Origin of the sequence: Subtercola sp. PAMC28395 (assembly GCF_018889995.1) — a bacterium.
GTDB lineage: Bacteria > Actinomycetota > Actinomycetes > Actinomycetales > Microbacteriaceae > Subtercola.
The window spans coordinates 2,980,354-3,036,946 of record NZ_CP076547.1 but is presented as its reverse complement, the minus strand read 5'-3'; the positions used below and the strand labels follow the sequence as shown (position 1 = coordinate 3,036,946).

The following is a 56,593-nucleotide window of genomic DNA, read 5'->3' as shown; positions in this document are numbered from 1 at the left end:
CCGGCTCGGTGTGGGGCAGGCTCGTGAGAATCCCGAGCATCAGGGAGTTCGACCCGGCCGACCTGACCGTCACATTTCTGGCGGGTGAGGCCGACGTCAATTCCCGCATCGTGTCGATCTTCGGCAGCTTCGACCAGAACGTGCCGGAAGGCAGCGAGTTGGCAGGTGCGAAGAACATCCAGCTGCCCGTCGCCGGTCACTCCCGGATTCTCTCCACAGCGATCCTCAGGCGAACGGTGGTCGACGAGGTCACCAGCCTTCCCTCTCAAGACGTGCCGCAGCCTCGAGGGTGATCACCGCGCTCAGCTGGGTGGAGAGATACGTGGTGCGGCCCGGCGGTTTCTGCCAGTCGTCGCCAGACAGGAGCGTCGGCGAGAGGTTCTGCCAGAGTGCATCAGCGTTGCGCTGAACGAAGGCAGCGAGCATCCGGGCATCGCGGTCAGCGGGGTCCAGATGCAAGAGGAGCGTGGCGAGATAACGGAAGAAGATGCCCTTGAACAACCCGGCATCACCTCCGCGGCGTTCGCCAGGCCTTGTCGTCTCGAGGGCAAAGACTCCATTCGGAGCCAGCTGATCGATCGTCGACACGGCGGTGAGAACGGCGCGCTTGAGGAGCCCGGGGTTGTGGTGTCGTTCCGCGGAATCCACCAGCAGCCCGAGGTACAGGCCCTGGTTGTACGAGAATCGCCAGCCGGAGTCGACGGCACCGTCACCTGTGCGGCCCACCCCGTCGAAGACGATCCCGGTTCGTGGATCGACAAGTCGAGATTCGATCCAGCCACAGAGGTCATCGGCCCTGGCTGCGTAGGCGGCTTCGCCGGTGACACGGTACAGCCCGGCGGAAACCAGGCCGAAGCTACCGTTCGTCGGTGCGTTCTTGTAGTCGGGCTGTTGCTTTCTCCACGCGACACTGCGACCGAAGGAATCGTTGAGACCCAGTAGGTCGATGTGACGCCAGAGCTCCTGGGCGTCATCGAGGTAGCGCTGCGCTCCCGTGGCCGCGTGAAGCCGCAAGGAAGCAAGCGCCAGCCAGCTCATGTCATCGAAGTAGTCGTTGAACAGGCGCCCACGATTGCGCTGGATCAGCGCGCGGTAGGTTGCCTCGGCCAGGTGCAACCATTCGCCGTCGCCGGTACGGTCGAACGCATCGACTCGTGCCTGGACCGCGTGCGCGAGCCACCAGTAGTTGAAGGCCCCCAACTGCCGGAGACGCAGAGGCGCAGTGTTCTGCAGGCGCCCGCGGCGAAAACCCGAGAAGTTCGACGTGAGGGCGATGTTTGCGCGTTCGGCCCTGGCTGACCACGAGTGAGGATCCAGTTCCCCAGGGCCTGAAGTCGCCTCGTCACTGTCAGGGGGCATTTCGCCGGCTATCTGAGGGCCGGTGCTACGAACTTCAGCCAGGCCCACACCGATACGCTCACCGCCGCGAAGCCGATCATGGTCAGCAGCAGGCCGACAGCGACGGGCAGGTGGGCGAGGTGCTCGAGATTCGCCGCGAGCAGCACACCGAACAGCGTCATCGTGGTGAGTGCCGTCGCCAGCCAGACTGGCCTGGACCAGGCCAGCAGGGATCGCCCGCTCAGGCTGCCGAACGGCAGAACCATGACTGCGGCAGCGCCGAACGAACCGAGCACGATGGTGTTGAATACCTCGGCGACGAAGGCTCCTCCGGCTGTCGCTGTTGCTGTTGCTGTGGCTGTTGCGGTGGCTACGGAGGTCGTCACCGCTGTTTCGGGGTGGAGCAGACTGACGACTCCCCACGCCAGAGAGCCCAGGACAAGGAGGGTACCGATGTGAAGTAGAGCACGCTGGGCCCGCATCCGAGTGCCCAGCGACCCTGTTGCGCTCAGTGTCACCACCAGCCCGAAGAGAAATGTGGGTTCGAGGTGCAGGAGCCGGGAGAACAGGCTGGCCGCCGCCGCGATCAGCAGATATCGGGGCGCGAACGCGATTCCGTCACTGATTCGGGTGCGAGTTCGCAACAAGGGGCGGGCCAGCAGAGTGGGTGTCACCACCGAGACGATATTGACCACAGCGCTGGCAACACACATGGCAGCCAGAAGGCGGAGGTACGCAGGCTGGCTCTCGACGGGACCGGACAGCATGCCGATGGCCGCCGAGGCGACGATGGCGGCACCAGCAAGGATCCACGGATTCAGAGTGAGGTCGGGAGCCCTGTCGAACCCGTCTCGCGGGCGATTGCGGCCGGTCAGGCCAAGACGGCCAAGGCGGTCACCTGACGCATCACCGTTGGGCGAGGTGTCACCACTGCGAGAAGCTCCATTGCTGCCCGCGCGGAAACTCCTGCCGGACTGCGAGATGGCCCCGAACACCAGCCTCGCCGGGGCCGCGACACACGCGATCAGGAGAATCGCGAGCACCAGTCCGAGCCACCAGTTCACGGGAGAAGACGACGAGAAGACAGGCGAGACAGCTGAGCTGAACGGGGTCGAAGCGGCCCAGGTGCCCGAATTGCGACCCGCCTCGCCACGCGGAGGAGTGGCGCCTCCCGGGCCTGGGGCTCCTGCACCCGGTGTGGCGGGCGCCGGAGATACGCTGCTGCCTGAGCCTCCGGGGCTTGTCGTTCCCGGTGCTGTCGAGGCGCCGGGAACAGAGCCGCCAGAACTCGCAGACCCGGATGACGGGGTCGTTCCCGTCGACCCGGGGGCTGTCGCGGTGGGAGTGGCCCCCGTCTGGGCTGTGCCGGGGGTTGCAGGCTGTGTCGGCGCGGCGAAGACCACGCTGTGGCCGGCGCTCTCCGGCCCGACGTTACCCGCAGCATCCTGCTGCAGTGCAGAGACGGCAGAGCTGCCCACAGGCACGCCCGTGGAGGTGCACGACCAGCTCGTATTCTGGACGGTGGCAGTGCAGGCGGCGAACGCGCCGGCGAACACGGTGACCAGTGCGCCGTTCTCTCCCGTGCCGGTGAACGTGGCGCTGTTCGACTGTACCGTGGCACCCGCGGCCGGGGTCAGCACGACGGGTACAGCCGGAGCATCGGAATCGACCTGCATGGTGAGTGCAGCACTCGGGTCGGAGTCCGTGCCGCTGAATGACGTGGACTGGGTCGCCCGGGCGGTCAAGGTTCCGCTTGGAATATCGGTACCGAGATTGCACGACCACCCGCCCAGGGCATCTGCGACGTACGAGCAGGAGTACGAGCCGGCCGAGGCGGTCACTGTCGCACCGGGGTATGCCGTGCCCCTGACGGTGCCGAAGCCGGTCGTGAGCGCTGTGCCGGAGCCTGACGCGATGGTCGGCGCATTCAGCACGTTCACGGCCACGGCATCGCTGGAGTTGTCGTAACCCGGAACCAGTTGCACAACGCGAATCGTGACGTTCGGCCCGCTCGGGAGGGTCGGGGCCGCACAGCTCCAGTTGCCGGCATTCGTAGCCGTGCCGATGCAGAGTGGGTCGCTCTGGGTGCTGCTGCTCACCTGGATGCTACTGCCGGGCTCCGCGGTGCCTGAGATTGTGGTCGGGCCGCCGAGAAGAGCGCCCGATCGCGGCGACGAGATCGCGGGGCTCTGGATGGGCGGTTGAGTCGGTGACGGAGTCGGCGAGGGGGTCCCTGAGGGCGAGGGAGTCGATGCTGATGTCGGCGAGAAGGACGAACTCGGAGCGGGACTCGGAGTCGGGCTGGGGGTCGCCGCCGTCGCTGGTTGCGCGGCCCCGACGATCGTGAACGCAAGAGCGAAGCCGAGCGTGAGTGTGAAGGCGAGGAGCGTTGCCGCGAGAATCCGGACTCGCGAATGAGCGGCCCCCGGTACCACCGGCGCCAACCCCTCGGTGCTTGATTTCAGAACAGTCACGTTCTTCCATTTAGCAAGGTAATACCGTCAATGTCAAAGGCCCATGCGGTTGCATCGACTAATGGGTACCCATTCTGGAGTGGGCGCCGCTGCACCAGATCGCGGAACCAACAGTGGACAACGTATTCGCCGTGGGTCATAATCTCTCAACTGGGTCATCTGACCCACTTGCCCGGGGAAGAGGTGATCTGGTGGGCCGACTTGCTGTGAACGATCGCCGTGAGCTCCTTCTTGACGCTGCTCTCGCCGTGATCGCCCGGCTCGGGGTCACGGGGGCGACGACCCGCGCCATCGTGGCCGAGGCCGGGGTGTCGCTGGCGAGTTTTCACTATGCCTTCGAATCGCGCGACCAGCTCATCGCGGAGCTGGTCAGCCGGGTCATCCAGGGTGAGGAGGCCGTTCTGTCTGGTGTGCCGCCCGGTGGTGTTTCGATGAGAGACACGATTCGCCACGGGTTGATGCAGTACTTCGAGGTGGTGAAAGCCGATCCACTCAGAGAGAAGGCAATGTTCGAACTCACGCAATACGCCATGCGATCGCCCGAGCTCGAACCGCTCGCACGGGCTCAGTATGACCGGTACTACGCGCTCGCCGAATCGGCCCTCGATGTGGCCGCCCGTTCGACCGGACTCTCCTGGGCGCGGCCGACAGCTGAGCTGGCGACTTTTCTCGTGGTCATCACAGACGGTCTCACACTCAGCTGGCTGGTCAACCGCGATGATGCTGCGGCCTTGGCCATCATCGATCTCGCCGCGGATTCGCTCGGTGCGTTGGCTGGTGCAGCATGAGCGAGGGTTCACAGACTCCCGACTCAATCTTCAGCGGCGCCACCATAACCGGGCTCTTCACCGAACCCACCCGACGCGTCGGTGGCGGGTGGATCGCCCTCTTCGCAGCAGCCTGGCTCGGAATCTGGATGGCGCAGCTCACGCCGATCCAGCTTCTGCTGCCGCTGCAGGTCGAGAACCAGCTGCACACCTCGTACTGGGTCGACAGCGTCGTGGCGTTCGGCATCATCTCCGGCATCGCCGGGGTCGCTGCGCTCCTGGTCTTTCCGCTGACCGGTGCTCTCTCTGACCGAACGTCGTCGCGGTTCGGCCGCCGCCGCCCGTGGATCGCCGGTGGCACTCTGTTGTTCGCCGCGTCGCTCGTGCTCCTCGGGATTCAGGAGTCGCTGCTGGGCATCGGCTTCTTCTGGACGCTCGCCATCGTCGGCTTCTGCGTGCTCACCGCTTCGCTGACGGCGACGATCTCCGACCAGGTGCCGGTCAATCAGCGCGGCTACGTGTCTGGCTGGCTCTCTGCACCGCAGGCGATCGGAATCATCCTCGGGCTGGTACTGGTCACGACACTCTTCGTCTCGCAGTTCTCCGGGTACCTCGCCGTGGCGGTGGCGCTGGTGCTGCTTGTGCTCCCGTTCTGTCTCTGGATGCCCGATGCCGTGTTACCGCGCGCCGATCGAGCCCGGGTCACCGCCCGTGAGTTCGTCGACGGGTTCTGGATCAGCCCGAAGCGCTTCCCGGACTTCGGCTGGACGCTGCTCAGCCGCGTCCTGGTCAACTTCGGCAACGCTCTGGGCACCACTCTGCTGCTGTACTTCCTGATGTTCGGGCTGAACGACGGTTCTGCCCAGAACGATCTCGTCGTGCTCACCCTCATCTACATGGTGTTCGTCATCCTGGCCGCGCTTGGCGCAGGAGCTCTCTCAGACCGGCTCGAGAACCGGCGGGGCTTCGTCTTCGTCGCCTCAGCGTTACAGGGAGTCGCGGCCCTCATACTCGCTTTCGTGCCCGCGCTGCCGGCGGCCATGGTGGCGGCAGGGATGCTCGGCCTCGGCTACGGCTGTTTTCTCGCCGTCGACCAGGCCCTCGCAACCCAGGTCCTGCCCGACCCCGTGACCCGTGGCAAAGACCTCGGCATCATGAACATCGCCACCGCTGTTCCCCAGGCGCTCTCGCCTCTGCTCGGCGCCGCGGTCGTCGCTCTCTTCGGAGGCTTCACCGGCCTGTTCGTTCTCTCCGCCCTGTTCGCCTTCGCCGGTGCTCTTGCCGTCGCCCGAGTGAAGTCGGTTCGCTGATGCCCCTCTCCCTCACCCGGCCCCGAGACAAGCAGAGCGACCACCAGAGTGACCACCAGACCGATCACTTGCCCTGGCAACAACCCGCGAAGTACTGGGGCGCCCTCAGCGCGGCCACGGCGCACCTCGACACTCCGCTGGCGGCCCTCAGCCTCACAGCGTTGTCGCACAACGCGTTCTCGATGCTCGACCGCGCGAACGGCAAGCCGATCCGCGTCGCCAGCAAGTCCGTCCGGGTACGTGAGGTTCTCGACGCGGTGCTCGCGTTGCCCGGCTATTCGGGCATTCTGGCGTACACCCTGGCCGAAGCGCTGTGGCTGGCCGAGACGATCGATGACGTGGTCGTCGGGTACCCGAGCGTCGACCGCGGCGCGATCGCGCGACTGGGAGCGGATGATCGGCTGGCCTCCCGCGTCACGCTGATGATCGATGACGTGGCCCAGCTCGATCTGGTCGACAGTGTTGTGCCGCCGACGGGCAGGGCGAGCATCCGGGTGTGCATCGAACTCGACACCTCGTTCGTCACCAGGCCCCTGGGACACATCGGGGTCTGGCGCTCGCCGATCTTCACTGCGGGCCAGGCCCGGGTGCTTGCTCAGGCGATTGCCGCGAGGCCGGGTTTCACTCTGGTGGGCTTGATGGGGTACGAGGCGCAGATCGCGGGGGTCGGCAACCGCCCCCGAGGCAACCCGGCCCGGGCCCGCGTGCTCGACTGGATGCAGCACCGATCGATCGCGGAACTTGCCGACAGGCGGGGCGCGGTCGTGGCGGCCGTGCGCGAGGTCGCCGACCTCGAATTCGTGAACGGCGGTGGAACAGGCTCGCTCGAGAGCACCTCGGCCGATAGCTCGGTTACCGAGATCGCGGCGGGCAGCGGGTTGTTCGGCGGGCACCTCTTCGACACGTATTCGAGGTTCCGCCCGGCTCCGGCCGCAGCCTTCGCGCTGTCAGTGGTGCGCAAGCCGACCCCGGCCATGGCGACGCTGCTGGGTGGTGGCTGGATCGCCTCCGGCCCCGCGCAGCCCGACCGCCTGCCCGAGATCGCGTGGCCGCTGGGCCTCGAGATGCAGGCCCGCGAGATGGCGGGTGAGGTGCAGACGCCGCTCTCCGGTGCCGCCGCGGGCGTGCTTGGGATCGGCGATCGCGTGTGGTTGCGCCACACCAAATCGGGTGAGCTCTCTGAACACGTGAATGCCTTTGCCCTGGTCGATGACACGAATGCTCATGAAGACAGCACGGTTGTCGCGGAACTGCCGAGCTATCGCGGTGAAGGGAAGGCCTTCCTGTGAGCGCCACGGGTGCGAAGTGGCGCAACTGGGGCCGAACCGAGGAGGTCACGCCGCTGCGGGTGGAGCGCCCGGCGAATGTCGGTGCGGTACAGCGTGCGGTGGTCGCCGCTGGGCGGTCTGGTCTCACGATCAAGCCCGTCGGGGCCGGCCACAGCTTCACGGGCATCGCTGTCGCCCCCGGCGTGCAACTCGACATCTCAGCCCTCTCCGGGCTCATCTCGGTCGACGCGGCACGACTTCGTGTGACCCTCGGTGCCGGCACGAACCTGCACCGGATTCCGAAGCTTCTGCAGCCGTTCGGCCTGGCGATGGCCAACCTGGGAGACATCGACCGGCAGACGATCAGCGGGGCAATCTCGACCGGAACCCACGGCACGGGTGCCCAGTTCGGCGGCATCGCGACCCAGGTCGTGGGTGCGGTGCTCGTCATCGGTGACGGCTCGTTGCTCACCGTGAACGAGACGGAGAACGCCGAGCTCCTGCCGGCTGTGGCACTGGGGCTCGGAAGCCTGGGTGTGCTCGTTGAGGTGACCCTCCAGTGTGTGCCTGCATTCGTGCTGCACGCGGTCGAGCAGGCCGAACCACTCGGCGACGTGCTCGATGAGCTGGCCGCCCGTGTCGCCAGTGCCGACCACTTCGAGTTCTACTGGTTCCCGCACACGAGCACGGCCCTCACGAAGACCAACAGGCGCCTGCCAGGGTCGGCCGATCGTCATCCGCTGGCGCCGCTGAAACGGTTTCTCGACGACGAACTGGTCGCCAACCAGGTCTTCAGGGCAACCTGCACGGCAGGAATCCGTTTTCCAGCGGTCATCCCGAGGGTCAACCGCCTCGCCGAGAAGCTGACAGGCACGCGCGAATTCACCGACCACTCCGCTCGGGTCTTCGCCACCCGGCGCACGGTTCGCTTCGTCGAGATGGAATATGCGATCCCCGCCGCAGAGGTACCCGCCGCGCTGCGCGAGATCGACGAGCTCATCGATCGTCGTGGCTGGCGCATCTCGTTTCCTGTCGAAGTCCGCTTTGCTGCCAGCGATGACCTGTGGCTGTCGACTGCATCGGGCCGCGACACGGGGTACATTGCAGTGCACCGTTTCTATCGCGACAACCCCGCGGAATACTTTCGGGCAGTCGAGGAGATCATGATGGCGCACAGCGGCCGGCCGCACTGGGGCAAGATGCACTACCGTGACGCTGCCTCGCTGGCCGAGGTGTACCCGCACTTCGGGCAGTTCTGTGCACTGCGTGACCAGCTCGACCCGGCGCGGCTCTTCACGAACCCCTACCTCGATCGCGTGCTGGGCGAGTGAGCGGCACCGAAGCGGGTGCAGCAGGTGCAGGTGCGGGTGCAGGCCGGTCAGGTGCATCAGCCGGGTCAGGCGCAGGGCGCCCGGATGCCCGGCAGGGCGACCCCCGCCGAACCCGTGACCGCGCGGCGGCCCTGAACGGCCGTTCGCCACACACTCGTGCCCGCGATCTCGACCAGTCGAGCGCCGAAGCCGAATCGTTCGCCGGCCTACTGCCTGCCGGCTTCGTCGTAGGCGTCGCGACAAGCGCCTTCCAGATCGAGGGGGCCGTCCACGAGGGTGGGCGTGAGCTCTCGGTGTGGGACGACTTCACCCACCAGGCCGGTCGAATCCACGGCGGTGTCACAGCCGACGTTGCGGCAGACCACTACGGCAGGCTGAGCGAAGACGTCGCCCTGATGGCCGATCTCGGCATCGACTCCTACCGATTCTCGTTCGGCTGGCCGAGGCTTCAGCCCCGCGGTTCCGGCTCCCTGAATCGGGAGGGTGTCGCGTTCTACGACCGCCTGCTCGACGAACTGCTCGCAGCCGGCATCAGCCCGATGGCGACCCTGTTCCACTGGGACACACCGGTGGAGCTCCGCGGCAGTTGGCTGAACCGCGACACGGCTCACCGCTTCGGCGACTACGCCTACGAGGTCGGCGAGGTCTTCGGCGACAGGATCGCCAATTGGGTCACCGTCAACGAGCCGGCGACCGTGATGCTGAACGGGTACGCCCTCGGAATCCACGCTCCGGGAACCACGTTGCTCTTCGACGCGGTGGCCGCGGGGCACAACCAGCTTCTGGGGCACGGTCTCGCCGTCCAGGCGCTGCGTGCCGCCGGCGTCTCGGGTGGCATCGGTATCTCGAACGTCTACTCGCCGGTGCAGCCGGTGACCAGTTCTGACGACGACGTCGCTTTCGCAGGACTGTTCGACGTGCTGCACAATCACATGTTCGGAGACGCCGTGGTTCTCGGTACGTACCCGGTGGTGGCCGACGAGTTCGCCCGGCTGCTGCGGCCGCTGGTCGAGGCCGACGAGGCAGATCTGGCGATCATCCACCAGCCGCTCGATTTCTACGGAGTCAACTACTATTTCCCCACCCGCATCGCCTCGGGACCCGGGGGAGTAGCAGCGCCCGACGGTGAAGCGTCGGCGATGACCTCGCTGCCGTTTCACCTGGGCGCCTGGCCGGAGTTCGACTCGACCGGTTTCGGGTGGCCGAATGCTCCCGAGTTTCTCGCTGTCGCACTCACAGAAATCGCCGGTCGATATGGCGACGCCCTGCCCCCGGTGTTCATCACCGAAGGCGGTATGAGCTCCCGCGACGCGGTGGTACTGGATGCCCGCACCGGCGTCGCCCAGATCGCCGACCACGCCCGCATCGACTACCTCTCGAACCACATGGCCTCGGCGCTCGCTGCAACCTCCGTGGGAGGGCCTGCGGAGGGTGTGGATCTGCGCGGCTACTACGTGTGGTCGCTGCTCGACAATTTCGAGTGGGCGGCGGGGTACAGCCAGCGTTTCGGGCTTGTGCACGTCGACTTCGCGACGCTCGATCGCACTCCGAAGAACTCATTCGGCTGGCTCCGGGCGGTGCTGGAGTCACGCTTGTAGTCAAGCCTGCCTGACCGCTGGGAGCTTGCCACGTTTCGGCTGGATGATTCACTCTCAGAAGTTATAGTGGTGGCATGGGATGGCTAATTGCACTGATCGTTGTCGTGGTTCTTGTCGTCATCATCGGCATCTACCTGTGGGCGACCTACAACTCGCTGGTGACGCTGAATGTTCGCGTCGATGAGGCGTGGAGCGACATCACCGTCCAGCTCAAGCGCAGGGCCGACCTGCTGCCGAACCTGATCGAGACGGTGAAGGGCTACGCAGCGCACGAGAAGGGTGTGTTCGAGGCCGTCACCAAGGCACGGGCGGAGACGCTGAGCGCGCAGGGCCCGGCAGAGGCATCCGTGGCAGAGAACCACATGCAGTCCGCCCTCAAGAGCATCTTCGCCGTCGCTGAGGCCTACCCTCAGCTTCAGGCAAGCCAGAACTTCCTCCAGCTGCAGGCCGAACTGGTCGACACTGAAGACAAGGTGCAGGCCTCACGCCGCTTCTACAACGGTGGGGTGCGAGAACTGAACACCAAGATCAAGGTGTTTCCGAACAACGTCTTCGCCAAGCGCCTCGGCTTCATGGCCCGCGACTTCTTCGAGGTGGCCGACCTGGCCGCCATCGCAGAGCCGCCGCGCGTGCAGTTCTGAAGCACCCGTCGCTCTCCACACGGATCGTGAGACAGATCACGTCCCTGAGACAGATCAAGTACTGAGGCGATAACGCATGTACAAGGCGATAGCGCAGAACAAGCGCAATACCGTCATCATCCTGGTGCTGTTCGTGCTCATCATCGGTGGGCTCGGCTATCTGGCTGGTGTTCTCTACCGGAGCGTCAGTCTCACGGTGTTCATCCTGGTCGGTGCCATCGTGTTCGCGGTCATCCAGTACTTCTTCGCTGCCTCCCAGGCCGTGATCTCCAGCGGCGCCATCGAGATCCAGAAGTCTGACAACCCGCGGCTCTGGCGCACAGTCGAGAACATCGCCATCACCACGGGCATGGAGATGCCGAAGGTCTACATCATCAACGATCCGGCGCCGAACGCGTTTGCGACCGGTCGCGACCCGAAACATTCGGTCGTCGCTGTGACGACGGGCCTGCTCGACATCATGACCGACTCCGAACTCGAAGGAGTCATGGCCCACGAGATGGGTCACGTGCAGAACTATGACATCCGCGTCTCGCTCATCGTCTACGGGCTGGTGGTGGCCGTCGGAATCATCGCCGACATGTTCCTTCGCATGGCGTTCTTCGGGCGCAACAACAACGGGAACAACCCGCTGGTTCTCGTGCTCGGCCTCGTCGCCGCCATCATCGCCCCGATCATCGCCACCGTCGTGCAGCTGGCCGTGTCTCGCCAGAGGGAATACCTCGCCGACGCAACGAGCGCAATGACGACCCGCCACCCCGAGGCGCTGGCCAGTGCCCTCGCAAAGCTCGAGGCCTACGGCAGGCCCATGCAGAAGCAGGCGACGAGCATGGCGCACATGTGGATCGCCGACCCGCTGAAACCCGGGTTCATGGCGAAGCTGTTCGCTACGCACCCACCCATCCCCGAGCGCATCGAGCGCCTGCAGAAAATGGGCGGCTCGTTCTGAATATATGGCCGCTTCGCGGCTCGCGGTTGTGCCGCTCCGAATACTGAACCTGTGGCCGCTTCGCGGCTCGCGGCTGTGCCGCTCTGAATGAATCGCGGCGGTACTGATTCGCGAGGCTGATCGCCGGTTGAGCCCGTAGGAACCAAAGTCGCGTAGACGCTGGTTGGGTCTGCCTGTTCGCGGCCGCGTCGCGGTCTGCGTCGTTCAGGTGTGGTGGAGCTCGGCGGCGAGGGCGGCAGCGAAGTTTCCGCGTGGAGCGACCGTGATGTCTGTGAGGCCCTGCCAGCGGGCCGTTTCGCGAAGCGCTGCAGCGATGCGCGCGGGCGCGTCGGCGGGCGGGTGGGGCTCGGCCCAGGCGGCCTGAATGCGGAGCACTCCGGCCTGGCGGTCGTTCTTGAGGTCGAGCCGACCCACGATGCGGTCGTCGAGCAGGATCGGCAGAACGTAGTAACCGAAGACCCGTTTCGGTTCGGGCGTGTAGATCTCGATGCGGTAGTGAAAGTCGAAGAGCCGCTCGGCTCGGGGACGAAACCAGACGACGGGATCGAAGGGAGTCAGCAGGGCAGTCGCGGTCATACGCCGGGGGAGTCGCGCGTCGCGGTGGAGCCAGGCCGGTTTGCCCCAGCCGTCTGCGCCCCGCCCCCCAACGCTGACGGGCAGGAGCTCGCCGGAGTCTTCGAGCTCGCGGATGGCGGGCAGGGCATCCGCCGTCTTCAACCGGAAGTAGTCGGCGAGGTCAGCCAGTGTACCGATACCGTGGGCCCTGGCTGAGATGGAGATCAGTTCGCGGATCGCCGTGGGCCGCGCGATCTCTGCATTCCTGATCTCTGCGGGCAGAACCTGTTCGGGCAGTCCATAGCTGCGTTCGAACCGGGTCCGCCCGGCTGCGACCAGGTCGCCCCACCGGAACAGCGTCTCGAGGCCCACCTTCACATCGGACCACCCCCACCACGGGCCGTTGCGGCGGTTGGACTCATGCTCGATGGCGCTTGCGGGAAGCGGGCCCTTGTCGGCGAGTTCGGCCAGGAGCCAGGTGATCATCGCCGGGTTCGCATTCGCCCAGGAGTCGCCGTTCGCCAGGCTCTTGGCGCGAAAATCGTTCATTCGCCACCGGAGGAGCGGAAGCGTGTTCACGGGAATGAACGACGCCTCGTGTGCCCAGTACTCGATGATGCGCGTGCCGGAGGTGAGGCGGTCGAGTTCTGTCTTGTCATAGACGCCGAGCCTGGAGAAGGCGGGCAGGTAGTGGCTTCGTTCGAAGACGTTCACCGAGTCGATCTGCAGCAGGCCGAGCTTCGAGACCAACGGGGCCAATTGGCGAAGGCCCGGCTGGGCAAGCGGAGGGCTGTCGCCTGACCGGATGGGCGCCCCGAACCCCTGGGCCGCCAGGGCGATGCGCCGTGCGAGAGCTGCTGAGACAGTCGTTACCACTCTGTGAGCGTAGCCGCCACCCCCGACACAGACCACAGGGCACACGCCGGGTTGCCACAGTGCCGCTGTCTAGAATGATTCCATGTCTGACTCTGGCGAACTGCGGCCTCGTTCTGGATTCTTCCCGAGAAGGAGATCGTCGGTGCGGCAATCGGAGCAAGGCTCCAACTCCTCACTGGCACCGCTCACACAGGTGGCCACCTCTGTCGCGTCAACCAGCGGATCTGTTCCACCCGGTATGCAGATCGCGGGTGCGTGGGCCTGGCGACTTCTTGTCATCGCCGGTGCTCTCGCTGTGCTTCTGTATGTTGTCGCACAGTTCAGCCTGGTGGTCATCCCGCTGCTGGTTGCGGTGATCCTCTCGGCGCTCCTGGTGCCGTTCAAGAACTTCCTCCTTCGGCACGGCTGGCCGAAGTGGCTTGGCATCGTCGTGCCCCTGCTCACGGTCTTCATCGTGATCGGTGCGCTTGCGTTCCTGGTGGCAACGCAGATCTCTTCCGGGTACGGCGACCTCAAGACGCAGAGCATGGCGTCGTACAACGCCTTCCTGGACTGGTTGAAACACGGCCCTCTCCAGCTCTCGGATGACCAGATCAGCGGTTATGTCGGCCAGGCGTGGGCAGCCCTGCAGGCCGACAGCTCCGCCCTCGTCAGTGGAGCCCTGAGCCTGGGTACGACGGTGGGGCATGTGCTCACCGGAGTGCTGCTGGTGCTGTTCTCGACGATCTTCATTCTCATCGACGGCGCCGGCATCTGGAACTGGCTCGTCAGGGTCTTTCCGAAGCGGGCCAGGGCGGCGGTCGACGGAGCCGGCAAGTCCGGCTGGAACACCCTACGGAGCTTCATCAGGGTGCAGATTCTCGTCGCGTTCGTCGATGCTGTGGGCATCGGTCTCGGTGCCTTGATCCTCCAGGTTCCTCTCGCCATCCCCATTGCCGTGCTGGTCTTTCTCGGGTCGTTCATTCCTGTGGTCGGTGCCGTGCTGACCGGTGCCCTGGCAGTGTTCATCGCCCTCATCTACAACGGTTGGGTCGTGGCTCTCATCATGCTGGGCGTTGTGCTGCTGGTGCAGCAGATCGAGGGACACGTGCTGCAGCCGCTCGTCATGGGCACTGCGGTCAAGGTCCACCCCCTGGCCGTCGTGCTCGCGGTCGCCGGGGGAAGTATTATCGCTGGTATCCCCGGTGCATTCTTTGCTGTGCCGTTCATCGCCGTTCTGAACGTGATGATCAAGTACATAGCGAGCGGCCTCTGGCGAGAAAAACCCGAACCGAGAGAACCGATACCCGATGCCTGAAACCACAGCCCCGGCAGTTCGAGCCATTCCTCCCCTGGCTGACATCGAGGCTGCGCGAACTGTGGTGGCCAGGGTGGCCCAACCCACCCCGATGGAGACGTCGCGGTTCCTGGCCGAAGTGCTGGGCTCCGACGTTCTCCTGAAGCTCGAGAACCTGCAGCGCACGGGCTCGTACAAGATCCGTGGGGCCTACTACCGCATGTCGCGCCTGAGCGACGCTGAGAAGGCCAGGGGAGTGGTCGCTGCCTCCGCAGGCAACCACGCCCAGGGTGTCGCCTTCGCGGCGAGGGAGCTGGGCATCAAGGCGACGATCTTCATGCCGCTCGGCGTGGCCCTGCCGAAGCTCCAGGCCACGCGCGACTACGGGGCTGATGTGCTGCTGCGCGGCTCCACGGTTGAAGAACCACTGCAGGCCGCCGCCGAGTATGCCGCGGCTACCGGGGCCGTGCTGATACCACCGTTCGATCATCCGGATGTCATCACCGGCCAGGGCACCCTCGGGCTCGAGATCCACGACCAGGCGCCCGACCTCGACACGATCATCGTGCCGATCGGTGGCGGCGGGCTCATCTCGGGAGTCGCCAGTGCGCTGAAGCAGCGTGCGGCACTCGAGGGTCGCAGCATCCGCGTGATCGGTGTGCAGGCGGCGAATGCTGCCGCGTACCCGGTGTCGCTGGCCAATGGTGTGGTGACCGAGATCCGCACCTCGGCGACGATCGCCGACGGTATCGCCGTCGCAAAGCCGGGCCTTCTGAACTTCGAGATCATCCGTGAGCTCGTCGACGAGGTGGTCACCGTGAGCGAAGCCGACATCGCGAGGGCCATTCTCGTGCTGCTCGAGCGCGCGAAGCTCGTCGTGGAGCCGGCCGGTGCCGTCGGGGTCGCTGCCATTCTCGCCGGCCAGGTCACGGGCACGGGCAAGACCGTCGTGATCCTGTCGGGTGGCAACATCGACCCGCTTCTCATGCAACGGGTCATCAGCCACGGGCTGGCCGCTTCTGACCGGTACCTCAAACTGAAGATCATGCTGCCTGACCGCCCGGGCCAGCTCGCCCGCACGGCCGAGATCGTCGCCGAAGCGAATGCGAATGTGATCGAGGTGCTGCACACGCGGCACGGTCGCGGGCTGCAGCTCAGCCAGGTCGAACTCGAACTCAGCGTCGAGACCCGCGGCCCTGAGCACCGGGCCCAGGTGGTGCAGAAGCTCCGCGATGCGGGCTACGACCCGCGCCTGGACAGCGACTGACGCACTTCTGCTCGTGTGCCGCTGGTTGAGCAGGCCCGCGGAGCGTTTCCTATCCGCACCGGCTGCCTGGTCGAACCGGTTTGCGTCCGGGGTTTCGTTACCCTCCTGCGGAGCTACTCAACCGGCGTTGCGACCGGAATCGGCGGCGGTTCAGCCCGTGTAGTTCTCGACTGCGGTGACCTTGACGGTGATTGCGCGGCCGTTCGGGGCCTCATAGGTGGTCGAGTCGCCGACGGCGAGACCCATGATCGCGGTGCCGAGTGGGCTCTTCTCCGAGTAGACGTCGAGGTCTGACTGGCCGGCGATCTCGCGGCTGCCGAGCAGGAACACACTCTCGTCGCCTGCGATGATCGCGGTGATGACGGTACCGGGCACCACGACGCCGTGGCTCTCCGGTGCTGCACTCACCTGTGCGGTCTTCAGCAGGTTCGTCAGAAAGCGGATACGCGCCTCCTGCTTGCCCTGCTCGTCTTTTGCGGCGTGGTAGCCGCTGTTCTCCTTCAGGTCGCCCTCTTCGCGAGCGGACTGGATCTTGTCGGTGATCTCCTGGCGGCCCGTCGTCGAGGCGTATTCGAGCTCGTTCGCAAGACGATCGTAGGCTTCCTGCGTGAGCCAGCTGACCTGGGTCTCATCGGCCATGGGAACTCCCTTGTTTGGGGCGTGGCTTCGACCGCGGTTCCGTGTGCGGTTCCGTGGCAGAAGCGTGGATTCGACGTTTCGTGTTGTGGTGCTTCGAGCAGGCCGGGCCTCGTCATCGTGCCCGGGTGAAGAGAAGATTCTATGTCAGCCAACAACTGTCGACCAAACCGGTGACAGCGCCCTCGGTGGTCAATACAGTAGTGGTGATCTGCTCGTCGCGTTGCTTAGACGCGGGCACATCGACGAGTTTCCAACCGACGACCGCGTGTGCCTCGTTCTGGGCTTCGACGGCACAGGTGACCGCCGCGCCCGGATCGCGCCCGACGACGAACGTCACGTCCACGCGCCGATCATCGACGACGGTGTGCGCCTTGTCCTGTGTGTTCACTGTGGATCGTGCTCCATCGAGCCCGGCCCACACGACCCAGGAGCCGATCACCACCACCACGGCAGCGCCGAAGGCCAGCGCGATGACCCGGCCCGTGCGCCGGCCCTTGCGCGTGCTCCCGTAGCGGTCTGCGCGGGTGTCCGACGCAGGCGCGCGCGTCGACGACGGGGCCAAAGCTTCTGACGAGGCGGCAAACGGTCCGTCTTCGCTCTGTTCGTCTTCACTCACCGGTGTATCGGGGTCTTCCTGTTAGAAACGGGGAGCTGCGAACGAACGATTAGTCTGGTTCAGTGCAGAATTTCTGCACTCCTACTTATTCCAGCCCAACCCATTTCGCGCAACCTCTTTCACTAGGGTAGTTCGCTCAGCTGAGGAGTTGAAACACGTGGCCCTTCGCCTCATGGCCGTGCATGCCCATCCCGATGACGAATCGAGCAAGGGTGCGGCAACGTATGCGTACTACCTGAACCGCGGCGCCGAGGTCATGGTGGTCAGCTGCACGAGCGGCGAGCGCGGCAGTATTCTCAACGAACAGCTCGAGGCACGCTCCTGGGCAGAACGCGACATCGCGGGCCTTCGCCGACACGAGATGCAGGCCGCACAGGCTGCGATCGGATTCCAGCACCGCTGGCTCGGTTACGCGGACTCCGGTCTCCCCGACGAGGGCGACCCGCTGCCCGTGAACGCCTTTGCGGCGATCGACATCGAGATCAGCGTTCTCCCGTTGGTGAGGCTCATCCGCGAGTTCCGGCCGCACGTTCTGCTGACGTACGACGAGAACGGCGGCTACCCGCACCCCGACCACATCCGGTGCCACGAGGTGTCGATGCTGGCGTATCAGCTCGCAGCCGATGGCTCACAGCATCCGGAGCTCGGTGCTTCCTGGCAGGTCTCGAAGCTCTACTACGACCGTATCTTTAGCTACCAGCGCATGCAGTCGATCCACACCCTGCTCGTCGAGACCGATCCCGAGAACCCCCTCCTCGAATCGTTCACGCAGATGAGGCGGTGGATGACCGAGAGCCCGTACCTCGCAACCACCCGGGTGCCCGCGGGCGAGTACTTCGAGGTCCGCGATGAAGCCCTGCTTGCCCACGCGAGCCAGGTGGCACCTGACAGTGCGTTCTTCTTCTGGCCGATCGACCTGCAGCAGAAGGCCTGGCCCACCGAGGACTACCAGTTGGTCGACTCGAAGGTGGCCGTGCCCGATGGTGCCGAGGAGTACGAATCCGACCTCTTCGCCGGGATTGTCGAATCTGACGGCATCGTCGAACCTGACGGCATCGTCGAACCTGGCAGCAGTGTCGAACCTGGCAGCAGTGTCGAATCTGGCAGCAGTGTCGAATCTGGCAGCAGTGTCGCATCTGACGGGGCTTCCGAGTGACGCACATCGGTCTTTCGCTGCTCGCGCTGCTCGCTGACGACAGCACGCCCTCGCCCAGCCCCACGTTCAACCCCGATACGGTGACGCCCGGCACCATCGGTTTCGTGATCACCCTGTTCGTCGCGGTCGGCGCAGTATTGCTCATCATCGACATGGTGCGGCGCATCAGGCGTGTCAACCTCAAGCAGCAGGTGAAGGAGAAGCTCGACGCTGAAGAGGCTGCGGCGGCTGCAGCTCTCAAGCGCAAGGGCAACCGAAATGGCAAGAGCGGTGGCTCCCTGCCCGGCCCGAAGAAGAACTAGACCAGTCTGAACTCTGTATTCGTCGTTTCTAGGCGTTGTAGGGCGGGTTCACTGCAATGAGCAGAATAGCCACCCAGTGGCATGCGAACGCGACCAGCGTCAGTGCGTGGAAGATCTCGTGGAAGCCGAAGACACCCGGTACTGGGTTGGGGCGCTTGAACCCGTAGATCACGGCGCCGATGGTGTAACTCAGGCCGCCGACGAGCACGAGGATCATCGTGGTCGGGTTGGCGGCGTAGATCTGGCCGGTGAAGAACAGGGCCGACCCCCCCATCAGCACGTACAGCGGCGTGTAGAGCCAGCGGGGGGCATCGATCCAGAACACGCGGAAGCCGATGCCCAGCACCGCCGCTATCCAGATCAGAACAAGCAGCAGGGTTCCCTGGGCTGGCGGGAGGGCCAGCGCCGCGATCGGGGTGTAGGTCCCGGCGATCAACAGGAAGATGTTCGCATGGTCGATCCTCTTGAGAACGCGCTTGGTCTTCAGCTTCCAGTTGAATCGGTGGTAGAGCGCGGAGTTGCCGAACAGCAGCAGGCTGGTGAGGGCGAAGACCGCGCTGCTGGTCTTCGCGGCCGGGCCATGGGCCACGGTGACCAGCACAATGCCGGCTGCAATGGCGAGCGGGAACGTGACGGCATGGATCCAGCCCCGCCAGGTCGGCTTCACTTCTGCGTCGCCTGCCTGCGCAGAAGTGGCGACGCCAGAGGGCGCGAGGGCATCAGGATGATCGGCGTCGGCTGCCTCGAGCAGGGGGAGGTGGGGGATGGGGGCGCCGGGATCTTCTGCTTCGAGGTCGGCGAGCGGAGCATCCGGTTGATCTGGCATACAGCCAGACTATCGGGGTGCCCTGAGGGCCCCGCTGGGAGTTTGTCTCCGCTGGCGGTAGCGTAGCCTCGTGCGAAACAGGCAGAACTCCCCGGGTCGTGGACTGCTCTACGGGCTCTACCAGAAGCGGCTTCGTCGCGAGCTCGACGAGGGAGAACTACCCCACCACGTCGCGATGATCATCGACGGGAACCGGCGTTGGGCGAAGCAGAATTTTCTCGCCACAGCCGCTCATGGCCATCGGGCAGGGGCGGCGAAGGTCGTCGAGTTCCTGGAATGGTGTGACGACCTCGGTATCTCGGTTGCCACGCTGTATCTGCTGTCGACCGACAACCTGAAGAGTCGCAGCGAAGAGGAACTCAGCGAGCTGATCGAGATCATCGCGCAGCTCGCCGATGAGCTGTCGGACTACCGTGACTGGCGGGTAAAGCACGTCGGCAGCAACGATGGACTGCCCGACAGGCTCGTCGAGGCACTGGAGAACGCTGAAGCGCAGAGCTCGGGCAACAGCGGGCTGCACGTGAACCTCGCAGTGGGCTACGGGGGCCGCACGGAGATAGCGGATGCGATGCTCAGCATCATCCGGGCCCACCAGGAGGCCGGAGACACCCTCGACGACTTGGCGGCGAACCTCGACGAAGACCTCATCGGTGCACACCTGTACACGAGCGGCCAGCCTGACCCCGACCTCGTCATCCGAACGTCGGGCGAGCAGAGGCTCAGCGACTTCATGCTCTGGCAGAGTGCACACAGCGAGTTCTACTTCATGGAGGCGCTGGGCCCCGACATCCGCCAGGTGGACTTCCTGCGTGCTCTGCGCGACTACTCGAGACGGCATCGGCGTTTCGGCGGCTGAGCACGATTCCTGCTGTAGTCCTCCCTGTAACAGAACGTTAATCTTCGAAGATGCGTGTCGTAACCGGGCATCGGCGTCGGGGTCGTAGCGTGTAGTCATCAGGTATGGCACCTGATCGAAGCGGCCACATAAGTACGTTTCGATACCAGCCAGGTCTTGAAAGAGACGTGGGGGCCGCTTCGCCGGAAGAGATCCGGGCGCGAGCTTCGCCGCCCGGGGTTGGAGTACTTGTGCCCGATCAGAAAACTCAAAAGTCCACCTCGACCCGCACTGCCCAAACCGAGCGTACCTACGTGTTAGATACCTCGGTTTTGTTGTCTGACCCGAAGGCCATCTTTCGGTTCGCCGAGCATCCGGTTGTGTTGCCTGTGGTGGTCATCTCCGAGCTCGAATCGAAACGGAACGACCCGGAGATCGGATACTTTGCACGCCAGGCGCTCCGAAATCTCGACGAATTGAGAGTGCTCCATGAGCGACTCGACTTTCCGATCGCCGTGGGCGATGCCGGGGGCAGCCTGCGCGTCGAGTTGAATCACTCCAACATGTCGGTGCTGCCGTCCGGCCTTCAGTTGCAGGACAACGACTCGCGGATTCTCGCTGTTGCGCTCAACCTGTCGAACGACGGGCTCGATGTGACTGTCGTTTCAAAAGATCTGCCCCTGAGGGTCAAGGCCGCATCGATCGGGCTTGCGGCAGAGGAGTACCGGGCAGAGTTGGCCGTCGACTCCGGCTGGACCGGGCTCGACGACATCACACTCAGTGCGGCAGACATGTCCAAGCTCTATGAGAACGAGCGGATGGAGACCACGCTCGTCGAGAAGATGCCGATCAACACCGGGCTGGTCATCCATTCAGACCGTGGATCTGCCCTTGGGCGGGTGACCGGCAAACACAGTTTCCAGCTGGTTCGAGGCGATCGCGATGTCTTCGGTCTGCACGGGCGCTCGGCCGAACAACGAGTTGCCATCGACATGCTGCTCGACCCCGAGGTCGGGATCATCTCACTGGGAGGCAGAGCCGGTACGGGGAAGTCCGCTCTCGCCCTGTGCGCGGGTCTTGAAGCTGTGCTGGAGAAGCAGCAGCACCGCAAGATCATGGTGTTCAGGCCGTTGTACGCGGTCGGTGGCCAGGAACTCGGCTTTCTGCCGGGGGATGCATCGGAGAAGATGAATCCGTGGGCGCAGGCGGTGTTCGACACGCTCGGTTCGCTCGTCTCGCAGAACGTGCTCGACGAAGTGGTCGAGCGCGGCATTCTCGAGGTACTGCCACTGACGCACATCCGCGGCCGGTCGCTTCACGATGCCTTCGTGATCGTTGACGAAGCGCAGTCGCTCGAACGCAACGTGCTGCTCACTGTTCTCTCGCGAATCGGCTCGAACTCGAGGGTCGTGCTGACCCACGATGTCGCCCAGCGGGACAACCTGCGTGTCGGGCGCCACGACGGTGTGGCTTCGGTCATCGAGACGCTGAAGGGTCACCCGCTCTTCGGGCACATCACCCTGACGCGGTCGGAGCGGTCGGCGATCGCAGCCCTGGTCACCGAGATGCTGGAGTCGAACGAACTCGCCTGACAGGTGCGCCGGGCGCGTCGGGTGATCCCGGGGCGTCCGGCTGCGTCCGGCTGCGCCCGGTACATCGGGCGACTCCGGTACGTCCGGCGAATTTGGCGTCACTATCCTGTCTGGCGCGTGCGCCTCGATCCCATCCGGAGCATTCTCCGGTGCTGCGTGCCAGCGGCTGTGGATAACTTCCCGTCGCCACCGTCAGTTCGGCATACCGTAGCGGAATGATGAGTCTTGGTGTTGTGTCAGCGTGGGTGGTGTTCGCGTACCTGGGTCTCGTGAGCGTGCCACTGGGCGTCTCCGACTTTCGCGGGTGTCGACTGCCCAACGCCCTCGTGTTGCCGGGTTATCTCCTCTTAGCTCTCGCTCTCGTCGGTCGCGCACAGTGGCAGCCGCCCTGAGGGCCCGTTACGACGTGTGGTGGTGCGCTGGCGCTCTTTCTGGGGCTGCGGATGATCGGGGTCATCGGCATGGGCGATGTGAAGCTGTCAGGGCTGCTCGCCGGCGCACTGGCGCTGGTGCCGTCTGGGCGGGTACCCGGAACACTCCTGATCGCCGCGTGTGTTGCCTGTGCCCTCGCTGGCGGAGGAGCACTGGTGTGGATGCGGGTGTCATCCCGGCGTACGCTGCCGTTCGGCCCAGCACTGTTGACAGGCTTTTGGATCGCGGCGATCCAGGCAGCCTGAACATCAGCGCAATTCAGAACCCGAAGACGCGCTCTCGCAGAAAATCGGTGCGGAACTTCTGGTTCGGGTCGACACGGTCTGCCAGGGAAACGAAGTCTGGCAGGTGCTCGTAGAGCGGGGCGATGCTGCTGACCTGTGCAGTGAAGACCTTGCCCCAGTGTGGCCTGGCCTCGAAGGGAGCCAGAGCTCGTTCGAGGTCGACCAGGAGGTCCTCGACCTCCGACTGCAGGGGTTTCCAGGTGAAGTGCAGTGCGACGCTGTCCCTGCCGCCGGCGCTGCTCAGCCAGAACGTGTCGGCCGCTACGGTACGGATCTCCGAGATCTGCAACAGAGGGTCGATCCGGGCGCCCAACAGTCTGAGGGCCTCGAAGGCCGCGACGGCGTGTCGGCGGTCGACCAGGAACTCCGATTGGAGCTCATCGCCGTTGCTCGGGGTGAAGTCGAGTCGAAAATGGGGCAGCCGGTCGACCCAGGGGCCGGGGATCCCCTGCTGCTCGGTGCACGCAACGGCCGACACGCCCGGAAGCGGGTGCAGACGAGTCGTGGCCGGTGTCGCGCCGAAGAACGCTTCTGCGGTCTGCGCAACTGTATTGATGTCGGCGCGTCGGCCGACTCTGCTCTTGAGCCAGGCCTGGTCGACGGTGTCGGCCGACCATCGGGTGAACAGGCTCACGCTGTAGGCCGACCGTGTGATGTCGTCGAAATTCTCGAAGAGAGCCGGCCACGGCAACCGCTCGAAGACGCTCGTGGCGACGTCGAAGGTGGGCACAATCGCCAGTGAGACCTCTGTGACCACGCCGAGGGCGCCGAGGGCGACGGCATAGCCGTCGAAGTCCTCGTCACCCGGTGCTACCTCGACGAGCGATCCGTCGGCCTGGACGAGCTGCATGGCCGCGACACCCGCTGACAGGTTCTGGTTGAGGTCTCCCGAGCCATGGGTCGCTGTCGCAATGGCCCCGGCCACGGAGATGTGGGGTAGAGAAGCGAGGTTGGCGAGCGCATACCCGTTCTCCTGCAGGTACTGCCCGACAACCCCGTACTTCACACCGCCGCCGACCCGCACGGTCATCGTGTCTGAGTCGATGTCGATCGGGAGCTCGAGACGATCAAGGGAGACGAGGTCGCCAGCGGTGTCGGCGATCGTGTTGAAGGAATGCCGGGAACCGAGCGCACTGAGCCTCGTCGCTCGCCCGACGACCTCCTGGAGTTCAGTGATCAAGCGAGGTCGACACAGTTTGCCCGCACGGTAGCTGACGTTGCGTGCCCAGTTCTTCTCGCTCACTTCGTCCTGCTCACTTCGTTCTGCTTACTCAGTTCTGCTCACTCAGTTCTGCTCATTGCTTGTCGCTGAATCTCAGCTGCCAGCTGACAGCTGCCCCTGCCACCTGCCGCCTCGCTCACGATCTCTCGTCAGCGAGCCTCTGGCGGCCGTGTCATCGACAGCACGTCGAGGGCTGTATCGAGCTGTTCGAGGGTGACCTCGCCCCGCTCGACGAATCCCAGGTCGATGACGGCGTCACGCACCGTGAGTCCCTGGGCGACCGAGTGCTTGGCGATCTTGGCCGCTGCCTCGTATCCGATGATGCGATTGAGCGGTGTGACGATCGACGGAGACGATTCGGCCAGCGCGCGGGCTCTTTCGAGGTTGGCCTGCAGCCCATCGACAGTCTTGTCGGCGAGGAGGGTCGACGAACTCGACAGCAGTCTGATCGACTCAAGCAGGGCAGTACCCATCACGGGGATGGCGACGTTCAGCTCGAAGGCACCGGAGGCCCCGGACCAGGCGATCGAGGCGTCGTTGCCAATCACGCGCGAGCACACCATGAGAACGGCTTCGGGGATGACCGGGTTGACTTTGCCGGGCATGATCGAGGAACCGGGCTGGAGATCGGGAATGTGGAGCTCGCCCAGGCCGGTGTTCGGGCCGGAGCCCATCCACCGCAGATCGTTGCAGATCTTGGTGAGGCTGACCGCAAGTACGCGGAGAGCTCCGGATGCCTCGACCAGGGAGTCGCGGGCGCCCTGCGCCTCGAAGTGGTTGCGGGCTTCAGTGATCGGCAACCCGGTTTCGTCAGCCAGAAGGCGGATGACCAGTTGCGGAAAACCTGCCGGGGTGTTGATCCCGGTACCGACGGCCGTACCGCCCAGGGGAACTTCCGCGACGTGCTTCAGGGTGCCTTCGACCCGTTCGATCCCGAGTCGGATCTGCGCAGCGTATCCGCCGAACTCCTGGCCGAGGGTGACCGGGGTCGCGTCCATGAGGTGGGTACGCCCGGCTTTGACAGCGGTTGCCCACAGCGCTGCTTTGATCTCGAGGGACTCGGCCAGATGGTGCAGCGATGGGATCAGGTCGTGGATGAGTGCCGCAGTGACGGCAACGTGCACCGAGGTCGGGAATACATCGTTGGACGATTGAGAGGCGTTGACGTGGTCGTTCGGGTGCACCTTCGAGCCAAGACGGGTCGTGGCGAGGGTCGCCAGCACCTCGTTCATGTTCATGTTGGTCGACGTACCGCTGCCGGTCTGGTAGATGTCGATCGGGAACTGCTCAGCGTAAGCGCCTGAAATGACGTCGTCGGCCGCCCCCGCGATTGCCCCCGCGATCGCCTCATCGAGAACCCCGAGCTCGGCATTCGCCAGGGCTGCGGCCTTCTTGATGCGCGCCAGCGCGGCGATCTGGGCCGGTTCGAGCACGCTGCCCGATACCGGAAAGTTCTCTACCGCACGCTGCGTCTGCGCGCCGTACAGGGCCGCGGCAGGAACCCGCACCTCGCCCATTGTGTCGTGCTCGATCCGGAACTGAGCGTTCTCAGTGTTCTCCACCACTTCGTGGTCTTCCTTTCGTCGTTCCGCCGGCGCTGCTGCGCGGCGGTCGTGTATTCGGTGTGCTCGGTAGGTCTGTGGTTGGGATTTGCTTGTCGGGTGTGTCAGTCGGGGTGTGTCACTCGGTTTGTGTCACTCGGGTCAGACTGTGTGGGTCGCTGTGGGCTGTGTCGTTCACAGGACAGACCCGATGACGAGGTCGGGAACTGCGCGCCCTTCGGCAAGCCGATAGTTGGCCCCGACGATCGCCAATCGCCCCGCTGCGATAGCGTCGGAGATCATCTCTGACGTCTCGAGCAGTTCGGCCACGGTGTCGCGCAGGTGGTATTTTCCCACCTCGTGGGCATCGACGTCAGCCAGGGATACGGGGGCGTCATCTGGATGTTCGGCAGACGTCTTCGAGGCTACGAGCCGAACTGCTGGCAGGATCTTGTCGATCAGGTTGGCGATGTGCGGCGGCAGGGGAGGCGTCTCCGGGTCTTGCGAGGCAATGGCGGCGAGCACGGCACCGCATTCGTCGTGGCCGAGAACAACGATCAGCTGCACTCCGAGCACCCCCACGGCATACTCGAGACTGCCGACGACAGAGTCGGAGATCACCTGGCCTGCGTTGCGCACGACGAACAGGTCGCCGAGCCCCTTGTCGAAGATGATCTCGGCGGCCAGCCTGGAATCGCTGCACCCGAAGAGCGCGGCGCGCGGCGTCTGCGCTGCGGCGATCTGGTTGCGCCGGTCGACGTCCTGCCGTGGATGCTCGGGCTCACCGGAGACGAACCGTTCGTTGCCCTCGAGCATCTCGGCCCAGACCTGGGCCGGCGTCGAAGTGGTGTTCGGGTCGAAGATGCTCACTTGGCCGTCACCGCCGTTTCAGGCTGCGCTCGGACATTGGAGCTGATCGAAGCAGCCACCTCTGCTATCTCGGTATCGCTGGCGTCTCCGAAGACGATGTATGTTGTTGCCCCGGATTGGGTCGTCAGTGCGTATTTCACGTTGCCCACCTCTTTCGCTGTCTTTCTGTTGTCGTACACAGTCCACTGGATGCCGTCGATGGTTGTCGTCGACGAAGCCGCGGAGTCCTTCACCTGGTCGGCGAACCACCCATCTGTGGCGTTGACGCCCTGGGTGAGGCCGACGTAGTTCCTGGTCGGAGTGATGAGCCCCACGTACCAGGAGACGACATTGTCGGTGCCCGTGCGGATCTCTGCGGCGTTGGAGGTCCATGTCGCGGGAACGTCAGGAACCGCCACAGGAACAGGGAAGGCCGCCTGCGCGCTCGAAGCGACCGATCGGAAATCGACCGCGGGAAGGTGCGAGGTGTCGTCACGCGGCACGAGCAGCACGATCACGATCACGAGGCCGACACATACCAGGATCGACAGCCACAGGTTGTTGATGGTCTTGTTGGCCCGGTACTTGCGCGACTGTTCGGCTTTTCTGGCCTGTGTCTCTTCGAGAGTCTCCGGTCGGCCGAGTTCTGCAACGACGCGCGGAGGCTTCTGCCCGCGTGGGGGTTTGCCTTGCGCGGAATTGCCGCGCGGGGGGATCGCCTCAGACGTCACTCCGACTGCACCTACTCCGCGGCCCTGGAGGACTCGCCGTGTGCCTGCGGGTTCTGTGCCTGCGGGTTCTGTGCAGCACGCGCCCGGTCAAGTCGCGTCTTGGCCCCGATCAGCCACTCCTCGCAGCGGGCAGCAAGCGCCTCGCCCCGTTCCCACAGTTCAAGCGAGCGCTCGAGGGTCGCTGCACCGCGTTCGAGTTCGTTGACGACCTGGACCAGTTCGTCGCGGGCCTGCTCGTAGCTGAGCTCTGCCACACCATTCGAAGCCGCGCTGCTCGGAGCCACGCCGCTCGCAGCCCCGCCGTTCCCAGCGTCTGCTTCTGTCGCCGAGGATCCGGTTACTGGTGACTGTGCCATGAGCCCAATCTTATCGGCGAGTGCCGGGAGCCGACGGACCCTCGGAGCGGGCTGTGAGTACATCGGCAGACAGAGTTATTGTGAGGGACGAGCCCTGAGGAGCATCCGTCGACCGTCTGACGACGCCGCCGTTCTCGGACTGCACGATCGCATAACCACGGTCGAGGGTGCTCTGGGGCGAGAGAGTTCGAAGCCTCGCGCCCAACTCACTTGTCGCCGTTCCGGCACGCTCGAGGGTACGGTTCAGCAACTCGACCCCGCGCGAGACGTACCGCGTGAGGTCTTCGCTGCGTGAATCGATGATCCATGACGCATTCGTCAGCACCGGCCGCGAGCGCACCTGTTCGATCCGGTCGATCTCGGACCTCACGAACGCTGTCACGCGCAGGCTCAGCCGCGCTCGGGCCTGCTCCACCTTGTTCAGTTCTTCGGAGACGTCGGGTACGACGCGCTTCGCGGCATCGGTGGGTGTGGATGCCCGGAGGTCTGCGATCTCGTCGAGGAGTGGCCGGTCTGCCTCATGCCCGATCGCGCTCACGATCGGCGTGGAACACGCGGCCGCGGCCCTCAGCACGCCCTCGTCGCTGAAGCCGAGCAGGTTCTGGAAGTCGCCGCCGCCCCGGGCCACGATGATGACGTCGACGTCAGGGTCTGCATCCAGCTCGAGGAGCGCAGCGGTGACCTCGCGAGGCACGCGGTCACCCTGGACTGCCGCATGCACGACCTTGAACGCGACGGAGGGCCACCGCAGCTGGGCATTGCGCAGCACGTCTTTCTCGGCGTCGCTGTCTTTACCGGTGATGAGGCCGATGCAGCCCGGCAGGAAGGGCAGGCGTTTCTTTCGTGACGCGTCGAAGAGACCCTCTGAAGCCAGCTGGCGGCGCAGGCGTTCGAGGCGTTCGAGCAGGTCACCGAGACCGACGTGCCGCATCTCGAAGACCTGCATCGAGAGAGTGCCGCCCTTCTGCCAGTAGTTCGGCTTGACGAGCGCGATGACGCGGTCGCCCTGCTTCAGATCGGCCGGGATCTTGCCCCGCACAGACGACCAGATGTTGAACCCGATCGTCGCGTCTTCGCTCGTGTCTTTGAGTTTGCCGTAAACGTTGCCACCGCTGACACCCCACTGCGTGATCTCGCCCTCGACCCAGGCAGAGCCCAGGCGATCGATGTAGCCCTTGATCTTGCTGGAGAAGAGAGCGACGGGCCACGGGTTCTCAAACGTTGGTGCGGAGCCCTCGGCTGCAGCGGTATCGGTCATGGGCGCACCTCCGGCACGTAGAATCGTCAGGTGAGCAACACAACCGTCAGCCTGCCGATGCCGAGAATTCCCGGCGTTCGCAACAGGCTAAAGGATACCCCCGTCAACGGCCAGAAGAAGGTGCTGCTCGCTGCCCCGCGCGGGTACTGTGCAGGAGTAGACAGGGCTGTGGTCGCCGTCGAGAAGGCGCTGGAGCGCTACGGCGCACCCGTCTACGTGCGCAAACAGATCGTGCACAACGTGCACGTCGTCTCCACTCTCGAGAAGCTCGGGGCCATCTTCGTCGAAGAGGTCGACGAAGTTCCGCCCGGATCTCACGTCGTCTTCAGTGCGCACGGGGTGTCGCCCGCTGTCGTACAGGGTGCAGCAGACCGAAATCTGTTCGCCATCGACGCGACCTGCCCGCTCGTCACCAAGGTGCACCGCGAAGCGGTCCGGTTCGCCAGGGACGACTTCGAGATCCTTCTCATCGGGCACGCCGGCCACGAGGAGGTCGAAGGTACCGCGGGTGAAGCCCCCGAGCACACGACCCTCGTCGGCAGCCCGGACGAGGCAGACACGATCGTGGTTCGCGACCCCGACAGGGTGGTGTGGCTCTCCCAGACCACGCTCTCGGTCGACGAGACCATGGAGACTGTCAGACGACTCCGTGCGCGCTTCCCCAACCTCCAGGATCCGCCATCGGACGACATCTGCTACGCCACCCAGAACCGCCAGGTGGCTATCAAGAAGGTCGCCAAAGACAGTGACCTGGTGATCGTTGTCGGTTCAGCCAACTCGTCGAATTCCGTGCGGCTCGTCGAGGTTGCGCTGGAGTACGGAGCAAAGGCCGCGTATCGGGTGGACTACGCGCACGAGGTGAAACAGGAGTGGCTCGACGGTGTCAACACGGTCGGGGTGACGTCAGGGGCATCCGTGCCCGAAGTTCTCGTGCAGGAGCTTCTCGATGACCTTGCTGGTGCTGGCTACGGCGAAATCGAGACCGTGCAGACGGCTGAAGAAGACCTGATCTTCTCGCTGCCGAAGGAGCTGCGCAACAATTCGGCGGGCAAGACGGATGACCGCGCGCTCGGTGGCCGAAACCGTACCTGATCCGGGGTGCCGGCGCGGCGTGAACCACACACGCCAGACACTGACGCGCCCAGACACTGAGGCACCCAGACCTCTGGGTGCCCAGACACGCCAGCGCAACCGCACCTGGGGCATCAGGCAGCCGGTCGACGTACGATGGCTGCAGCAACCGGGGAGGGGTGATCGCATGCCAACGGATTCACGACCAGCCGCGCTCGAACTGCGTGGGCTCAGCAGATCGTTCGGCGAGAAACTGGCTGTCGACAACCTGAGTCTGACCGTTCCGGTCGGGTCGTTCTACGGGCTCGTCGGGCCCAACGGCGCGGGTAAGACGACATCGCTGTCGATGGCCACAGGACTTGTGCGACCAGATGCGGGGCAGGCCGTTGTTCTCGGTGTCGACATGTGGCAGAAGCCGCTCGAGGCGAAACGCCTGATCGGAAACCTCTCCGACGGCGTGAAACTGTTCGACAGGCTCACCGGCGAGCAACTGGTCACCTACAACGGGCTGCTCTTCGGCATGACGCGGGAGACCGTTGCAGAGCGGGTCGGGGACCTGTTGCGCATTCTCGACCTCGAGGGTGCAGCGGGTACACCGGTCGTCGACTACTCGGCTGGGATGACGAAGAAGATCGCCCTGGCCTGTGCGCTCGTGCATGCACCACGACTGCTGGTACTCGATGAGCCGTTCGAATCAGTCGATCCGGTTTCTGCCGCGAACATCCGTGACATTCTCACCGACTACGTCGCCGGTGGTGGCACGGTCATCGTCTCGAGCCATGTCATGGACCTGGTGCAGCGCATGTGCGACCACGTCGCCGTGATCCAGTCGGGGCGGGTTCTTGCCTCGGGTACCGTCGACGAAGTCCGCGGCACCGCGTCCCTCGAAGACCGCTTCGTCGAGCTGGTGGGCGGTCGCAACCACACGGAGGGCCCCGAGTGGTTGCGACACTCCTGAGGCTGCGCTTCCGCGTTCTCGCCAACACCCTGAAACGCAGCACCTGGCAGCTGGTCGCTGTCATCATCGGTGCCATCTATGGGATGGGCGTTCTCGTTTTCGTCGTCTTCGGGCTGGTCGCGCTGGCATTCGCCCCCGTCGAACTCGCTTCGACGATCATCGTGCTGGCGGGCTCTGCGCTCATCCTCGGCTGGATTGCCGTACCGCTGGTCGCTGTCGGCGTCGATCAGACGCTCGAGCCTGCCAAGCTGGCCCAGTTCCCGTTGCCGAGACGAACGCTGCTCCTGGGGCTGGCGCTGGCTGGTGTGCTCGGGGTTCCCGGAATCATCACCTCGATCGCCGCTCTCGCGACGACGGCGACGTGGTTCAGGTCGCCGATTGCTGCCGTCGCTGCTCTGGTCTGCGCGGTGATCGCCGTGCTCACCTGTGTCGTCGGGTCACGCATGGTGACGGCCCTCAGTGTCAGCCTCGCGTCGAAACGGCGCTTCAGGGAGGTCTCGGGCATCCTGGTCTTCATTCCGCTGATTCTCCTCGGGCCGATCAGCTTCGGTATTGCGCGGGGGGTGGCGAAGTCGACGGATGCACTGCCCGGCCTCGCCCACATCCTGGGCTGGACGCCCCTGGGCGCGGCCTGGTCGGTTCCTGCTGACGTTGCCGTCGGTGACTTCGGCGCCGCCTCGGTCAAATTCCTCATCGCACTCGCCACGCTCACGGCCCTGGTGCTCATCTGGTCGAGAAGCCTGGCCACCGCGCTGGAGACTCCGCCGGTGAGTTCGGGCAAGCGCGTCGCGCGCGGCAAGATCGGGTTCTTCGGGCTATTGCCCGCCACGCCGGCGGGTGCTGTCGCTGCCCGCTCCCTCAGCTACTGGGTACGCGACCCGCGTTACGCGCGCCAGTTGATCGTCGTGCCCTTGATACCCGTGCTGCTGTACTTCTACTCGAACAACATGGGTTCGTTCGGTCTCTTCAACGCAACGGGACCGATCGTCGCTTTCCTGTTGTCGCTGGCTACGTATGCCGACGTGTCGTACGACGGCACCGCCTTTGCAACCCATGTCGCCGACGGCGTCCGCGGGGTGGATGATCGGCTCGGCCGTGCCGTAGCGCTCGCGATCGTCTCTGTTCCCTTTGTCGCGGTGCTCACTGTCGGTTCGGTCGCGATCACGAACTCGTGGCCACTGTTGCCAGCGCTCGCTGGGATGGCGCTGGGGGCCGCTCTCTCGGGGATCGGTCTCACGGCCGTGACGAGCGCGCGGATCATCATTCCGGTGCCGGCATCGGGCGACAACCCCTTCAAGTCGGCTCCCGGCGCCGGGTTCACAACAGCCCTGAGTTCGTTTGCGACGTGGGGAATCCTTCTGTTGCTCACCCTTCCTGAAGCGGCGCTGGGTGTCTCGTCGATCGTCTTCGGGTCTGCCCTGCTCGGCTGGCTTGCCCTTCTGGTCGGCATCTTCCTGGGGCTCGCGCTCGCAGTGGCCGGAATTCGCGTGGGCGGCACGATCCTCGACCGATCTGCGCCGGAGATCCTCAGCAGGCTCAAGGCTCTGCGCGGCGCGTGACACGAGCAGCCTGACCGGGCAGATCAGTCACTTGCCGGGTTGGTGGCTCCGGATGATCGGGACTCTTCAGTTCACCGAGCCGTGATCTGCTGCACGAACGAGGGATCGTTGAAGAAGGCGAAGGTGATTGCCCCGACCCACAGGGCGAACGTCACCACGCCGATCACGAGCGGAACAGGAAAGGCGAGTTTTCGCTGCGAGAGGCGCCGAACAGAGATGACGATCGAAACGAGTTGCAGAATGATCGTCACCACACCCGCGACGATGCCCATGGTGTTTGCGGCGGCTGACGACGCAAAAGCGGTGTAGCCCTGGGCTGTGGCCGCCTGGATGAGCACGGTGTTGAAGTCGAAGAGCGCCGGAATCATGCTCGCCGAGAAGAGCAGCCCGAAGAACAACAGCAGGCTCGTCACTGAAAGATCGACAGCACGAATCGGTCGCGGCGCGCCAGCGGGTGCAGACGTTTCGCCGGAGGGATCGCGAGATCCCGGCGGAGCGGGCGACGGTGCAGACGGAGCGGGTTGACCGTACTGGGAGTCTGCCCCACCGTTGGACGGGGTGCGTCCCTGACCGGAGTCGGCCCCCTGCGGTGGCGCGGGAGGTTGCCAACTCCAACCTTCTGGAGCCAGCTCGCCGTACTTCGGTCTGGGCCTGTCGTCAACCATGAGAGCATTTCTTCTTGCGAGCGTGATTCGTGCGCGGAACGTTCTTCAGAACGATGAAAGGCTAACAGCATGCAGCAGAGGGCTACTGGGAACAAGCCGCTGGCACCACCTCAGAAGGTTGTGATCTACACGCAGGAGGTTCTGGGTGAGCGAATGGCGGGACCGGGCATCCGTGCCCTCCGTTTTGCCGAGGCGCTGGCTCCGCATGCCGAGGTGCGTCTCATCGCCCAGGCCACCGCAGATCTCTCGAGTGAGGACTTCTTCGTCGGAGCGGCGAACGGCCCCGCGCTGCTGGATCACGTCCGATGGGCAGATGTGCTGGTCATCCAGAGCCCCATCTTCGCCCAGGAGCCGGAGATCTTCGACATCGACGTCATCATCGTCTGCGATCTCTACGACCCCTTTCTTCTCGAAGAGCTCCAGCAGGGGCTGTACGTCCAATCCACCGGCCAGGAGGCGGCCGCGGCATGGACGGTCGGTGCCGTGAACGACATGCTTCGGTATTCCGACTACTTCATCTGCGCCTCAGAAAAACAGCGTGACATGTGGATCGGGCAGCTGATGTCTGTCGGCAGGCTCAATCCTCTGACGTACCGAGACGATCCGTCGCTACGCCGATTGATCGATCTCGCACCGTTCGGCGTCGACGCCGAACCGCCTGTTCGCACCGCAGGAGGTGTGCGCGGCGTCGTCGAGGGAATAGGCGAGAACGACAAGATCGTGCTCTGGGGTGGGGGCATCTATGACTGGTTCGACCCTCTCATCCTGATCAGGGCTGTCGCGGAACTGTCGAAACGGCACGCCGACATCCGTCTCTTCTTTCTGGCCAAGCAGCATGCGAATCCTGTTCACGGCGTGATGAAGATGGCTGTGGATGCCCAGAAACTCGCTGACGAACTCGATGTACTCGGTTCGGTTGTCTTCTTCAACGAACAGTGGGTTCGTCACGCCGACCGAGCGAACTACTTTCTCGATGCCGACCTGGGCGTGAGCACCCACCTCGATCATCTGGAGACCAGATTCAGTTTTCGCACCCGGCTTCTCGATTACCTCTGGGCCGGTCTGCCGATCGTCAATTCTGCGGGTGACGCTTTCGAATCGGTCATCGTCGAGCGCGGCTTGGGAGCGGTCGTTCTACCCGGTGACCAGCTCCAGCTCGAGCAGGCGATCGAGAAGTTCCTCTACGACGATGCGGCCGTCGCTGCTGCCCGATCGAACGTGCGCGACTTCGCTCCGAGCCTCGGCTGGCAGAGCGCGTCGAAGGCCTTGGTGAGTTTCTGTCTCGACCCGTATCACGCGGCGGATGCCCGGCACAACCGTGCCGCAAGAGTGACGGCGCTCGCAGCGCACTCCGCTGTCGAGCAGGCTCGAGATGACGAAGTCCGCCGCGGATCGCTCACCGAAGCGGAGCTGCGCGAACGAATCAGGTCCCTCGAAGCCAGCACATCCTGGCGCCTCACCGCCCCCCTGCGAGCAATAACAGGCCGTCGAGGGCGCGGATAGCCTGCACGGGCAGCTGGTGTGGTGCCACAACTGCCTGTCGGCGGCGACGGCCTTTCGTTCAGCCGTCAGCCGTCGCCGTGGTCTCCCTCGTGATCGAGCGTCAGTTGCCGGAATGGCCGGCAGAGCCCAGCTGCTGCGTGGCCTCGATGACGCGGGCCGCCATGGCGGTCTCTGCCGTCTTTCCCCAGGCGCGCGGGTCGTAGACCTTCTTGTTGCCCACCTCGCCGTCGACCTTCAGTACACCGTCGTAATTGCGGAACATCGTGTCGGCGATCGAGCGAGTGAACGCGTACTGGGTGTCGGTGTCGATGTTCATCTTGATGACACCGTTCGCGACGGCCTCGGAGATCTCAGCGTCGGTGGAGCCGGAACCACCGTGGAACACGAGGTCGAACGGCTTGGTGTTGCCGCCGAGAACCGACGCGTACTTCGCGTAGACGCCGTCCTGGATCTCCTTGAGGAGTTCCGGGCGAAGCTTGACGTTGCCGGGCTTGTAGACGCCGTGCACGTTGCCGAACGTGAGCGCGGCCATGTACCGGCCGTTCTCGCCGAGTCCGAGCGCCTCGACGGTTGCCAGGGCATCCGACACGCTGGTGTACAAGTGCTCGTTGATGTCGTGGCTGACGCCGTCTTCTTCGCCGCCGACAACACCGATCTCAACCTCGAGAATGGCGTTGATGGCTGCGGTGCGCTTGATCATGTCCTGCGCGATGGCAAGGTTCTCGTCGAGAGGAACCGCCGAGCCGTCCCACATGTGTGACTGGAAGATGGGGTTTCGGCCCGCCTTGACCTCGGCCTCAGACGCTGCGATGAGGGGCAGCACGAAGGTGTCGAGAGCGTTCTTCGGGCAGTGGTCGGTGTGCAGGGCCACGGTGATGGGGTAGTTCTTGGCGACTTCGTGCGCGAAGGCTGCGAAGGCGAGTGCGCCTGTTGCACGGGCACTGCCCGAGGCGGCCTGGGCCTTCTGCCCGGCCAGGTAGTCAGACCCACCAGTGGTGACCTGGATGATGCCGTCAGAGCCGGCGTCGGAGAGCCCCTGCAGCACGGCGTTCAGCGTCTGAGACGACGAGACGTTCACAGCCGGATAGGCGAACCCCTTCGTCTTGGCCTTGTCGAGCATTTCAGCGTACTGATCGGGCGTTGCGATGGGCATGAGTCTCCTTCGGGCAGATGTCGGTTTCCAGCATAGCGAGGCAGACCCCCGGCCCGCGTGCGGGGGTGCCCCACCGGTACTGTAGGAGACAGCAGACCGGCGCCCGCTCTGAGTGCGCCACAGCCCTCCATTGAAGAAGAAGGACTCATCGTGACCACCGAAGCACCCTCTCTCTACCTCGAACACCCCGACCGCAACCTCGCACTCGAACTCGTTCGGGCAACAGAGGCCGCCGCGATTCGTGCCTGGCCGTACATCGGCAAGGGCGACAAGTTGGCTGCAGACGGCGCCGCAGTGGATGCTATGCGGCTCCTGCTCGGAACGGTGAACTTCGACGGGGTCGTCGTCATCGGTGAGGGTGAGAAAGACAAGGCGCCGATGCTGTTCAACGGCGAGCACGTCGGCAACGGCCGCGGGCCGGCCTGCGACATCGCTGTCGACCCCATCGACGGTACGAGCCTCACGGCCGCGGGTCGCCCGAACGCGATCTCGGTCATGGCGGTCGCCGATCGCGGAACCATGCTCGATGCGTCGACGGTCTTCTACATGGACAAGATCGTCACGGGCCCGGAGGGTGTCGGGGTCATCGACATTCGCAAGCCCATCGGTGAGAACATCCGCGCGCTCGCCAAGGCGAAGGGCAAGGACGTTTCAGAGATGAAGATCGCCGTGCTCGACCGCCCGCGCCACGCGCAGCTGATCGACGAGATCCGCGCCTCGGGTGCGGGCACACGTCTGATGCTCGACGGCGACGTCGCCGGCGGCATCAACGCTGCGAGGTACGAGACCCGCACAGACATGTGCGTCGGTATCGGCGGAAGCCCTGAAGGAATTGTCACGGCCTGTGCGATCAAGGCCCTGGGTGGCTTCATCCAGGGGATCCTCAAGCCGGGCTCCGACGAGGAGCGCCAGCGCGGCATCGATGCCGGGCTCAAGATGGACCACGTGTACGAAGCCGACGAGCTGGTGTCGAGCGACAACACGTTCTTCGTCGCCACGGGTGTCACCGACGGCGGCCTGGTGAAGGGCGTGCGTCGCCTGGGCCCGATCATCCGCACCGAGAGCATCGTTCTGCGCTCGCACTCAGGAACCATCCGCCGCATCACGGCCGACCACCTGATCGAAAAATGGCTCTGAGAGCCACAACCTAGATCAGGCGGGGCTGCTCTGACATGTCGCCGACGCTGCCGAGGTCGTCTTCGAGTTCGAGCTGGGCGACCAGCTCCGGCGCGGTCAAACTGCGGGCATTCTCTTCGACGGGTTCGAGCGGCTTGAGTACGATCGATTCGTCGAGCGAGTTGAGTTTGCGCGCTGTGGAGTAAACGTTGCGCTCGAACGACCCGATGAACGCGTTGTAGTGCTTCACCGTGCGGTCGAGGGTGCTGCCCAGCTTGTCGATGTGGGTGGCCGTCACGGCAAGACGTGAATAGAGCTCCTTGCTGAGGTCGAAGAGGGTCTTCGCCTCGTGGGTGAGCACGTCTTGCTGCCAGCTGAACGCCACCGTCTTCAGAAGCGACCACAGGGTGACAGGTGAAACCAGGGCCACTCTCTTGCTGAACGCGAAGTCCATGATGCTGGGGTCGGCCTCCATTGCGGTGGAGATGAGCGACTCACTCGGGATGAACGCCACGACCAGTTCGGGAGAAGCGTCGAGCCCTGCCCAATAGCCCTTGGTGCCGAGGGTGGTGATGTGATCGCGTACGGCCTTCACGTGTGCTTTCAGGAGCTCGGTCCGACGTGCGCCTTCCGCTCCGGTCGCCGTCGCGGGGATCTGGCTCGCCTCGAGGTAGGCGTTGAACGGCACCTTGGCGTCGACGGCGATGTTCTTTCCGCCAGGCAGGTGCACCACCATGTCGGGACGCCCCGCGCCGTTGTCGCTCGTCAGGCTCGACTGGGTCTCGAAGTCGACCCGGTCGAGCAGCCCGGCCGCCTCGACGACGTTGCGCAACTGTGTCTCGCCCCAGACACCCCGGGTGCTGTTCGAGCGAAGGGCAGACGCGAGGGACTCGGCAGTGTTGCGGAGACGCTCTTCCGATTCGGTTGCAGACTTCAGCTGCTGGCTCAGTTCGCCGTGCTGCTGCCGACGCTGTTCTTCAAGCTCGGTCACCTTCGCCTGCACGAGCCTCAGGCTCTCCTGCACCGGGCTCAGTGCGACAAGTACCTTGCCGTCGGCCTTGACCCGTTCTGCTTCGGCCTGCTGTACATCGTGGAGCCTCGCCTGGAACTCGGTGAGCCGCTCTTCCTGCTGTAGGATCTGCTCCCGGTACTGTGCGTCCTGGGTGGCAAGCTGTTCGCGGAACAGAGCCTCCTGCTGACGGAGTCGCTCAGCGAACTGGTCGCGGGTTGAGAGCAGGGCGTTCTCGTGCTGTTCGCGGGCCTGCACGAGCTGGCCATCGCTCTGTTCGCGCATCTCTACCACCCGGGCTCGGGCTTCGAGAAGCTGCGCATCTGTCTGGGCCCGCGCGTCGACGAGCTGTTCGCGGGCGGCGGTGATCTGTTCACGCAGGGCGGCAGCCGTCGCCTCTGCGGCGGCGCTGCGGCTCTTCAGGTCGACCAGTTCGGCGAAGCGGGCCTCGGTATCGGTGGTGTCGCCACCCCCTGACACGCCATCGCGACGGGATCGCAGCAGCCAGCCGACCAGCGAGCCGAGCGCGAGGCCGACCACCAGACCGATGATGAGGGTGACGATGATCTCCATGCGCCCCAGTCTCGCAGGGGGCCCCGACACTGGTGCTATTCGGTCACGGCCAGCCGCGATCATCCATTGGAAATGTTCACGCAATAGGGTTGATGCACGAATTGTTCACCGCCGAGCCCGTGCCCGTGTGAGCGACGCTGCTCCACACCGGATCGAACCACCGAATCAACAGCACCGAAACAAAGCACCGAAACAAAGCACCGAATCATCCGCACCGCATCAACCAGGAATCAGGAACCATGTCAGACGTCACTTCGTCACTGCCCGTCGTCAACCACTGGATCGACGGCCGGGAGCACGTCAGCACCAGCGGCCGTACCGCACCCGTCTTCGACCCCGCGAAGGGCGTGCAGACCAAGAGCGTCGCTCTCGCGGACGCCGCCGAGATCGCCGCCGCGATCGCCTCGGCCAAAGCCGCCTTTCCTGCTTGGCGCGACACTTCGATGGCCAAGCGCCAGCAGATCCTCTTCACCTTTCGCGAGCTGCTGGCCGCACGCCGCGGCGAACTGGCCGAGATCCTCACTGACGAGCACGGCAAGGTGCTGAGCGACGCTGCCGGTGAGATCACCCGCGGCCTCGAGGTCGTCGAATTCGCCACAGGCTTTCCCCACCTGATCAAGGGCGAGTACTCCGAGAACGTGAGCACGGGAGTCGACGTCTACTCGACGCGCCAGCCCCTCGGCGTCGTCGGGGTCATCAGCCCGTTCAACTTTCCGGCAATGGTGCCGCTGTGGTTCTTCCCGATCGCGATCGCGGCCGGCAACACCGTCGTGCTGAAGCCGAGTGAGAAGGACCCGTCGTCGGCGAACTGGCTCGCCGCTCTCTTTGCCGAGGCCGGCTTGCCCGACGGTGTGCTGAACGTTCTGCACGGCGACAAGGAGGCGGTGGATGGCCTGCTCACGAGCCCCGATGTGAAGTCGATCTCGTTCGTGGGTTCCACGCCGATCGCCCAGTACGTGTACGAGACGGCGACGAAGCACGGCAAGCGAGTGCAAGCCCTGGGTGGGGCGAAGAACCACATGCTCGTTCTGCCCGACGCCGACCTCGACCTTGCAGCCGACGCAGCCGTGAACGCCGGGTTCGGCTCGGCCGGAGAGCGCTGCATGGCGATCTCCGTTGTCGTGGCTGTTGAGCCGGTGGCCGACGAGCTCATCTCGAAGATCGTCTCGCGCGTTGCCGGCCTGAAGGTGGGCGACGGCCGTCGCTCGTGCGACATGGGCCCGCTTGTCACTGAGGTGCACCGTGACAAGGTCGCCTCGTACATCGACATCGCCATCGAAGACGGCGCCACGGTCGTCGTCGACGGCCGCGGCATCGACGTCGACGGTGACGCCGACGGGTTCTGGCTCGGCCCGACGCTGATCGACAACGTCTCGACCTCGTCGCGGGTCTACACCGACGAGATCTTCGGCCCGGTTCTCTCGATCGTTCGCGTGGCCTCCTACGACGCGGGTCTCGAACTGATCAACGCCTCCAGGTACGGAAACGGTACGGCGATCTTCACCAACGACGGGGGAGCGGCGCGTGGCTTCCAGAACGAGGTCGAGGTCGGCATGATCGGCATCAACGTGCCGATTCCGGTGCCCGTCGCCTACTACTCGTTCGGTGGGTTCAAGGACTCCATCTTCGGCGACTCGAAGGCATACGGCCCCGACGGGTTCCACTTCTTCACGCGCCAGAAGGCCATCACCTCGCGCTGGCTCGACCCCAGCCACGGCGGCATCAACCTTGGCTTTCCGCAGAACTGAACCCCGGGCATCCATCGCCTCGGCTCGTGAGGCCGGCGCGTCGAAGTGAGGCCGGTGCACCTGGCTCTTCTCGGCGCACCGGCCTCACGAGCCAGACCCGGGTACGATAGACCCCCGTGGCTCTAACTATCGCAATCGTCGGGCTGCCCAATGTGGGCAAGTCCACCCTGTTCAACGCACTCACCAAGAACCAGGTGCTGGCGGCGAACTACCCGTTCGCAACCATCGAGCCGAACGTGGGTGTGGTGAACCTGCCGGATGCCCGGCTCGCCGAGCTCGCGAAGATCTACGGCAGCGAGAAACTGCTGCCTGCGCCGGTGTCGTTCGTCGACATCGCCGGCATCGTCAAGGGTGCAAGCGTCGGGGAGGGGCTCGGCAACAAGTTCCTCGCGAACATCCGAGAGGCCGACGCGATCGCGCAGGTCGTGCGCGGCTTCATCGACCCCGACGTGGTGCACGTCGACGGCAAGGTCGATGCCGCGAGCGACCTCGAGACGATCAACACCGAGCTGATCCTGGCCGACATGCAGACCCTCGAGAAGGCACTCGCCCGGTACGAGAAAGAGGTCAAGACCAAGCGCATCGAGCCGATTGTGCTGCAGACCGCCCAGGCGGCGCACGCCATCCTCGACTCGGGCAAGCCGTTGTCGAGCGACTCGAAGATCGACCTCGAGCCCATCCGTGAGCTCGGGCTACTCACCGCCAAGCCGTTCATCTACGTGTTCAACATCGACGAGTCGGTGCTCGCCGACCAGGCCAGGCTTGCGGAGCTCGCTGCTCTGGTTGCGCCGGCCAAGGCGATCTTCCTCGACGCGAAACTCGAATCCGAGCTCATCGACCTCGAGCCCGAAGACGCCGCTGAGCTCCTCGCGTCGACCGGCCAGGAGGAGAGCGGCCTCGACCAGCTCGCCCGCATCGGCTTCGACACCCTGGGCCTTCAGACCTACCTGACGGCGGGCCCGAAAGAGACCCGCGCCTGGACCATCGGCAAGGGCTGGACGGCCCCGCAGGCGGCCGGAGTCATCCACACCGACTTCCAGAAGGGCTTCATCAAGGCCGAGATCGTCTCGTTCGACGACCTGGTCGAGGCTGGCACCATGGCAGAGGCCAAGGCCCGCGGCAAGGTGCGCATCGAGGGCAAAGAATACGTGATGCACGACGGCGACGTGGTGGAGTTCCGCTTCAACGTGTAGCCATCTCGGCCCGCAGTTGTTCCGGGCCCGAAGCACCCATGGTTTGACGCGAGAGTCATTTCTTTCAGATTCACGGGACATATGGGACTCAATTGGTAAGCTATTCCCATGGAAGCGACGATTGACTCTGGCGGCAGACTCCTTCTACCGAAGAGCCTTCGTGATGCATTGGGTCTTGGCCCGGGTTCGAAAGTAGACGTGTCGGCCTATGGTGGAGGGCTGCAGGTGACGCCGGGCGGGCGGACTGCGCGCTTGGAGCGGGGTGAAGATGGGCGTCTGGTGGCAAGTTCAGAGACATCTGTCTCAGACGACGTTCTGTTCGCACTGATCGATTCTGGGCGGAAGTGATTCCACAGCCACGTTACGCGCTCGACACAAGTGTCTCTGTGCCGCTCCTGATGAAGGCACACGACGCTCACGACGTCGTCTCTGCGTGGGCCGCTGGCCGAGTGCTTGGACTCAGTGGACACGCACTCGTCGAGACCTACTCGGTTCTGACTCGCCTCCCGGGAGATTCTCGGGTCGATTCCGCTGACGCCGTATTGCTCATAGACGACAACTTCCCCGCCCATTTCGCGCTCTCCGCAGAAGCCACGAGCACGTCTCATCGCGAACTCGCGCGGCACGGCGTTTCAGGTGGAGCAACATACGACGGTCTCGTCGCCCTGGCGGCCCGGGAACACGAAGCGGTGTTGGTGACGCGTGACGCGCGGGCCAGACAGACCTATGAGGCCCTGGGCGTCAAGGTGGAGATCATCACCGTCCCGAGCGTGTCACGGTGAGTCGGAACGTGGTGGAGTTCCGCTTCAACGTATGACCACCGGCGACGGCGTGCCGGGCCGCGCGAAGGCTTTCGTATGGGATCCCCTCTGGACGCCGGTCAGCTGGGGTTCGGCCGTGGTGGTTGTTTTTTCCATCATCGCAATATGCGCATTGGGTGGATTCTGGGTTTGGTTGGGATGTGCGCTGATCGTCCTCGACGTGGCTGCGGTGACACTCCTGGTCATGCGAGAGATGAGGCTCCGAAGGGCGCATGATCGAGAATGACCCGGTCGAGGTCCATGTCGCGATCTGAATTGATGTGCGTCACAGATGACGTTCTCGCCATCCCCGTCTTCGCGATACCTCGCAGGTGCTGTTTCTTCTCTGAGTAGAAGAATCGCGTTTCTTCTAGTCGGCAGAAGTACCGCGAAACTTCAACCCTGAATTCTCCTGATGGGCGGGTGTTCTTTGCCCAGAGTGGTCATATGCGCTGAAGCCCCCACACGGCGCAGCCCCACTCATAACGAAGGACGAAACATGACCGCCTACCAGGACGACATCGAAGCGATCGAAGCGCTGAAGCAGGAAGCCGGCAGCAGCTGGGATGCAATCAGCCCCGAGTCGGTCGCCCGTATGCGCACGCAGAACCGCTTCCGTACCGGCCTCCAGATCGCCCAGTACACCGCAGACATCATGCGCAAGGACATGGCGGAGTACGACGCCGATTCATCTGTCTATACCCAGTCGCTCGGCGTCTGGCACGGCTTCATCGGCCAGCAGAAGCTCATCTCGATCAAGAAGCACCTCAAGACCACCAACAAGCGGTACCTGTACCTCTCGGGCTGGATGGTTGCCGCGTTGCGTTCGGAATTCGGGCCGCTCCCCGACCAGTCCATGCACGAGAAGACGGCCGTGCCGGCCCTCATCGAGGAGCTCTACACGTTCCTTCGCCAGGCCGACGCCCGCGAGCTCGACCTGCTCTTCACGAAACTGGATGCCGCGCGCGCTGCCGGCGACGAGACCTCGATCGAGCTCATCCAAACGCAGATCGACAACTACGAGACCCACGTCGTGCCGATCATCGCCGACATCGACGCTGGCTTCGGAAACCCGGAGGCCACGTACCTGCTGGCGAAGAAGATGATTGAGGCGGGCGCCTGCGCCCTCCAGATCGAGAACCAGGTCTCTGACGAGAAGCAGTGTGGCCACCAGGACGGCAAGGTCACCGTTCCCCACGAGGACTTCATCGCGAAGATCAACGCGGTGCGCTACGCGTTCCTCGAACTCGGCATCGACAACGGCGTGATCGTCTCGCGCACCGACTCGCTCGGCGCCGGCCTCACGCAGAAGCTCGCTGTGAGCCGCACGCCCGGTGATCTCGGCGATCAGTACAACTCGTTCCTCGATGTCGAAGAGATCCCCGAGTCGGGGCTCAGCGATGGCGACGTCGTCATCAAGCGCGATGGCAAGCTCGTGCGCCCGAAGCGCCTGCCCAGCAACCTCTTCCAGTTCCGCGAGGGAACCGGTGAGGAGCGTTGTGTGCTCGACAGCATCACGTCGCTGCAGAACGGTGCCGACCTGCTCTGGATCGAGACGGAGAAGCCGCACATCGCTCAGATCGCCGGCATGATGAACGAAGTTCGTAAGGTCATCCCGAACGCCAAGCTTGTCTACAACAACAGCCCGTCGTTCAACTGGACTGCCAGCTTCCGCCAGCAGGCCTACGACACGTTCGTCGAAGAGGGCAAGGACGTCTCGGGGTACGACCGAAGCAAGCTCATGGGCGTCGAGTACGACGACACCGAACTCGCGCAGGTCGCTGACGAGAATATCCGCACGTTCCAGCGCGACAGCTCGGCACAGGCCGGTATCTTCCACCACCTGATCACGCTGCCGACCTACCACACGGCTGCGTTGTCGACGGATGACCTGGCCAAGGGCTACTTCGCCGACCAGGGCATGCTCGCCTACGTCAAGGGCGTGCAGCGCCGCGAGATCCGTGAGGGAATCGCCACCGTGAAACACCAGAACATGGCCGGATCCGACATCGGTGACAACCACAAGGAGTACTTCGCCGGCGATTCGGCCCTCAAGGCCGGGGGCCAGAACAACACGATGAACCAGTTCTAGGGCTGGTTCTCCTGTACCACGTGATGCCGGTCTCCGCAGGGATACCGGCATCACGGCGTTGCGCCGAGAACGTCAACGTGGAGGCGTTTGAGGTGTGGTGTCCCGCACGGCCCTCCTGTTTCTGCGTTGGGTGGCCGCGGCTGATGCGCGGAGCGACGCCTCCGATGCTGACGCGGCACGGCGCAGGGCGCGGTAGTCTGGGGCGTTCCGCTCGACGAAAGGATGATCGATGACGTCTCTGCCCACAGCCTCAGCTCTTCGCCGTGTAGGGGGCCTCGCGATTGCCACGGGTTCGCTCTTTGTGGCTGTCGGAACGGGTGCCTGGTACACCGTCTCGAAGCAACTGCGCGATGAGAAGATCACCGTTCCCGGCAACGCCCCCATGCTCAAGGGCAAACGCGTCGAAGGACCCGCAACGGCGTATGTCGAGGCGCTGGTCATCAAGGGGAACGCCGAACGGGGTGCAGGCGGGCGGACTTTCGCCGACATCAGCGAGGCGCTGCGGGGAGTCGACCCGAAAAGCGACGAGGCGGCAGAGCTCCGTAAGCAGAGTTCTGCGCTGTCGACGGGAGCGTCGTTGCGCACATCGTTGATGACGTCGGTGCTTGCCTTCGGGGTGAGCGCGTTCGCCGGCGGGCTCGGCGTCTTCCTCCTGATCGTGGGATCTCAACTTCGGCGAGTCCGCAACTAGCGACCACCGCTGGCGACCCCCAGCCAGGAGAGCAGTTCTGGAGAAGCAACCTCCGGCAGGATCGCGCTACCGTGGGGTTCACCGTTGCACCTCAGGAGGAACCATGCCGTACGTCGTCGATTTTCAGAATGTCTCAACCGTCGGTCTGGAGTCATCTCCCTTCGCGGAGACACTGGCCGGCCTCCGGGCAAATGAGGCACGGTACTACAAGAACAAGTACGACCATGTGTTCACCGTGACCTCGGTGGACGAAGATCCTGCGACGCTCGAGTGGATCAGCGGCATCCTCAAGGACGAGCGCGACATCGTGATCTCGTCCCGCCCGCTCGAGGTGACGTCCTTCGAAGTGGAGGGCACGAGGATGGCCTACGGGTTCTACGAATCGGGGCTGTCGATCAACGTGATGTACGGCATCGAAGACGGCGGCAAGCGGGCTGTCGGATTCAAGCTCTCAGATGGCATGGAGATCCCCGAGGAATTGGAGTCCCGCTTCAAGTTCGCCCGCCAGAAGTCGAAGCTCGCTGGCGTGATCCGCGGCTCGTATTTTGTGATCAAGGGCGAGCACTGAGCGCATTTCTTCGAAAAGGGCGTCGTCAGCTGAGCTGCTCGGCGACCGCGCGGTCGATGGACTCAGCCAGCCGCGCCCGTTCCTTGCGGATCCAGCTGCCTCCGGCGTAGTTCTCGAGAAACGTCTCGGCGAATTCAGAGGGGTCGTCGCCGAGGAGCGAGCGAATGGGCGTTTCGTCGGCAACGGCCCGCTCGAAGAGCTCCGCCAGATCGTCGAGCATCGCTACAAGGGCCTTGCCGTCGTCGCTCGGGCCCATGTACATCAGGTACCGTTCGAGCGCCCTGGCCGCGTCACGGTACCCGGCGGGCAGCCGCTTGACGCGCGCCTTGTACTCCAGATAGCTCTTCTTGTCGGCGAGATCGCCGATGAGCTTGTCGATCCACATGGTCAGTTTCCTTCCTGTCGTAGATCTTCACTGCGCGGGCGATCCGCGCGGAGACGCTCGAGTCGTTCCGTGAGAAAGCGCCAGCTCGCCCAGAACTCGTCGAGGTTTGCTTCACCCTCAGCGTTCAGGGAGTACACCTTGCGGGGCGGCCCCTTTTCAGAAGGCATCTTCTCAACGTCGACGAACCCGCGCTGTTCGATCCTCAGCAGAAGAGCGTAGATCGTGCCTTCCGCGATGTCGGAGAATCCTTCGTCGCGAAGCCGCGCCGTAATCTCGTACCCGTAGGCCGGCCTCGTCGCCAGCAGGGCGAGCACAATCCCCTGAAGGGTTCCTTTGAGCATCTCGGTCTTCTGGTTGCCCATGATCGTGATCTTCCTTCTCGGGCCGGCTTCTTCAGTAGACAGTAACACTAGGTACTGGTAGCTGGCAACACTGAGTAGGGGGCAGCCGACGTTGTCGTCAGAAAAGGGGACTGCGCCGCAGAGAGCGCCCGGGGCACGATGGATGGATGTCGAGCATCCTGCGCAGAGAGCGCCGCGCCCACAGGGTGCGGGCGACGCTGCTGGCCGCACTCGTGCTGGCATCGGTCGCCGGATGCTCGGCGAGCCTTGATCTCTCGCCCCCCGATGCCACGCTGCCCACCCGCGTGCCCGTCACCGTGTACACGCCGCCGTGGACGCCGACCCCCACTCCGACGCCGCCCCCACCGCCCCCGCCGCCGCCACTGACAGCGCCGAACGCGATGGGCGGCCAGACCGACGGTGGCAACACGGCCTACACGCCGGTGGTCGACGACACCGGCCCCCAGGAGTTCGCCAAGGGCCGGGCGACGAAGGTGAACGACTACGAGTATCGCTACGTCGTCGCCACCTATGACCAGGTGCTGGCGATCGCGTCGCGGTTCTACCTCCAGACGAACGATGTCGTGCGGGTGAACTTCCCGTGCTCAGACCCCCTCAACGTGCAGCCGGGCGATGTGCTCGACATTCGCTGGCCGGTCGATTCCGAGCAGGTGGGCAGGGGCTGCTGAGCGGGCAGACGAAATCGACGGGGGCGCGAGCGTGGGCTGGGCAGACGCCGGCGCATCCGCGTATCCTGACGAAGGCCGATTTCGCGCGCCGCACACCCCACAGATCGGCTGCAGCTCATGAGTCTCGTACGGCTGAACGACGTCAGCGTGAGCTTCGAGCGCACACCCGTGCTCCGCGAGGCGTTCTTCCGCCTCGAACCGCGCGACAGGGTCGGGATGATCGGCCGCAACGGTTCGGGTAAGTCGACGCTGCTCAAACTCATCCTCGAGCAGGTGTCACCTGACTCCGGTACCGTCACGCTCGAACCGGGTCTCAGACTCGGTTACTTCTCCCAGTTCTCCGAACTCGACGGCGAGCAGTCGATCACGGAGGTCCTCGAGGGGCTCTTCACGGGCATCCATGCAATCGAGGCAGAGCTTGCAGAAATCGATGCCGCAGTCGCACTCGACTCGTCGGCGAGCCCGGCGCTCGACGCGCTCATCGAACGCCAGGCGGCGCTCTTCGAGGAGATGGAGCGACTGGATGGCTGGGACTACCAGCGGCACATCGACAGGGCTCTCTCGACGCTGGGTTTCGACGAGGCGCACCGAAGCTGCCCCATCGACGACCTCTCTGGCGGCTGGCGCAACCGGGCTGCGCTGGCGAAGATCGTACTCGAGAAGCCCGACGTACTGCTGCTCGACGAGCCCACGAACTTTCTCGACGTGGCCGGGGTTGAATGGCTCGAAAGTTGGTTCCGCGACTTCCGCGGCGCGGCCATCGTCGTCTCGCACGATCGAACGTTCCTCGACTCGGTCGTCACCCGCATCATCGAGCTCGAGAACTTCCACCTGCACGAGTACCCGGGCAACTTCGACGAGTACGTCATCCAGAAGCAATTCAGGCTGAAGACTCTCGAGCAGCAGTTCGTGCACGAGTCGGAACTGCTCGCATTCGAGTCAGAGGGCATCTCCGACCGGCGGGAGGCCGCGAAGAACGCCAGCCGCAGCCTCGGCAAGCAGCTCTCGACCATCAAGAAGGCCCGCACGCCCCGGCCCGTCGACCAGATCATCACCGAGATCTACGGTGGCCTGCACGTGAAAGACGTGTTGTGCCGTGTCGAATCGCTCAACAAGTCCTACGGCGACAAGGTGCTCTTCGACGGCCTCACGCTCGAGATCCGCCGCGGCAACCGCATCGTCGTGCTGGGCTCAAACGGCAGCGGCAAGAGTACCCTGCTGCGCGTGCTCATCGGCGAAGAGCGTGCCGATGCGGGAACGGTCGACTGGCCCAAGGGCGTGGCCGTCGTCTCTTACAACCGGATGCTCGCCGAACTCGACGACACCGACACCGTCACCCATGCGGTCAATGCATTGCCCGACAGCCTCGCGCTCACCGCCACGCGAAAGTCGGTCGGCCGCTTCCTGTCGATGTTCCAGTTTTCGGAGGCCGACCTCAAGCAGCGCATCGGAAACCTCTCCGGTGGCCAGCGCGCCCGCGTCGCCATGGCCCAGTGCCTCCTCTCGGGTGCATCAGTTCTGCTGCTCGACGAGCCAACGAACCACCTCGACCTCGCAAGCACCCAGGTGATGGAGCGCGCGATCCAGCACTTTCCGGGCGCCGTCGTCGTGGTCAGCCACGACCGGTTCTTCACCGAGAAGATCGCGAACCGCTACCTGGTGTTCGGCACAGACCCCGCGGTTCCCGGTGAGATCGAGCTGCGTGTCGCCTGATGTGCTGCTGCGTGAGAGTCCCTGTGCTCGAGGGTCTGGGCACGTGCCAGTTGTCGGGGGACTGGCGTAGGGTTTTGGCATGACACTTTCATGGGAAGAACTGATCGTCGACTGTCGCGACTTTTCGGCGCTGTCGAAATGGTGGGCCGTGGCGCTCGGCTGGAATGTCGTCGATGAAGACGAAGATGGGGTCGAACTGCAGAACCCCGACGGCTCGAAGCCGACTCTCTTGTTCCTGAACGTTCCCGAGGCGAAGACAGTCAAGAACCGCCTTCACCTCGACTTCGTGCCCGACGACCAGACTGCAGAGGTCGAGCGTCTCATTGCCCTGGGAGCAACGCGGCTCGACATCGGCCAGGGTGAGCGGAGCTGGGTCGTTCTGGCCGACCCAGAGGGCAATGAGTTCTGCGTGCTCTCCGCCCGCCCGAGTGGTGTTGAGGCCGACTAGCGCGGCAGTACAAGCCTGGCGGCGGCGCGTTCGACCTCGGCGCGGCGTGCTGCGGGGTCGTCGCCCCCCTGCGTGATGGCGTGGATCTCGGCGGGGGCCATCAGCCACGAGGTGGCGGTGCTGAGCAACAGTCCGAGCAGCACGGCAGGGTTCCAGTCAGGGTCGGCGAGCCCGAGCGACTGTGACTGCCTGATCACATCGAGCTTGTGCTGGTAGGTCTCGATGCGGCGGGCCGAGACGTCGTCGGGGTGTCCTGAATCGTGAATCCACGCCCACACGGCGACGCGTTGAGACCCCGGATTCTCGGCAAAATAGTCGTGCAGGCGAACCGTGTAGCCCACGAGGTCGGTGTCGATCGGAACGACTGTCGACAGGTCATCCAGAGCCTGCTGCATGACCTGGTCGAACAGCTGGTCCTTGTCGCCGAACCATGCGTAGATGCGTTCTTTGCTGGCGCGCGCGAGTTCGGCGATCCGGTTGATTCGGGCGCCGGCGACGCCGAACTCCGTGAACTCCGCGGCGGCGGCGAGAAGAACGCGCTCCCGGGTGTCACGGCCCCGAAGCTGTTCACGGCGTGCTGAGAGTTCGCTCATCTGGCGGCCCACGACTCCTTGTCATTGATGTGAATCGAACCTTTTGGTTTGACAAGATCCTAGCCCTCTTATAAAATCAAACCAAGTGGTTCGTTTATTTTGACAGCCGCACATTATTGATCAAGCTGGAGGCACTTTCATGACTTCTGTACTCATCGTTCTCTCTGCGTCCGATCACTGGACGCTCTCGACCGGCGACAAATACCCTACGGGCGTCTGGGCCGAAGAACTCGTCGAGCCGCACAGGCTCTTCACTGATGCCCGTTACGACATCACCATTGCCACCCCGGGCGGAGTCGCCCCCACGTTCGACCAGAACAGCCTGAGTGCCCGCGGCGCGGGCAGCGAAGAGCGGGTAGAAGAGCTCCGTACCTACCTCGATTCGATCGCAACCGAACTGAAGTCGCCAGTGCCACTCACCGACGTCACCGTTGCGGATTTCGACGTCGTGTTCTACCCGGGTGGCCACGGACCCATGGAAGACCTCTCGGTCGACGCTGATTCCGGTCGCATCATGACCGAGGCCCTGGCATCGGGCCGCCCCCTCGGTGTGCTCTGCCACGCTCCTGCTGCCATGTTCGCGGCAGTAGCGGCCGATGGCTCGTGGCCCTTCACGGGCTACCGGATGACCGGCTTCTCTGACGCCGAAGAAGAACTGAATGGGCTGGCAGAGGTGGCGCCGTGGCTCGTCGAGACCAGGCTCGTCTCGAACGGGGCGATCTACTCGAAGGCAGCGGAACCGTTCGGCTCGCACGTCGTCGTCGACCGTAACCTCTACACCGGGCAGAATCCCGCGTCGTCTGCAGCGGCTGCAAAGCAGATCATCGCCGCCCTCGCGGAATAACGATCATCCCGTCGATCCGCACCATTGGATCGATCCCCACCACGCCGTCGGTCCACATCACGTCAAGGAGTCTTCCCATGTCTCATGAAACACATCACTCTCACGCCACCAGTACCCAGTGGAACCTGGTTTCCCGCCCGACTGGCGAGCCCACTGCCAGCAATGTTGAGAAGGTGACGATAGAACTTCCCGAGCTGGCCGACGGTGACGTTCGCGTCGAGAATGAATTCCTCTCGGTCGACCCGTACATGCGGGGTCGCATGAACGAAGGCCGTTCCTACGTGCCGCCGTTTCCGCTCGGAGAGGCGATGACGGGTGCCGCTGTGGGCCACGTTGTCGAATCGCGATCCGATGCTCTTGCTGTCGGCGACACGGTGCAACACCAGTTCGGCTGGCGCGATGTAGCCCAGGGCCCGGCGTCGGCTTTTCGCCCGGCTCCACGGATTCCCGGCGTGCCTCTGTCGCTCTACCTCAGCGTTCTCGGGATCACGGGTATCACCGCATGGGTCGGCCTCACGCAGATTGCGCACATCCGCGAGGGAGACGTTGTCTTCGTATCGGGGGCGGCGGGCGGAGTCGGCACCATGGTCGGGCAGATCGCCCGCCTGAAGGGTGCCTCCCGGGTCATCGGCAGCGCGGGCTCGTCGGAGAAGGTGGCTCTGCTCACCGAGAAGTATGGCTTCGACGCAGCCTTCAACTACAAGGACGGCGACGTGCTCGGCCAGCTCGAGAAGGCCGCCCCAGATGGTGTCGACGTGTATTTCGACAACGTGGGTGGCGAGCACCTCGAGGCGGCACTGAATTCGATGAGCGACGGCGGCCGCATCGCCGTCTGCGGCGCGATCTCGGCCTACAACTCCTCGGGTGAAGAGAGAGGTGTGCGGTTCCTCGGCAACATCGTGACCCGCGGGCTGACCATCACGGGCTTCACCATGACGAACTACGGTCACTTCGCGCCCGAATTCGCTGCCGACATGACGAAGTGGCTCACTGAGGGCAGGATTGTCTTCGATGAGACCGTTGTCGAAGGCATCGACAACGCCTTCGACGCCTTCACCGGAATGATGCGCGGTGACAACATCGGCAAGATGATCGTGAAGATCTAGGTGTTCTGCCCTGGGCGTGTCTCACAGCCAGTCACACGCTGCATCTGGCGCGCGCCGTAGCCGCAAGTCACCTGAGCATCTGGTGCAGGGCGTTCGGGCCGACCGGGTCGACGGTTATCGTTGGGGAGTGCGAACCTCTTCCCCTGCTTCCCGGCGTCGGCTCGCACGTGGACTGGTGACCGGACTTGTCTTCGCCGCTGTCGCCATCGGAGCAGGCTCTGCGCCTGCGGCCCTGGCCCACGATGTTCTCGAGAAGTCGTCCCCGTCAGCGGGAGAGGTCGTCTCGAAGCACCTCGACACCGTCGTACTGACGTTCAGTGATGAGCTGCTCGCCCTCGACGCGTCGCTTGGTGGTTTCGCAGTGCAGGTGACAGATGCCGACGGTGACCATCACGAATCCGGCTGTGTGGTCGTTGCCGGCAGCGTCGTGTCGACCGGCGTCGCCCTCGGCGAGGCGGGAGAGTACACGGTGGCGTGGCAGGTGGCTTCCTCTGACGGGCATCCGGTCTCTGGTTCGTACACCTTCACCTGGCAGCCCAGCAGTGTCACCGTAGCGGCTCCGGGATTCACGTCAGCACCCGATTGTGACGACGCGTGGTCGGGTGAGCCGTCGACGACCGAACCCACTCTCGCCCAGGCAGCCTCGCCGGCACCATCGCCCTCCCAGGCCTCTGCCACCGCTGGCACCCATTCGGCTGATGCACCTGCCCCGACGCCCGAGCCGACCATGACTGTTCTCGGTGTTGCCCAGGCGGACTCGAGCAGGCAGTCGAATGTCGCATTGCCTGTGGCGATCGTGCTCGGCATCGGTGGCCTCAGCGTGCTCTCTGCCGTTCTCGTCTTTGCCATGCGTCGACGCAGAGTCGATTCCCCAAGCGACACTCGAGGCGATCCGACACACGGCAACGGCGACTGAAGGTCGTAGGTTCTCGTCGCCGCTGGCCACTAAACTGGCCCCAGCATGATGTGTCGCCCTGGCACTGTCTCGGCGCTGCACACGTGCATGCTCCAGACGTGCAAGCTACACACGTGCATGCTCCACAACTGAATACTGCTGGCCATTAGGTCGACGCGGGAGAGCCTGGCGCAATTCGTGCCGGGCACCGAAGGAGCAATTCTCTCCGATAAACTCTCAGGTTCGTGTACCGCGTTGAACTGGCCACTCTGAAAAGAAGCTCTCACCCCCGCTTCGGCTCTGCCCCCAACAGGCAGTACCTCGAACGGGCAGTGCCTCAAACGGTGCGAGAGCTCGCCCACGGTGAAAGTCGCTGCCCTCGCTACCCGGCAGTGGTGAAACTCTCAGGCACCATGACAGAGGGGGAGTGTCTGCGGGGTTCATCCGAGCCCTGTGACCTCTTTGCCTGTGCACGCTGATGCGTCGCAGGCGCACAGGAAATGAACAGGAGAACTCATGACCGAAGCCCCTCATGGTGCCGAAGCCCTCGCTGGAGGCGAAGTCGCCGAGCCCGTCTTCTCGCCGCTCAATGCCGTACACCTCGCAGCCGGTGCCTCGTTCACCGACTTCGCCGGCTGGCAGATGCCCGTCAGATACACGAGTGATCTCGCCGAACACCGCGCCGTGAGAACGGCAGCGGGAATCTTCGATCTCTCGCACATGGCAGAGATCAGCGTCACCGGCCCCGAGGCCGGCGCCTGCCTCGACTTCGCATTCGCCGGACTGCTCTCGGCCACAGCCGTCGGGCAGGCGAAGTACAGCCTGCTGCTCGACCACGACGGCGGAATCATCGATGACGTCGTCGTCTATCGCACGGGCGAGACGGAGTTCCTCGTTGTCGCCAATGCCGGCAACCACGCCGTCGCGGTCGAAGCCCTGCTGCAGCGGGCCGCGGGATTCGACGTCGTGGTGAGCGACGTGAGCGACCAGCTCGCGCTCATCGCCGTGCAGGGCCCGGCTGCTCGCGAGATAGTCAAGGCCACTGCAGGCATCGACTTCGATACGGAGGCGGTGGATGATCATCCACTCGATTCCCTGAAGTACTACTGGTCGCGCCCGGCACGCTACGCGAACAAGCCGTTGCTCGTCGCACGAACCGGTTATACCGGCGAAGACGGGTTCGAACTCTACGTCGACGTCCACAGCGCAGAAGCGCTGTGGAACGCTGTGGTCACAGCGGGCGGAGCGTTCGGCCTCGTGCCCGCCGGGCTTGCCGCCCGCGACACCCTGCGCCTGGAGGCGGGCATGCCGCTCTACGGCCATGAACTGGGCCGGGCAACCAGGCCAGCGCAGGCCGGCCTCGGGCGCGTGGTGAACTTCGCGAAAGAAGACTTCGTCGGCCGCGCAGCTCTCGAAGCGATCAGTGAGTCCGCCGGCCAGGGTGCCGGGGCTGCCGATCCTGCTCGAGTTCTGGTCGGTCTCCAGGGCACTGGCAAGCGAGCAGCCCGCGCCGACTATGAACTCTTCGAAACACAGGAATCAACCACGCCCGTCGGCGTGATCACGAGCGGTGTGCTCTCGCCCACGCTCGGGTTTCCCGTTGCCATGGCCTACCTCGACCCGCAATTCTCTGCGCAGGGCACTGAGCTCTCCGTCGATGTGCGAGGCACCCGATTGCCGCTCACCGTAACCGCTCTGCCCTTCTATCGCCGAAAGAGAGACTGACCATGACCGACTACTCGGACCTGAAATTCACCGCAGAGCACGAATGGGTGCGTCTGGATGCTGCGGCAGACGGTGTCCCAACACGAGCCACGATCGGCATCACGGCGTACGCGGCCGAGAAGCTCGGCGATGTTGTGTATGTCGACCTGCCCGCCGAGGGGTCTGCCATCGCCGATGGAGCTGTCGTCGGCGAGATCGAGTCGACCAAGTCGGTCGGGGAGCTCTTCGCCCCACTGACGGGTGTCGTGCTGGAGAAGAATTCCGCCGTGGAGGAATCACCGGAGCTCGTGAACAGCGACCCGTTCGGCGAGGGCTGGCTGATCCGGGTGGAATTCACCGACCTGCCCGAATTGCTGAGCTACGCCGAATACCAGGCGCTGACCGGCGATGATGGAGTCTCTGCCTGATGAGCCTTCCTTTTCTCGACCGCCACATCGGTACGACCGCTTCGGCGCAGGCGCAGATGCTCGACCTGCTCGGCTACGAGACGGTCACCCGTCTGGTCGAAGCCGCAGTGCCGGCGTCGATCCACGCAGCCGACGTGGGCGAACAGTCGGTCATCCCTTCGCCAGCCTCTGAACGAGAGACGATCGCCGAACTTCGCGCACTGGCCTCCCTGAACACCGTCAACCGGTCGATGATCGGACTCGGATACTACGACACGATCACTCCGGCCGTGATCAAGCGCAATGTCTTCGAGAACCCCAGCTGGTACACCGCGTACACGCCGTACCAGCCCGAGATCTCGCAGGGCCGGCTCGAAGCGCTCATCAACTTTCAGACGATGGTCTCCGAGCTCACCGGGCTCCAGACCTCGAACGCGTCGATGCTCGATGAAGGCACTGCCGTCGTCGAGAGCATGCTCCTCGCGCGCCGCGCAAGCAAGTCGACATCGCGGGTCTTCATCGTCGATTCGGACTCCTTCCCGCAGACCAAGGCGCTTCTTGCGTCCCGGGCCGATGCCGTCGGCATCGAACTCGTCGAGATCGAGTTGGCACAGGCAGAGCCATCCGAGCTGCCGGAGGCCTTCGGCCTCTTCGTGCAGTACCCGGGTGCTTCCGGTCGCATCTTCAACCCTGCAGCGATCATCGAGCACGCTCACGCAGTCGGCGCTCTCGCAGTGGTCGCCGCCGACCTGCTTGCCCTCACACTGCTGGCCTCGCCGGGTGAGCTGGGAGCCGATGTTGCGATCGGAACGAGCCAGCGTTTTGGCGTGCCGATGGGTTTCGGGGGCCCGCACGCCGGTTATATGGCGGTTCGCAAGGGCCTGGAGCGCCAGCTTCCCGGTCGCCTGGTCGGCGTGAGCGTCGACTCCGATGGCAATCGCGCGTACCGGCTGAGCCTGCAGGCGCGGGAACAGCACATCCGCCGCGAGAAGGCGACGTCGAACATCTGCACAGCCCAGGTACTGCTCGCCGTCATGGCGGGGATGTACGCGGTCTACCACGGCCCTGACGGGCTCCGTGCAATCGCAACCGAGGTCAACGATTCGGCACGGACCCTCGCGACCCTATTGCGTGCAGCGGGCTACGAAGTGCTTCACGACGACTTCTTCGACACGATTCGTGTCAGAGTGGCAGGGCGGGCACAATCGATCGCGGCGGTCGCGCACCAGCAGGGTTACCTGTTCGACATCGTTGATGACGACACTCTGGGGCTCTCCGTGGATGAGACCACCTCGCGGGTCGATCTGAAGGCCGTTGCACGGATCTTCGACGCCGTTCCGCGTGGCCACGCCGAGTACACCGAGCTAGTGCGCAGCCTCCCAGCTGAACTCGAGCGCACCAGCGACTTTCTCACGCACCCTGTCTTCAACTCGCATCGCTCAGAAACGAGCATGATGAGGTACCTGAAGAGACTCGCCGATGACGACTACGCGCTCGACAGGGGCATGATCCCGCTCGGGTCGTGCACGATGAAGCTCAACGCCGTCACCGAGATGGAGGCGGTCAGCTGGCCGGAGTTCGCAGGGCTCCACCCGTTTGCTCCCCGAGCAGATGTCGAAGGGTACCTCTCGCTCATCGACCAGCTCGAATCGTGGCTGACCGAGGTCACGGGCTATGACTCGGTCTCCCTGCAGCCCAACGCGGGTAGCCAGGGTGAACTCGCCGGGCTTCTGGCCATCCGTGGCTACCACCGCTCGCGGGGTGACGCCGGCCGAACGGTGTGCCTGATCCCGTCGAGCGCCCACGGCACAAACGCGGCCTCCGCGGTCCTTGCGGGAATGTCGGTCGTCGTCGTGGCCTGCGACGAGCTGGGCAACGTCGATCTCGACGACCTGCGTGCCAAGATCGCCAGTCACGCAGACTCCCTTGCAGCTCTGATGATCACGTATCCCTCGACCCACGGAGTCTACGAACACGATGTCGTCGACATATGCCGCTCGGTGCATGAAGCAGGGGGGCAGGTCTATGTCGACGGCGCGAACCTCAATGCCGTTCTCGGATTCGCCCGATTCGGCGAGTTCGGCGGCGATGTGTCGCACCTGAACCTGCACAAGACCTTCTGCATTCCGCACGGAGGGGGAGGGCCGGGTGTGGGTCCGGTGGCTGCGAAATCGCACCTCGCGCCGTTCCTGCCAGGCCACGCCTTCGCCCAGAAGAACGAGCACCCCACAGCCGGTGGCGGCAGCGTGGAGCACGGTGGCGGGGCGGTCTCGGCTGCGCCGTACGGCAGTTCGAGCATCCTGCCGATCAGTTGGGCGTACGTGCGCATGATGGGTTCAGACGGACTGAAGAAGGCGACCGAAGCGGCGGTGTTGGCAGCCAACTATGTGGCGGCACGCCTGCGTGGCCACTTTCCTGTGCTCTACGCAGGGGAGAATGGTCTTGTCGCCCACGAGTGCATTCTCGACCTGAGGCCCCTT

55 protein-coding genes and 2 riboswitches (2 of these 57 running past the window's edge) are annotated in these 56,593 nt (G+C 64.4%); of the genes, 37 read left to right on the top strand and 18 right to left on the bottom strand.

Translation table 11 applies throughout. From position 1 onward, the window contains the following. A protein-coding gene (locus KPL76_RS13895; RefSeq protein WP_216334109.1) for a triacylglycerol lipase crosses the window boundary here: on the top strand, positions 1–293 show its 3' portion. Its footprint begins 478 nt before the window's first position; only the last 293 of its 771 coding nucleotides appear in the window; its start codon lies beyond the left edge, outside the window; the stop codon is at positions 291–293. On the opposite strand, the gene KPL76_RS13890 is transcribed toward KPL76_RS13895, so the two are convergent. Together KPL76_RS13890 and KPL76_RS13885 are read right to left on the bottom strand one after the other, a co-directional pair. Continuing rightward, positions 250–1,359: a glycoside hydrolase family 76 protein gene (locus KPL76_RS13890; RefSeq protein WP_216334107.1), complete on the bottom strand. Its 1,110-nt coding sequence runs from the start codon at positions 1,357–1,359 to the stop codon at positions 250–252. The two genes, KPL76_RS13895 and KPL76_RS13890, sit on opposite strands and share 44 nt — an antisense overlap. Positions 1,360–1,367: 8 nt before the next feature. Continuing rightward, a complete protein-coding gene (locus KPL76_RS13885; protein ID WP_216334105.1) occupies positions 1,368–3,812 on the bottom strand; it encodes a hypothetical protein in 2,445 nt (814 codons plus the stop codon). A gap of 191 nt (positions 3,813–4,003) precedes the next feature. Here KPL76_RS13885 and KPL76_RS13880 point away from each other — a divergent pair, with 191 nt between their 5' ends. The 7 genes from KPL76_RS13880 to KPL76_RS13850 all read left to right on the top strand — a co-directional run bounded on the left by KPL76_RS13880 (position 4,004) and on the right by KPL76_RS13850 (position 11,676). Further along, the gene (locus tag KPL76_RS13880) at positions 4,004–4,600 is read left to right on the top strand and encodes a TetR/AcrR family transcriptional regulator (RefSeq protein ID WP_216334103.1); all 597 of its coding nucleotides are present in this window, start codon (positions 4,004–4,006) and stop codon (positions 4,598–4,600) included. After that, a complete protein-coding gene (locus KPL76_RS13875) occupies positions 4,597–5,889 on the top strand; it encodes an MFS transporter (protein WP_216334102.1) in 1,293 nt (430 codons plus the stop codon). The genes KPL76_RS13880 and KPL76_RS13875 overlap by 4 nt, the downstream gene beginning before the upstream one ends. Further along, on the top strand, positions 5,889–7,178 hold the full coding sequence (locus KPL76_RS13870; RefSeq protein ID WP_216334101.1) for an alanine racemase: 1,290 nt from the start codon (positions 5,889–5,891) through the stop codon (positions 7,176–7,178). The genes KPL76_RS13875 and KPL76_RS13870 overlap by 1 nt, the downstream gene beginning before the upstream one ends. After that, positions 7,175–8,488 (top strand): D-arabinono-1,4-lactone oxidase, encoded by a 1,314-nt coding sequence (locus tag KPL76_RS13865; protein WP_216334100.1) that lies wholly within the window; start codon positions 7,175–7,177, stop codon positions 8,486–8,488. The genes KPL76_RS13870 and KPL76_RS13865 overlap by 4 nt, the downstream gene beginning before the upstream one ends. Beyond that, positions 8,485–10,086: a glycoside hydrolase family 1 protein gene (locus KPL76_RS13860; RefSeq protein WP_371733907.1), complete on the top strand. Its 1,602-nt coding sequence runs from the start codon at positions 8,485–8,487 to the stop codon at positions 10,084–10,086. Before KPL76_RS13865 ends, KPL76_RS13860 begins: the two co-directional genes overlap by 4 nt. Positions 10,087–10,160: 74 nt before the next feature. Further along, the gene (locus tag KPL76_RS13855) at positions 10,161–10,727 is read left to right on the top strand and encodes a LemA family protein (protein WP_216334099.1); all 567 of its coding nucleotides are present in this window, start codon (positions 10,161–10,163) and stop codon (positions 10,725–10,727) included. Between the two features lie 76 nt (positions 10,728–10,803). Next, on the top strand, positions 10,804–11,676 hold the full coding sequence (locus tag KPL76_RS13850) for a M48 family metalloprotease (RefSeq protein WP_216334098.1): 873 nt from the start codon (positions 10,804–10,806) through the stop codon (positions 11,674–11,676). Between the two features lie 204 nt (positions 11,677–11,880). Here KPL76_RS13850 and KPL76_RS13845 read toward each other — a convergent pair whose 3' ends face one another. Then, on the bottom strand, positions 11,881–13,107 hold the full coding sequence (locus KPL76_RS13845; RefSeq protein WP_216334091.1) for a winged helix-turn-helix domain-containing protein: 1,227 nt from the start codon (positions 13,105–13,107) through the stop codon (positions 11,881–11,883). 82 nt (positions 13,108–13,189) lie between these two features. Between KPL76_RS13845 and KPL76_RS13840 the strand changes: the two genes are divergently transcribed. Continuing rightward, positions 13,190–14,404 carry an AI-2E family transporter gene (locus KPL76_RS13840; RefSeq protein WP_216334089.1) on the top strand — a complete coding sequence of 405 codons (1,215 nt, stop codon included), beginning with the start codon at positions 13,190–13,192 and terminating at the stop codon, positions 14,402–14,404. After that, on the top strand, positions 14,397–15,650 hold the full coding sequence (gene ilvA / locus KPL76_RS13835) for a threonine ammonia-lyase (protein ID WP_216334087.1): 1,254 nt from the start codon (positions 14,397–14,399) through the stop codon (positions 15,648–15,650). Before KPL76_RS13840 ends, ilvA begins: the two co-directional genes overlap by 8 nt. A 150-nt stretch (positions 15,651–15,800) precedes the next feature. On the opposite strand, the gene greA is transcribed toward ilvA, so the two are convergent. After that, positions 15,801–16,289 carry a transcription elongation factor GreA gene (gene greA / locus KPL76_RS13830; protein ID WP_205107852.1) on the bottom strand — a complete coding sequence of 163 codons (489 nt, stop codon included), beginning with the start codon at positions 16,287–16,289 and terminating at the stop codon, positions 15,801–15,803. A 139-nt stretch (positions 16,290–16,428) separates the two neighbouring features. Then, entirely contained in the window at positions 16,429–16,905 is a 477-nt protein-coding gene (locus tag KPL76_RS13825; RefSeq protein ID WP_216334085.1) for a DUF4307 domain-containing protein, read from the bottom strand. Positions 16,906–17,062: 157 nt separating this feature from the next. Between KPL76_RS13825 and mca the strand changes: the two genes are divergently transcribed. Next, entirely contained in the window at positions 17,063–18,061 is a 999-nt protein-coding gene (mca, locus tag KPL76_RS13820) for a mycothiol conjugate amidase Mca (RefSeq protein ID WP_253202061.1), read from the top strand. Next, positions 18,058–18,363: a hypothetical protein gene (locus tag KPL76_RS13815; RefSeq protein WP_216334083.1), complete on the top strand. Its 306-nt coding sequence runs from the start codon at positions 18,058–18,060 to the stop codon at positions 18,361–18,363. Before mca ends, KPL76_RS13815 begins: the two co-directional genes overlap by 4 nt. Positions 18,364–18,391: 28 nt before the next feature. Here the strand turns inward: KPL76_RS13815 and KPL76_RS13810 are convergent, their stop codons facing one another. After that, a complete protein-coding gene (locus tag KPL76_RS13810) occupies positions 18,392–19,189 on the bottom strand; it encodes a hemolysin III family protein (RefSeq protein ID WP_216334082.1) in 798 nt (265 codons plus the stop codon). Between the two features lie 70 nt (positions 19,190–19,259). Here KPL76_RS13810 and KPL76_RS13805 point away from each other — a divergent pair, with 70 nt between their 5' ends. The 4 genes from KPL76_RS13805 to KPL76_RS13790 all read left to right on the top strand — a co-directional run bounded on the left by KPL76_RS13805 (position 19,260) and on the right by KPL76_RS13790 (position 22,293). Continuing rightward, on the top strand, positions 19,260–20,045 hold the full coding sequence (locus KPL76_RS13805) for an isoprenyl transferase (RefSeq protein ID WP_216334079.1): 786 nt from the start codon (positions 19,260–19,262) through the stop codon (positions 20,043–20,045). 230 nt (positions 20,046–20,275) lie between these two features. After that, positions 20,276–21,616 (top strand): PhoH family protein, encoded by a 1,341-nt coding sequence (locus KPL76_RS13800; protein WP_253202060.1) that lies wholly within the window; start codon positions 20,276–20,278, stop codon positions 21,614–21,616. Positions 21,617–21,831: 215 nt separating this feature from the next. Further along, complete coding sequence (locus KPL76_RS13795; RefSeq protein ID WP_216334076.1) at positions 21,832–22,008, top strand: hypothetical protein; 177 nt, start codon at positions 21,832–21,834, stop codon at positions 22,006–22,008. 51 nt (positions 22,009–22,059) lie between these two features. Next, positions 22,060–22,293, top strand: coding sequence for a hypothetical protein (locus tag KPL76_RS13790; RefSeq protein WP_216334074.1), 234 nt, complete (start codon positions 22,060–22,062; stop codon positions 22,291–22,293). A 13-nt stretch (positions 22,294–22,306) separates the two neighbouring features. Here KPL76_RS13790 and KPL76_RS13785 read toward each other — a convergent pair whose 3' ends face one another. From KPL76_RS13785 to xseA, 6 genes are all read right to left on the bottom strand, one after another. After that, positions 22,307–23,575, bottom strand: a complete 1,269-nt coding sequence (locus KPL76_RS13785) for an FAD-binding protein (protein ID WP_216334072.1) — start codon at positions 23,573–23,575, stop codon at positions 22,307–22,309. A 128-nt stretch (positions 23,576–23,703) separates the two neighbouring features. Next, the gene (locus KPL76_RS13780; protein ID WP_216334071.1) at positions 23,704–25,119 is read right to left on the bottom strand and encodes an aspartate ammonia-lyase; all 1,416 of its coding nucleotides are present in this window, start codon (positions 25,117–25,119) and stop codon (positions 23,704–23,706) included. 171 nt (positions 25,120–25,290) lie between these two features. Further along, a complete protein-coding gene (locus tag KPL76_RS13775; protein WP_216336533.1) occupies positions 25,291–25,911 on the bottom strand; it encodes a carbonic anhydrase in 621 nt (206 codons plus the stop codon). Positions 25,912–25,961: 50 nt separating this feature from the next. Continuing rightward, the gene (locus KPL76_RS13770; RefSeq protein WP_253202059.1) at positions 25,962–26,675 is read right to left on the bottom strand and encodes a DUF4245 domain-containing protein; all 714 of its coding nucleotides are present in this window, start codon (positions 26,673–26,675) and stop codon (positions 25,962–25,964) included. Positions 26,676–26,686: 11 nt separating this feature from the next. Further along, positions 26,687–26,959: an exodeoxyribonuclease VII small subunit gene (locus KPL76_RS13765; RefSeq protein WP_253202263.1), complete on the bottom strand. Its 273-nt coding sequence runs from the start codon at positions 26,957–26,959 to the stop codon at positions 26,687–26,689. An 82-nt stretch (positions 26,960–27,041) separates the two neighbouring features. After that, positions 27,042–28,289 (bottom strand): exodeoxyribonuclease VII large subunit, encoded by a 1,248-nt coding sequence (gene xseA / locus KPL76_RS13760; RefSeq protein WP_216334067.1) that lies wholly within the window; start codon positions 28,287–28,289, stop codon positions 27,042–27,044. Positions 28,290–28,346: 57 nt separating this feature from the next. On the opposite strand from xseA, the gene KPL76_RS13755 reads away from it, so the two are divergent. The 3 genes from KPL76_RS13755 (at position 28,347) to KPL76_RS13745 (ending at position 31,877) form a co-directional block, all read left to right on the top strand. Beyond that, positions 28,347–29,381, top strand: coding sequence for a 4-hydroxy-3-methylbut-2-enyl diphosphate reductase (locus KPL76_RS13755; RefSeq protein ID WP_216336529.1), 1,035 nt, complete (start codon positions 28,347–28,349; stop codon positions 29,379–29,381). Between the two features lie 166 nt (positions 29,382–29,547). Further along, on the top strand, positions 29,548–30,318 hold the full coding sequence (locus tag KPL76_RS13750; protein WP_253202058.1) for an ABC transporter ATP-binding protein: 771 nt from the start codon (positions 29,548–29,550) through the stop codon (positions 30,316–30,318). Then, complete coding sequence (locus tag KPL76_RS13745) at positions 30,300–31,877, top strand: transporter (RefSeq protein WP_216334063.1); 1,578 nt, start codon at positions 30,300–30,302, stop codon at positions 31,875–31,877. The genes KPL76_RS13750 and KPL76_RS13745 overlap by 19 nt, the downstream gene beginning before the upstream one ends. A 71-nt stretch (positions 31,878–31,948) precedes the next feature. Here KPL76_RS13745 and KPL76_RS14820 read toward each other — a convergent pair whose 3' ends face one another. After that, positions 31,949–32,542, bottom strand: a complete 594-nt coding sequence (locus KPL76_RS14820) for a DUF6264 family protein (protein ID WP_253202057.1) — start codon at positions 32,540–32,542, stop codon at positions 31,949–31,951. A gap of 69 nt (positions 32,543–32,611) precedes the next feature. On the opposite strand from KPL76_RS14820, the gene KPL76_RS13735 reads away from it, so the two are divergent. After that, entirely contained in the window at positions 32,612–34,045 is a 1,434-nt protein-coding gene (locus KPL76_RS13735; protein ID WP_216334058.1) for a glycosyltransferase family 1 protein, read from the top strand. Between the two features lie 100 nt (positions 34,046–34,145). Here the strand turns inward: KPL76_RS13735 and fbaA are convergent, their stop codons facing one another. Continuing rightward, positions 34,146–35,198, bottom strand: a complete 1,053-nt coding sequence (fbaA, locus tag KPL76_RS13730; RefSeq protein WP_216334056.1) for a class II fructose-bisphosphate aldolase — start codon at positions 35,196–35,198, stop codon at positions 34,146–34,148. A gap of 150 nt (positions 35,199–35,348) precedes the next feature. On the opposite strand from fbaA, the gene glpX reads away from it, so the two are divergent. Next, on the top strand, positions 35,349–36,335 hold the full coding sequence (glpX, locus tag KPL76_RS13725) for a class II fructose-bisphosphatase (protein ID WP_216334054.1): 987 nt from the start codon (positions 35,349–35,351) through the stop codon (positions 36,333–36,335). Positions 36,336–36,345: 10 nt separating this feature from the next. Here the strand turns inward: glpX and rmuC are convergent, their stop codons facing one another. Further along, positions 36,346–37,896: a DNA recombination protein RmuC gene (gene rmuC / locus KPL76_RS13720; RefSeq protein WP_216334052.1), complete on the bottom strand. Its 1,551-nt coding sequence runs from the start codon at positions 37,894–37,896 to the stop codon at positions 36,346–36,348. A 239-nt stretch (positions 37,897–38,135) separates the two neighbouring features. Here rmuC and KPL76_RS13715 point away from each other — a divergent pair, with 239 nt between their 5' ends. The 7 genes from KPL76_RS13715 (at position 38,136) to KPL76_RS13685 (ending at position 44,988) form a co-directional block, all read left to right on the top strand. After that, positions 38,136–39,644, top strand: coding sequence for a CoA-acylating methylmalonate-semialdehyde dehydrogenase (locus tag KPL76_RS13715; protein ID WP_253202056.1), 1,509 nt, complete (start codon positions 38,136–38,138; stop codon positions 39,642–39,644). 116 nt (positions 39,645–39,760) lie between these two features. After that, positions 39,761–40,837, top strand: a complete 1,077-nt coding sequence (gene ychF / locus KPL76_RS13710) for a redox-regulated ATPase YchF (RefSeq protein WP_205107885.1) — start codon at positions 39,761–39,763, stop codon at positions 40,835–40,837. A 108-nt stretch (positions 40,838–40,945) separates the two neighbouring features. After that, entirely contained in the window at positions 40,946–41,185 is a 240-nt protein-coding gene (locus KPL76_RS13705) for an AbrB/MazE/SpoVT family DNA-binding domain-containing protein (RefSeq protein ID WP_216334044.1), read from the top strand. Next, complete coding sequence (locus KPL76_RS13700; RefSeq protein ID WP_253202055.1) at positions 41,182–41,619, top strand: type II toxin-antitoxin system VapC family toxin; 438 nt, start codon at positions 41,182–41,184, stop codon at positions 41,617–41,619. The genes KPL76_RS13705 and KPL76_RS13700 overlap by 4 nt, the downstream gene beginning before the upstream one ends. A gap of 517 nt (positions 41,620–42,136) precedes the next feature. Next, positions 42,137–43,729 carry an isocitrate lyase gene (locus tag KPL76_RS13695; RefSeq protein ID WP_216334042.1) on the top strand — a complete coding sequence of 531 codons (1,593 nt, stop codon included), beginning with the start codon at positions 42,137–42,139 and terminating at the stop codon, positions 43,727–43,729. 229 nt (positions 43,730–43,958) lie between these two features. Further along, positions 43,959–44,420: a hypothetical protein gene (locus KPL76_RS13690; protein WP_216334040.1), complete on the top strand. Its 462-nt coding sequence runs from the start codon at positions 43,959–43,961 to the stop codon at positions 44,418–44,420. Positions 44,421–44,523: 103 nt separating this feature from the next. Further along, entirely contained in the window at positions 44,524–44,988 is a 465-nt protein-coding gene (locus KPL76_RS13685) for a phage tail protein (RefSeq protein ID WP_216334039.1), read from the top strand. A gap of 25 nt (positions 44,989–45,013) precedes the next feature. On the opposite strand, the gene KPL76_RS13680 is transcribed toward KPL76_RS13685, so the two are convergent. After that, on the bottom strand, positions 45,014–45,373 hold the full coding sequence (locus KPL76_RS13680) for a DUF1048 domain-containing protein (RefSeq protein WP_216334038.1): 360 nt from the start codon (positions 45,371–45,373) through the stop codon (positions 45,014–45,016). 2 nt (positions 45,374–45,375) lie between these two features. Next, positions 45,376–45,735: a PadR family transcriptional regulator gene (locus KPL76_RS13675; protein WP_216334037.1), complete on the bottom strand. Its 360-nt coding sequence runs from the start codon at positions 45,733–45,735 to the stop codon at positions 45,376–45,378. 146 nt (positions 45,736–45,881) lie between these two features. Between KPL76_RS13675 and KPL76_RS13670 the strand changes: the two genes are divergently transcribed. From KPL76_RS13670 to KPL76_RS13660, 3 genes are all read left to right on the top strand, one after another. Next, the gene (locus KPL76_RS13670) at positions 45,882–46,403 is read left to right on the top strand and encodes a hypothetical protein (protein ID WP_216334036.1); all 522 of its coding nucleotides are present in this window, start codon (positions 45,882–45,884) and stop codon (positions 46,401–46,403) included. A 117-nt stretch (positions 46,404–46,520) separates the two neighbouring features. Then, positions 46,521–48,116, top strand: a complete 1,596-nt coding sequence (locus KPL76_RS13665) for an ABC-F family ATP-binding cassette domain-containing protein (RefSeq protein WP_216334035.1) — start codon at positions 46,521–46,523, stop codon at positions 48,114–48,116. A gap of 79 nt (positions 48,117–48,195) precedes the next feature. Further along, on the top strand, positions 48,196–48,564 hold the full coding sequence (locus KPL76_RS13660; RefSeq protein WP_216334028.1) for a VOC family protein: 369 nt from the start codon (positions 48,196–48,198) through the stop codon (positions 48,562–48,564). Here the strand turns inward: KPL76_RS13660 and KPL76_RS13655 are convergent. Then, positions 48,561–49,157, bottom strand: coding sequence for a TetR family transcriptional regulator (locus tag KPL76_RS13655; protein ID WP_216334026.1), 597 nt, complete (start codon positions 49,155–49,157; stop codon positions 48,561–48,563). The genes KPL76_RS13660 and KPL76_RS13655 overlap by 4 nt on opposite strands. 139 nt (positions 49,158–49,296) lie before the next feature. On the opposite strand from KPL76_RS13655, the gene KPL76_RS13650 reads away from it, so the two are divergent. The 6 genes from KPL76_RS13650 to gcvP form a co-directional block, all read left to right on the top strand. Next, positions 49,297–50,001, top strand: a complete 705-nt coding sequence (locus tag KPL76_RS13650) for a type 1 glutamine amidotransferase domain-containing protein (protein WP_216334024.1) — start codon at positions 49,297–49,299, stop codon at positions 49,999–50,001. A gap of 77 nt (positions 50,002–50,078) precedes the next feature. Beyond that, the gene (locus KPL76_RS13645) at positions 50,079–51,107 is read left to right on the top strand and encodes an NADP-dependent oxidoreductase (RefSeq protein ID WP_216334022.1); all 1,029 of its coding nucleotides are present in this window, start codon (positions 50,079–50,081) and stop codon (positions 51,105–51,107) included. Between the two features lie 127 nt (positions 51,108–51,234). After that, the gene (locus KPL76_RS13640) at positions 51,235–52,023 is read left to right on the top strand and encodes a copper resistance CopC family protein (protein ID WP_216334021.1); all 789 of its coding nucleotides are present in this window, start codon (positions 51,235–51,237) and stop codon (positions 52,021–52,023) included. Positions 52,024–52,169: 146 nt separating this feature from the next. Continuing rightward, a riboswitch (glycine riboswitch) is annotated at positions 52,170–52,265 on the top strand. Continuing rightward, a riboswitch (glycine riboswitch) is annotated at positions 52,266–52,432 on the top strand. An 86-nt stretch (positions 52,433–52,518) separates the two neighbouring features. Beyond that, positions 52,519–53,727, top strand: coding sequence for a glycine cleavage system aminomethyltransferase GcvT (gene gcvT / locus KPL76_RS13635; RefSeq protein WP_216334019.1), 1,209 nt, complete (start codon positions 52,519–52,521; stop codon positions 53,725–53,727). A gap of 2 nt (positions 53,728–53,729) precedes the next feature. Further along, positions 53,730–54,134: a glycine cleavage system protein GcvH gene (gene gcvH / locus KPL76_RS13630; RefSeq protein ID WP_216334017.1), complete on the top strand. Its 405-nt coding sequence runs from the start codon at positions 53,730–53,732 to the stop codon at positions 54,132–54,134. Next, on the top strand, positions 54,134–56,593 hold the 5' portion of the coding sequence (gene gcvP, locus KPL76_RS13625; protein WP_216334015.1) for an aminomethyl-transferring glycine dehydrogenase. It continues 417 nt past the right edge of the window; only the first 2,460 of its 2,877 coding nucleotides appear in the window; its start codon is at positions 54,134–54,136; the stop codon falls past the right edge of the window. The genes gcvH and gcvP overlap by 1 nt, the downstream gene beginning before the upstream one ends.

Bases quoted from the DNA above. Each gene is read 5' to 3' on its own strand.
- gcvH (WP_216334017.1), top strand. From the start codon at position 53,730: ATGACCGACTACTCGGACCTGAAATTCACCGCAGAGCACGAATGGGTG.
- KPL76_RS13675 (WP_216334037.1), bottom strand. From the start codon at position 45,735: ATGGGCAACCAGAAGACCGAGATGCTCAAAGGAACCCTTCAGGGGATT.
- KPL76_RS13670 (WP_216334036.1), top strand. From the start codon at position 45,882: ATGTCGAGCATCCTGCGCAGAGAGCGCCGCGCCCACAGGGTGCGGGCG.
- KPL76_RS13665 (WP_216334035.1), top strand. From the start codon at position 46,521: ATGAGTCTCGTACGGCTGAACGACGTCAGCGTGAGCTTCGAGCGCACA.
- KPL76_RS13775 (WP_216336533.1), bottom strand. From the start codon at position 25,911: ATGCTCGAGGGCAACGAACGGTTCGTCTCCGGTGAGCCCGAGCATCCA.
- KPL76_RS13810 (WP_216334082.1), bottom strand. From the start codon at position 19,189: ATGCCAGATCAACCGGATGCTCCGCTCGCCGACCTCGAAGCAGAAGAT.
- KPL76_RS13890 (WP_216334107.1), bottom strand. From the start codon at position 1,359: ATGCCCCCTGACAGTGACGAGGCGACTTCAGGCCCTGGGGAACTGGAT.
- KPL76_RS13685 (WP_216334039.1), top strand. From the start codon at position 44,524: ATGCCGTACGTCGTCGATTTTCAGAATGTCTCAACCGTCGGTCTGGAG.
- KPL76_RS13650 (WP_216334024.1), top strand. From the start codon at position 49,297: ATGACTTCTGTACTCATCGTTCTCTCTGCGTCCGATCACTGGACGCTC.
- KPL76_RS13690 (WP_216334040.1), top strand. From the start codon at position 43,959: ATGACGTCTCTGCCCACAGCCTCAGCTCTTCGCCGTGTAGGGGGCCTC.
- KPL76_RS13680 (WP_216334038.1), bottom strand. From the start codon at position 45,373: ATGTGGATCGACAAGCTCATCGGCGATCTCGCCGACAAGAAGAGCTAT.
- fbaA (WP_216334056.1), bottom strand. From the start codon at position 35,198: ATGCCCATCGCAACGCCCGATCAGTACGCTGAAATGCTCGACAAGGCC.
- KPL76_RS13695 (WP_216334042.1), top strand. From the start codon at position 42,137: ATGACCGCCTACCAGGACGACATCGAAGCGATCGAAGCGCTGAAGCAG.
- rmuC (WP_216334052.1), bottom strand. From the start codon at position 37,896: ATGGAGATCATCGTCACCCTCATCATCGGTCTGGTGGTCGGCCTCGCG.
- ilvA (WP_216334087.1), top strand. From the start codon at position 14,397: ATGCCTGAAACCACAGCCCCGGCAGTTCGAGCCATTCCTCCCCTGGCT.
- KPL76_RS13870 (WP_216334101.1), top strand. From the start codon at position 5,889: ATGCCCCTCTCCCTCACCCGGCCCCGAGACAAGCAGAGCGACCACCAG.
- KPL76_RS13875 (WP_216334102.1), top strand. From the start codon at position 4,597: ATGAGCGAGGGTTCACAGACTCCCGACTCAATCTTCAGCGGCGCCACC.
- xseA (WP_216334067.1), bottom strand. From the start codon at position 28,289: ATGACCGATACCGCTGCAGCCGAGGGCTCCGCACCAACGTTTGAGAAC.
- KPL76_RS13855 (WP_216334099.1), top strand. From the start codon at position 10,161: ATGGGATGGCTAATTGCACTGATCGTTGTCGTGGTTCTTGTCGTCATC.
- KPL76_RS13850 (WP_216334098.1), top strand. From the start codon at position 10,804: ATGTACAAGGCGATAGCGCAGAACAAGCGCAATACCGTCATCATCCTG.
- KPL76_RS13790 (WP_216334074.1), top strand. From the start codon at position 22,060: ATGATCGGGGTCATCGGCATGGGCGATGTGAAGCTGTCAGGGCTGCTC.
- KPL76_RS13735 (WP_216334058.1), top strand. From the start codon at position 32,612: ATGCAGCAGAGGGCTACTGGGAACAAGCCGCTGGCACCACCTCAGAAG.
- KPL76_RS13705 (WP_216334044.1), top strand. From the start codon at position 40,946: ATGGAAGCGACGATTGACTCTGGCGGCAGACTCCTTCTACCGAAGAGC.
- KPL76_RS13660 (WP_216334028.1), top strand. From the start codon at position 48,196: ATGACACTTTCATGGGAAGAACTGATCGTCGACTGTCGCGACTTTTCG.
- KPL76_RS13795 (WP_216334076.1), top strand. From the start codon at position 21,832: ATGATGAGTCTTGGTGTTGTGTCAGCGTGGGTGGTGTTCGCGTACCTG.
- KPL76_RS13755 (WP_216336529.1), top strand. From the start codon at position 28,347: ATGCCGAGAATTCCCGGCGTTCGCAACAGGCTAAAGGATACCCCCGTC.
- KPL76_RS13645 (WP_216334022.1), top strand. From the start codon at position 50,079: ATGTCTCATGAAACACATCACTCTCACGCCACCAGTACCCAGTGGAAC.
- KPL76_RS14820 (WP_253202057.1), bottom strand. From the start codon at position 32,542: ATGGTTGACGACAGGCCCAGACCGAAGTACGGCGAGCTGGCTCCAGAA.
- greA (WP_205107852.1), bottom strand. From the start codon at position 16,289: ATGGCCGATGAGACCCAGGTCAGCTGGCTCACGCAGGAAGCCTACGAT.
- KPL76_RS13840 (WP_216334089.1), top strand. From the start codon at position 13,190: ATGTCTGACTCTGGCGAACTGCGGCCTCGTTCTGGATTCTTCCCGAGA.
- gcvT (WP_216334019.1), top strand. From the start codon at position 52,519: ATGACCGAAGCCCCTCATGGTGCCGAAGCCCTCGCTGGAGGCGAAGTC.
- KPL76_RS13655 (WP_216334026.1), bottom strand. From the start codon at position 49,157: ATGAGCGAACTCTCAGCACGCCGTGAACAGCTTCGGGGCCGTGACACC.
- KPL76_RS13715 (WP_253202056.1), top strand. From the start codon at position 38,136: ATGTCAGACGTCACTTCGTCACTGCCCGTCGTCAACCACTGGATCGAC.
- KPL76_RS13750 (WP_253202058.1), top strand. From the start codon at position 29,548: ATGCCAACGGATTCACGACCAGCCGCGCTCGAACTGCGTGGGCTCAGC.